Origin of the sequence: Shewanella carassii (genome assembly GCF_002777975.1) — a bacterium.
GTDB classification, from domain to species: Bacteria; Pseudomonadota; Gammaproteobacteria; order Enterobacterales; family Shewanellaceae; genus Shewanella; species Shewanella carassii.
This window is the reverse complement of the sequence record NZ_NGVS01000033.1, coordinates 1-57,671: the sequence shown is the minus strand read 5'-3', so window position 1 is coordinate 57,671 and position 57,671 is coordinate 1. Positions and strand designations below refer to the sequence as shown.

General features: G+C 52.9%; 48 protein-coding genes and 2 tRNA genes (1 of these 50 running past the window's edge). 21 read left to right on the top strand and 29 right to left on the bottom strand.

Features of this window, described 5'->3' with window-relative positions; genetic code table 11:
- Positions 1 to 423, top strand: partial view of a DUF885 domain-containing protein gene (locus tag CBE72_RS16445; RefSeq protein WP_100145111.1) — the end only. The gene continues 1,437 nt to the left of window position 1, outside the view; only the last 423 of its 1,860 coding nucleotides appear in the window; its start codon lies beyond the left edge, outside the window; it ends in the stop codon at positions 421 to 423.
- Between the two features lie 441 nt (positions 424 to 864).
- Here CBE72_RS16445 and CBE72_RS16440 read toward each other — a convergent pair whose 3' ends face one another.
- From CBE72_RS16440 to trmB, 5 genes are all read right to left on the bottom strand, one after another.
- Positions 865 to 1,812: a LysR family transcriptional regulator gene (locus CBE72_RS16440; protein ID WP_039034912.1), complete on the bottom strand. Its 948-nt coding sequence runs from the start codon at positions 1,810 to 1,812 to the stop codon at positions 865 to 867.
- 315 nt (positions 1,813 to 2,127) lie between these two features.
- Positions 2,128 to 2,931 carry a YggN family protein gene (locus tag CBE72_RS16435; protein WP_100145108.1) on the bottom strand — a complete coding sequence of 268 codons (804 nt, stop codon included), beginning with the start codon at positions 2,929 to 2,931 and terminating at the stop codon, positions 2,128 to 2,130.
- A 1,258-nt stretch (positions 2,932 to 4,189) separates the two neighbouring features.
- Positions 4,190 to 5,104: a glutaminase B gene (gene glsB, locus CBE72_RS16430; RefSeq protein ID WP_100145765.1), complete on the bottom strand. Its 915-nt coding sequence runs from the start codon at positions 5,102 to 5,104 to the stop codon at positions 4,190 to 4,192.
- A complete protein-coding gene (locus CBE72_RS16425; RefSeq protein ID WP_100145107.1) occupies positions 5,104 to 5,427 on the bottom strand; it encodes a YggL family protein in 324 nt (107 codons plus the stop codon). The genes glsB and CBE72_RS16425 overlap by 1 nt, the downstream gene beginning before the upstream one ends.
- 22 nt (positions 5,428 to 5,449) lie before the next feature.
- Complete coding sequence (gene trmB, locus CBE72_RS16420; RefSeq protein ID WP_100145105.1) at positions 5,450 to 6,166, bottom strand: tRNA (guanosine(46)-N7)-methyltransferase TrmB; 717 nt, start codon at positions 6,164 to 6,166, stop codon at positions 5,450 to 5,452.
- 170 nt (positions 6,167 to 6,336) lie between these two features.
- Here trmB and mutY point away from each other — a divergent pair, with 170 nt between their 5' ends.
- Together mutY and CBE72_RS16410 are read left to right on the top strand one after the other, a co-directional pair.
- Complete coding sequence (gene mutY / locus CBE72_RS16415) at positions 6,337 to 7,443, top strand: A/G-specific adenine glycosylase (RefSeq protein ID WP_100145103.1); 1,107 nt, start codon at positions 6,337 to 6,339, stop codon at positions 7,441 to 7,443.
- A 2-nt stretch (positions 7,444 to 7,445) separates the two neighbouring features.
- A complete protein-coding gene (locus tag CBE72_RS16410; RefSeq protein ID WP_039034915.1) occupies positions 7,446 to 7,724 on the top strand; it encodes an oxidative damage protection protein in 279 nt (92 codons plus the stop codon).
- 653 nt (positions 7,725 to 8,377) lie between these two features.
- Here CBE72_RS16410 and CBE72_RS16400 read toward each other — a convergent pair.
- From CBE72_RS16400 to CBE72_RS16385, 4 genes are all read right to left on the bottom strand, one after another.
- Positions 8,378 to 9,568: a multidrug effflux MFS transporter gene (locus tag CBE72_RS16400; RefSeq protein WP_100145099.1), complete on the bottom strand. Its 1,191-nt coding sequence runs from the start codon at positions 9,566 to 9,568 to the stop codon at positions 8,378 to 8,380.
- Positions 9,569 to 9,810: 242 nt separating this feature from the next.
- Complete coding sequence (locus tag CBE72_RS16395; RefSeq protein WP_100145097.1) at positions 9,811 to 10,149, bottom strand: thioredoxin family protein; 339 nt, start codon at positions 10,147 to 10,149, stop codon at positions 9,811 to 9,813.
- A 162-nt stretch (positions 10,150 to 10,311) separates the two neighbouring features.
- Positions 10,312 to 10,887, bottom strand: a complete 576-nt coding sequence (locus tag CBE72_RS16390) for a YceI family protein (protein WP_028779012.1) — start codon at positions 10,885 to 10,887, stop codon at positions 10,312 to 10,314.
- A gap of 4 nt (positions 10,888 to 10,891) precedes the next feature.
- Positions 10,892 to 11,440 carry a cytochrome b gene (locus CBE72_RS16385; protein ID WP_100145095.1) on the bottom strand — a complete coding sequence of 183 codons (549 nt, stop codon included), beginning with the start codon at positions 11,438 to 11,440 and terminating at the stop codon, positions 10,892 to 10,894.
- 376 nt (positions 11,441 to 11,816) lie between these two features.
- Here CBE72_RS16385 and CBE72_RS16380 point away from each other — a divergent pair.
- The 3 genes from CBE72_RS16380 (at position 11,817) to CBE72_RS16370 (ending at position 12,947) form a co-directional block, all read left to right on the top strand.
- A tRNA-Phe gene (locus CBE72_RS16380) sits at positions 11,817 to 11,892 on the top strand.
- 7 nt (positions 11,893 to 11,899) lie between these two features.
- Positions 11,900 to 11,975: transfer RNA gene (locus tag CBE72_RS16375), tRNA-Thr, on the top strand.
- Between the two features lie 204 nt (positions 11,976 to 12,179).
- On the top strand, positions 12,180 to 12,947 hold the full coding sequence (locus CBE72_RS16370) for an EAL domain-containing protein (protein WP_100145093.1): 768 nt from the start codon (positions 12,180 to 12,182) through the stop codon (positions 12,945 to 12,947).
- A 564-nt stretch (positions 12,948 to 13,511) separates the two neighbouring features.
- Here CBE72_RS16370 and CBE72_RS16360 read toward each other — a convergent pair.
- The 6 genes from CBE72_RS16360 to CBE72_RS16335 form a co-directional block, all read right to left on the bottom strand.
- Positions 13,512 to 14,828 carry a sugar MFS transporter gene (locus CBE72_RS16360; RefSeq protein WP_100145763.1) on the bottom strand — a complete coding sequence of 439 codons (1,317 nt, stop codon included), beginning with the start codon at positions 14,826 to 14,828 and terminating at the stop codon, positions 13,512 to 13,514.
- Positions 14,829 to 15,326: 498 nt separating this feature from the next.
- The gene (nagX, locus tag CBE72_RS16355) at positions 15,327 to 16,472 is read right to left on the bottom strand and encodes a transmembrane glucosamine N-acetyltransferase NagX (RefSeq protein ID WP_100145089.1); all 1,146 of its coding nucleotides are present in this window, start codon (positions 16,470 to 16,472) and stop codon (positions 15,327 to 15,329) included.
- Between the two features lie 92 nt (positions 16,473 to 16,564).
- Complete coding sequence (nagA, locus tag CBE72_RS16350) at positions 16,565 to 17,710, bottom strand: N-acetylglucosamine-6-phosphate deacetylase (RefSeq protein WP_100145088.1); 1,146 nt, start codon at positions 17,708 to 17,710, stop codon at positions 16,565 to 16,567.
- A 49-nt stretch (positions 17,711 to 17,759) separates the two neighbouring features.
- On the bottom strand, positions 17,760 to 18,758 hold the full coding sequence (nagB-II, locus tag CBE72_RS16345) for a glucosamine-6-phosphate deaminase NagB-II (RefSeq protein WP_025889430.1): 999 nt from the start codon (positions 18,756 to 18,758) through the stop codon (positions 17,760 to 17,762).
- Positions 18,755 to 19,702 carry an N-acetylglucosamine kinase gene (gene nagK / locus CBE72_RS16340; RefSeq protein ID WP_100145086.1) on the bottom strand — a complete coding sequence of 316 codons (948 nt, stop codon included), beginning with the start codon at positions 19,700 to 19,702 and terminating at the stop codon, positions 18,755 to 18,757. The genes nagB-II and nagK overlap by 4 nt, the downstream gene beginning before the upstream one ends.
- 426 nt (positions 19,703 to 20,128) lie before the next feature.
- Positions 20,129 to 22,831, bottom strand: a complete 2,703-nt coding sequence (locus tag CBE72_RS16335) for a family 20 glycosylhydrolase (RefSeq protein ID WP_100145084.1) — start codon at positions 22,829 to 22,831, stop codon at positions 20,129 to 20,131.
- 623 nt (positions 22,832 to 23,454) lie between these two features.
- On the opposite strand from CBE72_RS16335, the gene CBE72_RS16325 reads away from it, so the two are divergent.
- Entirely contained in the window at positions 23,455 to 24,141 is a 687-nt protein-coding gene (locus CBE72_RS16325) for a SapC family protein (RefSeq protein WP_100145081.1), read from the top strand.
- Positions 24,142 to 26,296: 2,155 nt separating this feature from the next.
- On the opposite strand, the gene CBE72_RS16320 is transcribed toward CBE72_RS16325, so the two are convergent.
- The gene (locus CBE72_RS16320) at positions 26,297 to 28,930 is read right to left on the bottom strand and encodes a TonB-dependent receptor (RefSeq protein ID WP_100145079.1); all 2,634 of its coding nucleotides are present in this window, start codon (positions 28,928 to 28,930) and stop codon (positions 26,297 to 26,299) included.
- 397 nt (positions 28,931 to 29,327) lie between these two features.
- On the opposite strand from CBE72_RS16320, the gene CBE72_RS16315 reads away from it, so the two are divergent.
- On the top strand, positions 29,328 to 30,344 hold the full coding sequence (locus CBE72_RS16315; protein WP_100145077.1) for a LacI family DNA-binding transcriptional regulator: 1,017 nt from the start codon (positions 29,328 to 29,330) through the stop codon (positions 30,342 to 30,344).
- A 62-nt stretch (positions 30,345 to 30,406) separates the two neighbouring features.
- Here CBE72_RS16315 and CBE72_RS16310 read toward each other — a convergent pair whose 3' ends face one another.
- The 7 genes from CBE72_RS16310 to CBE72_RS16280 all read right to left on the bottom strand — a co-directional run bounded on the left by CBE72_RS16310 (position 30,407) and on the right by CBE72_RS16280 (position 40,289).
- A complete protein-coding gene (locus CBE72_RS16310) occupies positions 30,407 to 31,696 on the bottom strand; it encodes an NAD(P)/FAD-dependent oxidoreductase (RefSeq protein ID WP_100145761.1) in 1,290 nt (429 codons plus the stop codon).
- Between the two features lie 137 nt (positions 31,697 to 31,833).
- Entirely contained in the window at positions 31,834 to 33,195 is a 1,362-nt protein-coding gene (locus CBE72_RS16305) for an MATE family efflux transporter (RefSeq protein ID WP_100145075.1), read from the bottom strand.
- 176 nt (positions 33,196 to 33,371) lie between these two features.
- Positions 33,372 to 34,505, bottom strand: coding sequence for a CobW family GTP-binding protein (locus CBE72_RS16300; RefSeq protein ID WP_100145073.1), 1,134 nt, complete (start codon positions 34,503 to 34,505; stop codon positions 33,372 to 33,374).
- A 126-nt stretch (positions 34,506 to 34,631) separates the two neighbouring features.
- Positions 34,632 to 34,979, bottom strand: a complete 348-nt coding sequence (locus tag CBE72_RS16295) for a hypothetical protein (protein ID WP_100145071.1) — start codon at positions 34,977 to 34,979, stop codon at positions 34,632 to 34,634.
- Between the two features lie 98 nt (positions 34,980 to 35,077).
- Positions 35,078 to 36,346: a DEAD/DEAH box helicase gene (locus tag CBE72_RS16290; RefSeq protein ID WP_100145069.1), complete on the bottom strand. Its 1,269-nt coding sequence runs from the start codon at positions 36,344 to 36,346 to the stop codon at positions 35,078 to 35,080.
- Between the two features lie 53 nt (positions 36,347 to 36,399).
- Entirely contained in the window at positions 36,400 to 39,450 is a 3,051-nt protein-coding gene (locus CBE72_RS16285) for an EAL domain-containing protein (protein ID WP_100145067.1), read from the bottom strand.
- A gap of 326 nt (positions 39,451 to 39,776) precedes the next feature.
- Positions 39,777 to 40,289, bottom strand: coding sequence for a MarR family winged helix-turn-helix transcriptional regulator (locus CBE72_RS16280; protein ID WP_100145065.1), 513 nt, complete (start codon positions 40,287 to 40,289; stop codon positions 39,777 to 39,779).
- A gap of 279 nt (positions 40,290 to 40,568) precedes the next feature.
- Between CBE72_RS16280 and CBE72_RS16275 the strand changes: the two genes are divergently transcribed.
- From CBE72_RS16275 to CBE72_RS16240, 8 genes are all read left to right on the top strand, one after another.
- Positions 40,569 to 41,756: a KamA family radical SAM protein gene (locus CBE72_RS16275; protein WP_100145063.1), complete on the top strand. Its 1,188-nt coding sequence runs from the start codon at positions 40,569 to 40,571 to the stop codon at positions 41,754 to 41,756.
- Positions 41,757 to 41,759: 3 nt separating this feature from the next.
- Positions 41,760 to 43,214, top strand: a complete 1,455-nt coding sequence (locus CBE72_RS16270) for a sodium:solute symporter family protein (protein WP_100145062.1) — start codon at positions 41,760 to 41,762, stop codon at positions 43,212 to 43,214.
- Positions 43,211 to 44,041, top strand: a complete 831-nt coding sequence (gene ablB / locus CBE72_RS16265; RefSeq protein ID WP_100145060.1) for a putative beta-lysine N-acetyltransferase — start codon at positions 43,211 to 43,213, stop codon at positions 44,039 to 44,041. Before CBE72_RS16270 ends, ablB begins: the two co-directional genes overlap by 4 nt.
- A gap of 354 nt (positions 44,042 to 44,395) precedes the next feature.
- Positions 44,396 to 45,544 carry an L-threonine dehydrogenase gene (yiaY, locus tag CBE72_RS16260; protein WP_100145058.1) on the top strand — a complete coding sequence of 383 codons (1,149 nt, stop codon included), beginning with the start codon at positions 44,396 to 44,398 and terminating at the stop codon, positions 45,542 to 45,544.
- Between the two features lie 308 nt (positions 45,545 to 45,852).
- A complete protein-coding gene (locus CBE72_RS16255) occupies positions 45,853 to 46,218 on the top strand; it encodes a cytoplasmic protein (RefSeq protein ID WP_100145056.1) in 366 nt (121 codons plus the stop codon).
- Positions 46,219 to 46,676: 458 nt separating this feature from the next.
- Positions 46,677 to 47,978: an NAD(P)/FAD-dependent oxidoreductase gene (locus tag CBE72_RS16250; RefSeq protein ID WP_100145054.1), complete on the top strand. Its 1,302-nt coding sequence runs from the start codon at positions 46,677 to 46,679 to the stop codon at positions 47,976 to 47,978.
- A gap of 100 nt (positions 47,979 to 48,078) precedes the next feature.
- On the top strand, positions 48,079 to 48,315 hold the full coding sequence (locus CBE72_RS16245; RefSeq protein ID WP_100145052.1) for a hypothetical protein: 237 nt from the start codon (positions 48,079 to 48,081) through the stop codon (positions 48,313 to 48,315).
- Positions 48,312 to 48,563 carry a hypothetical protein gene (locus tag CBE72_RS16240; RefSeq protein ID WP_028778989.1) on the top strand — a complete coding sequence of 84 codons (252 nt, stop codon included), beginning with the start codon at positions 48,312 to 48,314 and terminating at the stop codon, positions 48,561 to 48,563. The genes CBE72_RS16245 and CBE72_RS16240 overlap by 4 nt, the downstream gene beginning before the upstream one ends.
- Here the strand turns inward: CBE72_RS16240 and CBE72_RS16235 are convergent.
- The 5 genes from CBE72_RS16235 to CBE72_RS16215 all read right to left on the bottom strand — a co-directional run bounded on the left by CBE72_RS16235 (position 48,560) and on the right by CBE72_RS16215 (position 52,063).
- Positions 48,560 to 49,078 carry a YgjV family protein gene (locus CBE72_RS16235; RefSeq protein ID WP_100145050.1) on the bottom strand — a complete coding sequence of 173 codons (519 nt, stop codon included), beginning with the start codon at positions 49,076 to 49,078 and terminating at the stop codon, positions 48,560 to 48,562. The two genes, CBE72_RS16240 and CBE72_RS16235, sit on opposite strands and share 4 nt — an antisense overlap.
- 60 nt (positions 49,079 to 49,138) lie before the next feature.
- Positions 49,139 to 49,729 carry a Crp/Fnr family transcriptional regulator gene (locus CBE72_RS16230; protein ID WP_100145048.1) on the bottom strand — a complete coding sequence of 197 codons (591 nt, stop codon included), beginning with the start codon at positions 49,727 to 49,729 and terminating at the stop codon, positions 49,139 to 49,141.
- Positions 49,730 to 49,741: 12 nt separating this feature from the next.
- Positions 49,742 to 50,404, bottom strand: a complete 663-nt coding sequence (locus CBE72_RS16225) for a hypothetical protein (RefSeq protein WP_100145046.1) — start codon at positions 50,402 to 50,404, stop codon at positions 49,742 to 49,744.
- A 387-nt stretch (positions 50,405 to 50,791) separates the two neighbouring features.
- Entirely contained in the window at positions 50,792 to 51,346 is a 555-nt protein-coding gene (locus tag CBE72_RS16220; protein ID WP_100145044.1) for a MarR family winged helix-turn-helix transcriptional regulator, read from the bottom strand.
- 144 nt (positions 51,347 to 51,490) lie between these two features.
- Positions 51,491 to 52,063 carry a PhnA domain-containing protein gene (locus tag CBE72_RS16215; RefSeq protein ID WP_100145042.1) on the bottom strand — a complete coding sequence of 191 codons (573 nt, stop codon included), beginning with the start codon at positions 52,061 to 52,063 and terminating at the stop codon, positions 51,491 to 51,493.
- A 298-nt stretch (positions 52,064 to 52,361) separates the two neighbouring features.
- Here CBE72_RS16215 and CBE72_RS16210 point away from each other — a divergent pair, with 298 nt between their 5' ends.
- On the top strand, positions 52,362 to 53,036 hold the full coding sequence (locus CBE72_RS16210; RefSeq protein ID WP_100145040.1) for a DUF2461 domain-containing protein: 675 nt from the start codon (positions 52,362 to 52,364) through the stop codon (positions 53,034 to 53,036).
- A 61-nt stretch (positions 53,037 to 53,097) separates the two neighbouring features.
- On the opposite strand, the gene CBE72_RS16205 is transcribed toward CBE72_RS16210, so the two are convergent.
- Positions 53,098 to 53,670 carry a TetR/AcrR family transcriptional regulator gene (locus CBE72_RS16205; protein WP_100145038.1) on the bottom strand — a complete coding sequence of 191 codons (573 nt, stop codon included), beginning with the start codon at positions 53,668 to 53,670 and terminating at the stop codon, positions 53,098 to 53,100.
- Positions 53,671 to 53,855: 185 nt separating this feature from the next.
- Here CBE72_RS16205 and CBE72_RS16200 point away from each other — a divergent pair, with 185 nt between their 5' ends.
- From CBE72_RS16200 to CBE72_RS16185, 4 genes are all read left to right on the top strand, one after another.
- Positions 53,856 to 54,476 carry a glutathione S-transferase family protein gene (locus CBE72_RS16200; protein ID WP_100145036.1) on the top strand — a complete coding sequence of 207 codons (621 nt, stop codon included), beginning with the start codon at positions 53,856 to 53,858 and terminating at the stop codon, positions 54,474 to 54,476.
- Between the two features lie 16 nt (positions 54,477 to 54,492).
- Entirely contained in the window at positions 54,493 to 55,164 is a 672-nt protein-coding gene (locus CBE72_RS16195) for a glutathione S-transferase family protein (RefSeq protein WP_100145034.1), read from the top strand.
- A gap of 126 nt (positions 55,165 to 55,290) precedes the next feature.
- Positions 55,291 to 56,607 carry an RsmB/NOP family class I SAM-dependent RNA methyltransferase gene (locus CBE72_RS16190; protein ID WP_229672001.1) on the top strand — a complete coding sequence of 439 codons (1,317 nt, stop codon included), beginning with the start codon at positions 55,291 to 55,293 and terminating at the stop codon, positions 56,605 to 56,607.
- Between the two features lie 150 nt (positions 56,608 to 56,757).
- Positions 56,758 to 56,919, top strand: a complete 162-nt coding sequence (locus CBE72_RS16185) for a small highly charged protein (protein ID WP_100145030.1) — start codon at positions 56,758 to 56,760, stop codon at positions 56,917 to 56,919.
- Positions 56,920 to 57,671: the final 752 nt, after the last annotated feature.

Here is a 57,671-nt window from a genome sequence, read left to right as displayed (position 1 = left end):
GGCTGGGGCCTTTACAGTGAGTACTTCCCCAAGGAGATGGGGCTTTACAGCGATCCCTACTCAGACTTTGGCAGATTAGCGATGGAACTATGGCGCTCCTGCCGTTTGGTGGTAGATACCGGGATCCATGCCAAGAAATGGACTCGAGAGCAAGCCATAGCCTATTACATGGATAACACTCCCAATGCCGAATCTGACGCAGTAAAAATGGTTGAGCGGCACATAGTTATGCCCTCGCAGGCAACCGCTTACAAGGTGGGGATGAACAAGATACTTGCGCTTAGAACCTACGCCAAGGAGGCGCTGGGTGAGCGTTTCGACATTCGCGCCTTCCACACTCTGGTCTTGAAAAACGGCCCCTTGCCGCTGAATGTACTGGAGCAGGAGGTAAAAGACTGGGTAGCCGCGCAAAGCCAGGCTTGAAACTGAATCAACTGCCGCTCCCGTGAGCGGCTTTTTATGCGCTTGATTCCGTCCTGAAAACAGACATAAAAATACCCCGGCCACCTGGGCCGGGGTAAACCAAAATCAGGATGATGGTTTTAAGGCCGACATTGTTTTAGTTCGAAAACCTGGGTCGGCATTGATAAGGGCTTAACACTCTGTGCTGAACCAAGCAGTCTACAGCAGGAGGGGTCAGTCCCGCGGCACACCCGTATGTTAGTTCCACCCGAATCAACTGCAATCATTGTATTGATTTCAGAACAGACTGCAACTGAGTTATTAAAAAATCTTTAAAGGCCATCAAACAATAAAGCGGTTAAAAAACCAATAAAACCCCAACATCCATATGATATATAAACAAAAAACACTCAAGCGGAACTTGAGTGTTTTTCATTGTTCTATTATAAGAACGATATTTCTTTATTTTTCCTGGCGTTGGGCAAACAGATCTGCATATTTTTTGTCCCAATAAGGTGGCGTACCTATATGATCCTTGATGAACTCGATAAAGGCACTCACCTTGGGGGCCAAGTGTTTACGTCTGGGATAAACCGCCTGCAGCGGCAGATGATGAGTCAGTTGCCAATCGGGAAGTAGGGGCACCAAAGTACCTTTTTCTATTTCATCTTCCAGCAGATAGCTGGCGAGATAAACCACCCCAAGCCCACTGACAGCAGCAGACTTGAGCGCCGGCGCATTGTCGACTCTGAAATTACCCGAAACCCCTATCTCACAGTAGTCATCGCCCTTCTTGAATTGCCAGACGCTGTGCTCATGCCATTCACCGTGGTAAACCAAACAGTTGTGCTCCACCAGCTGCTCCGGCCGGGCCGGCATACCGTGAGCTGCAACATACCCGGGGGATGCCACCAGCAGGAACTGACACTTCATCAGCGGGCGGGCCACCATCCCCAGAGGCAGTTGCTCTGACATGGTCAGCAGCAGATCCAGGCCTTCACTGACCACATCAACCTTATGGTCCAACAGGCTCACCTGCAGCTCGAGATCCGGATGACGGGTCATAAACTCGGGCAATGCCGGAATAATATGCATGGTGCCGAATGACTGGGAGATACCTACCTTGAGCACGCCTCGGGTGGCATCATTGAGGTTGTGCACACTGGCCACCGCCTGATCCGCATCCCGGAGCAGTTCTTCCCCCTGCACATACAGCAGATTACCGGCTTCGGTGAGGCTTAAGCTACGGGTCGTTCGCTGGATCAACTGGATCCCGAGTTTATGTTCAAGATCGGCAACCTGGGTACTGACCTTGGATTTGGATATTCCAAGCCTACGCGCCGCGGCACTGAAGCTGCCGGCACGGGCGACATGAGTGAAAATAGCGATAGGTTCTAACAGTTCTAACATGAAAGTCGCCTTAAGCCGTTTACAACACTGGTAAAAGCTTTCCTGGAAAAGCGACGGGCCTCACCGTCAAGACCCCATAATGGGGTGTGGGCTGCCGGGTTTTGGAAAGCGCACTGGGTAGAGTCACTGAGTCCTGACTTGGGTGCCAGTTTGATTATTTTTGCGAAGTATACCAATTCTTTGTTATTGACTCTAATCCAAGGACAGCCTTGAGCCAAAAAAACCGCCGCAGTGATGACATAATCGACAGACAATCAATAAAAAGCCCCTGTATCAAGGGAGGGGAAGATACAGGGGGAATCACCAACTTAAATCTTATTGCTGCAGTTCAACCTTGCCGGACAGTACCTGGAATTCGCCCAGCTCAGGGATCTGCTTGCGTAACTTGTCTTCCAGCACCAGCAAACGTTGGAAGTTGTCGCAAAGCGCGTCGGCTCTCTGTTCCATCTCCTGGGCGCGGGACTCCATTTGCACTTCAATATCCCTGCCCATCTTTTCCATCTTCTGGCTGAAGGCATTGATCTTCTCATCAAAGGTTTCGCCCTCACCTGACATCATGGCGCTGCCCATGGCCATCATCAAACTGCCTAGCGACTGCTGTACCAGTTGCTCTATCTCTTTGGAAAACTCATCACCAAAGGCGTTTTCCAGCGATTCTTCAGTGGCCCCGAGGAAGTACTGGTCACCATTGCGATGAGCCACTTCATAGACTCGCTGTTGCAGACTGCCCATGGTTTCATCCAACTTGGCACCGGCGGCATCACCCAAGAGTGGTGTCAGAGCCATGCTCACGGCCTCGCTCGCCATGGTGACGGCATCGTCCACCAAAGAGATGACTTCGGGTAACTGCTGAGCCATGGCATCCGAGTACTCGTTGACAAGCTTGCTCTGCTCGGCATTCAAGGCCACCTCTTCACCTTCCACATAGAGGCGACCCGGCTCAATTCGATAGTGTTCTTTCCCTTGATTACTGACGCTCAGCTTCTTGGGTTCCAGTGAGATGTCGTAGTTGAGCGACATCTCGCATTGCTCATCTCTTGGCTCAAAGTTGATCGCCATAGCAGGCGCCGCCGCAAACAGTGCACACACCAAAGATAATCCACCAATCGCTTGTTTCATTCTGTCTTCCCTCTCGTTTTAATCTGCCGAGTAAACTTGGTTACCGCTTATGGCTCAGAATAAAGCAGACTTTGTGCCAAAGTTATAATTAACTGATACTAAAGGAATTAACATCAAGCAAGGCTGTAAAACATGAAAATCCACCATCTGCGAGTGGCAAATTTTGCCAACTTGTAGCCGTTATGATGAATAAGACACAAGAAACCAAAGAAAGGTTTAACAGGGAATACTCAGGATGGCCTAGACCGTTCCTTTTCTTCACTGCATTCGGGATTAAAAGCCATAATCGCCGCTGCGCCAGCAGCCTAAAGTCGTGGAGCAAGTGCATCCATGCACAATGGCCAGGTCGCCCCTTCGAACCAATTGGCAACAATGCCAGCGACGGCTCCAAAGGGGACCTGGTGCAATTCTGTGAGAGTTAACTTGTTTGAAGCGACCTATATGCCCGCAGACATACACCTCATTTTCAGGCACAGGCGGAACTGTGACCGTCGAAAACAAGGATGTTTTCGTCGAGGCTACAAGGACGTATTAACGCCGAGTCACAGGATCGCCTGTGCATAAGCCTGCGGCAGGCAATGAGCAACATCCGTCGCCGGAGGCCCTGCCAATACTAATTAGTAACTTTTAGCTGGAAGCCATGATAGCCGCTGTGCCAGCGGCCTAAAGTCGTGGAGCTTCACCCCACACCCGAGGAAAGGGGGCTGTATCGACTCGCCCCCTTTCCAAACCCCCAGCGACCCGCCACGCAGCGGAAAACCCCTTGTGCTTATGATGCCAATTCGCTATCGCGCCAGACGCTCAGAGTCACATCCATGTGACTCTGACCCAGCTCAACATCCTGTTTCGCGCTCGTTAGCTCGTCGCTAGGCGATACTCGCCCCTGATTCGACTGGCGCTGCTTCGGCATCCATGCCTCGCTACGCGATTATCATCAACGCCCTGCGGCGGCTCCGAAGGGGAGTCGGTGCAATTCTGTGAGAGCTAACTTGTTTGAAGCGACCTATATGCCCGCAGACACACACCTCATTTTCAGGCACAGGCGGAACTGTGACCTTCCGAGCCAGGGATGGCGAGGCAGAGCTTACAGGGATGTACTTGCAGCGAGTCACAGGATCGCCTGTGCGAAAGCTCACCGCAGGTGATGGGCTACATAGTGATAGTGGCCGGAAACCCGGCAAGCGCCTAATGTGCAACTTTAGGCTGAAAGCTATGGTATGGCGTAAAAAACAAAGGCAGCGGAGTGCTGCCTTTGGGTTCAGAAGATTGAGCGGCCAACGGCCAGCCTGAGTTGCTCCAGCGCTGCCGTACCGGCGAGTGAGTTGCCGCTGCGGTCAAGCTCCGGCGACCAGACACAGATGGACATGTCACCGGGGATCACAGCGATTATGCCGCCACCGACACCACTCTTGCCCGGCATGCCAACCCGGTAGGCAAATTCTCCCGAGCCATCGTACAGCCCGGACGTGGCCAAGAGCGCATTGAGTCTGCGGCTCTGCAGCGGTGATATCAGCGCTTTGCCATCCAATGCCTTACCGCCTTGGACCAGATACATCATGGCCCGGGAAAGATCGGCGCAGCTCATTTTCAAGGCGCAGTAATGGAAATAGCTTCGCAGCACAGTATCCACATCATTGTTGAAGTTACCGAAGGACTTCATCAGATAGGCAATGGCGGCATTGCGGGCACTGTGCTGATATTCGGAATCGGCCACCACCTTGTCGTAGCAGATATGCGGATTACCCGCCAAACGGCGAACCACTTCCAGCATTCTGTGCTTGGGCGCCCCGAGGCGGCTCTGCAGCAAGTCGGCGATGACCAGTGCCCCGGCATTGATAAAGGGATTACGGGGAATGCCGCGCTCCAACTCCACCTGCACCAGAGAATTAAATGAGTGACCCGACGGCTCTTTGCCTACCCGGCTCCAGATTTCGCTTTCTTCATAGAGTGTCAGCGCCAATGTCAGGCTGAACACTTTAGAAATACTTTGAATGGAAAAAGGCTCTAAATAATCCCCTGCCCCCACTGTGGTGCCGTCGGCCATAGTAACGGCAATCCCCAGCTTGTTGGCATTAACCCGGGCAAGGGCCGGAATATAATCCGCCACCTTACCCTGGCCAATCAGAGGGCGAACCCTGTCGAGCACCTGCTCAAGCAAGGCCTCGTCCGGGATCAACTCCACCAAATGTCGTAAAGCTCAGTGACTTCCAACTCGTTAATTGGCTGAGCTTCCCAGAATGCCTTGACTGCGCTTCTGTCATCTTCGGTGCACTTGCCAATTCTTTGAGTGGCAATAATGCCTTCCCACTCTCTGTGGCCACCACCGTGGAAGCCCAAGCCTCTAGGTTCTATGACTTCATCAATAAAACGGTCGACCAGGGGATCTATCTGTTCCTCCGACACAGAGTCGGCAAAACGCCAACTAACGTCAAATCCCAACTCCTGGAATTCATCAACACGCAACTTCTTGCGCAAACGACGACTGCGAATAGCCATACTGCTTCTCCCTCAGGTGTAATTACTCTGTACGTTCGAACATCAGATCCCAAACACCGTGCCCCAGGCGCTGGCCGCGGGCCTCGAACTTGGTCAACGGACGGTAATCCGGGCGTGGCACTGCAGTGCCATCGCTGGAAAGGTTGCGATAGCCGGGGGCGGCATTCATCACTTCCAGCATATGTTCGCTGTAGTTTTCCCAATCGGTAGCCATGTGGAACACACCACCGATTTTCAGTTTACGGCGCACCAACTCGGCAAAGGCCGGCTGCACTATGCGGCGCTTGTGGTGGCGTTTCTTGTGCCATGGGTCGGGGAAAAACAGCTGCAGCCGCGCCAGAGAATTATCGGCAATGGCGTGCTCCAGCACTTCCATGGCATCGTGATGGAATACTCTCAGGTTGGTGACTCCGGCTTCGCCGGCATCGGCAAGACAGGCGCCCACACCAGGCTTGTGCACTTCGATACCGATAAAGTTAAGCTCGGGGGCTTCCTTGGCCATGGTCACCAGAGAGGCGCCCATACCAAAACCTATCTCCAGCACTGTGTCTGCCTCACGGGCAAAAACGGCGTTCAAATCCAGAGGCTCGGGGGAATAATCCAGCCCCATGCTGCCCCAATGCGCTTCTATGGCCTGGGCCTGGCCCTTGGTGAGGCGACCCTCACGCAGCACAAAGCTTCTTACTTTGCGCAGATACTTGCCTTCTTCGTTAAACTCGGCCGTTGTGACTTCGCTCATTTTTGCCCCTAGAGAGGTTTGAAAAAGAAGGGCATTATCCAAAGTTCACCATACAGTGCAAGCCCTGATGCTGAAAAAGTATACCAACAATCCACAAGAACGAAATAAGTCAATCATTTGGGGGCATCAATCTCCTTGTTTCGCCCCTTGGCTGCGGCTACACTGCGCCGATGAACAAGACAGCCTCTTTCGCAGAACGTATCGTAAAATGGTACGACTTGAATGGTCGCAAGACTCTGCCATGGCAACAGCAAAAGACCCCATACAAAGTATGGATTTCTGAAATCATGTTGCAGCAGACCCAGGTCGCGACTGTTATCCCCTACTTCCAAAAATTCATTGCCCGTTTCCCCGATGTCGTCAGCCTAGCCAATGCCGACACAGACGAAGTGCTGCATCTGTGGACAGGTCTGGGCTATTACGCCCGCGCCCGTAACCTGCACAAGGCCGCCATCAAGGTGCGTGATGAGTTCCAAGGCGAGTTTCCAACCGACTTCGACTCGGTACTGGCACTGCCGGGCATTGGCCGCTCAACCGCAGGTGCGGTACTGTCGCTGTCTTTGGGGCAACATCACCCCATATTGGATGGCAACGTCAAACGGGTACTCGCCCGCCACGGCGCCATAGAAGGTTGGCCCGGGCAAAAGGATGTGGAAAACCAACTCTGGCAGCTGACCGAAGCGCTCACGCCCAAGGCCGAGATCCAAAAATACAACCAGGCGATGATGGATATAGGTGCCACCATTTGCACCCGCTCCCGCCCCGCCTGTGACCAGTGCCCGGTCGCCCGCGATTGCAAGGCGCAGCTAATGGGGCGCCAGGGCGACTTCCCCGGTAAGAAGCCGAAGAAGGCGATTCCGGCCAAAGAAGCCTGGCTACTGGTGCTGGAACACGATGGCGAGATCTTGCTGCAGCAAAGGCCCCCCGCCGGGATCTGGGGCGGCCTCTGGTGTTTCCCCGAGTTCAGCAACAGACAAAACCTGCTGCAAGCCGCCAAAGCCTTGGGGCTTGCAGAGCACAGCATCACTGAGCTACCCGGTTTTCGTCACACCTTCAGCCACTTTCACCTGGACGCCCAGCCTATGCTGCTGCGGCTAAAGAGCAAAGTAGCCACAGACACGCTGCTGGACCAAGGTCACAGCGCCCAGAGTAAAGACAGGGTAATGGAACCCAAACCCTGTCTCTGGTATAACTTAAACCAACCTTCCCGGGTGGGACTGGCCGCTGCAACAGAGCGGGTATTGGCCAGCCTGGAACCGAGTCTGACCAAGGAGTAAACATGGCACGCACAGTTAACTGCGTCTATCTCAAGAAAGAAGCCGATGGCCTGGATTTCCAACTGTATCCCGGCGAACTCGGCAAGCGCATTTTCGACAACATCAGCAAAGAGGCCTGGGGCCTGTGGCAGAAAAAACAGACCATGCTGATCAACGAAAAGAAACTGAACATGATGAATGTCGATGATCGCAAACTGCTGGAAGAGCAGATGGTTGCCTTCCTGTTCGAAGGTCAGGAAGTACAGATTGAAGGCTATGTGCCACCGGCAGAAGATGAATAAGCCGCTATAGTTTAGCGTCACCCAAAGTAAGAAATGGTTTTACGCCGATATGAAAAAAACAAAGGCCCTCATTAAGAGGGCCTTTCATTTAGTCATCCTTAGACAAAGTGTAGTGGCAGTATGTACATCGATTAATCTTGAAATAAAACTCTCTTTCGTCATAGGAGATTAACGTCCCACACTCCTTACACCTATATTCCTCTATTGACGCCTTGGTATTCCAACCCTCTTCTTTCTGAAGTTGCTTTGCTTTCTCTCTTCCCATTACGCACTCCTTAACATTTCGTTGTACCCAACCATCAAAGTACTCAATAGTAATCAGGGTGCAAGCAACCGATTTTTAGCCAGTTTTTTATAGTAACGTAGTCCGAAAATGCAGGAATATTTAGCACAATAATGTCGTCTCCCCGAAAAATAACCGCAGCCAAAAGTAGAATTTTCTCGTACATTAGACGCAGGAGATTCGACATAAAAAATCGCGATACACGGATAGTCAGATTATCGCCATTCTCAAGCAAGCTGATGTAGCAACAGTCCGAGGCTGCTAACTGTATCATCATTATTTGAAACCGGGGGATGAAGCCTTATGTCACTCACTACAGCGAAGGCCACACCTGAATAAGCTCAAGTGTGGCCTGCAAGCTTATAAGAAGCTATTTACTCTGCCGCCTGCCCAGCAGGATAAAGCCCGCAGCCAACAGGGAAGAGATAAAGATATACACGGCTATGGTGGCTGAGGTCCCGGGCGGGATCAGCTTTATCAGCACACTGACCATAAGGCTTAAGTACAGGCTTTCCAGCGCATAATAGAGCGCCGTTGCCAAACCCGCCGAAGCGGAGAAGGCGTGCAGCGCGCCGTTGGCCGAGACGGCACAAGTCAAGGCAATATTGACTCCAATCAGGTACATGGGAAGCATAAAGCCCAGCAGGGTAACCCCCAAGAGCCACTCGCACAGATAGAGGATAAGCCCACTGACAAATAGCCCCGCCAGCCCTCGAAACACTGTGCCGCTGATTCCCCAACGCCTAACCAAAGGCTTGACGAACCTGGTGGTCAGTATCATCACAATCGCCACCGAGCCGAACCAGAGGCTGAACTCGAGTTTACTCAGGCTCAAGGTATCCATAAGCACCGAAGGCGAGGTGGAAAAGTAGGCGAAGAAGGTCCCCATAGCCGTTGCATAAGCCAAGGTATAACCAATAAAAATCTTGGAACCCAGAATGGTGAACAAGCTATTGAAACGAAACGGCTGGGTTTTGGCTGGCCGGGTTTCTGGCCATTTAAACACTGTGTGTACGGCAACCACGGCAGCAAATATTCCCAGGAAGTAAAATATGCCCTGCCAATGCCACTGCTTTTCTATCAAGGCGCCCAGAAACGGTGCCACTGCCGGGACACAAGCCAACACTGAACCCATGATGGCATAAACGACTACGCCTTCTTCCCTTTCGGCAAATACATCTCTGACCGTGGCAAACGCCGCAACCAATAGTGCAGACGCGCTCAGCGACTGTAACAATCTCAGTCCCAGGAAGTAATCAAAGTTCGGACTTAAGGGAATAGCCAGGCTGGACAATGAGTACAAGACAGCGCCAATAACGACTATCGGCCTTCTGCCAAGCTTGTCCGAGAGGGGGCCAAACAGCAATTGCCCAAGGCCTAGGAGTGCCATATACATGGTCAGCGTCAGCTGAACCTGCTCCCTTCCTACCTTGAAACTTGTGCCGATTTCATTCACTGCCGGAAGGTATAAGTCCATCCCCAGTGAAGCAAGCAGATCAAAAGGTACCAGAAGTACCAAAGAGTATAAGAATGAGTAATTCCAGATATTGTTTCTATTCATTTTTGCGTCCAATTATTGCTAAGAATCTATTCAAGCGATAATTGGACTGCCTTCACTGCTCTCTTCATAATCTAACCTCAATCCCAGGCGCAGGTGCGACTTGCGTTGAAACTATATTTAATAGCTTAATCAAACAAGCATCGAATACTGACACATAAAATAATCAACGACCATAGTCGGTTGTCGACTCAAATTAACCTATCAAGAGCTATTCCCCGCATGAGTTAAGCTCATTGTTTGGGCTAGAACTCCTCAAAACTGAGCCGATAGGGCCTGTCGATTGCCTCTCGCAGATCCGCCAGAGAAAATACCCGCTGCAACTCGGCAAACTTTTCGCCGTCAAAATAGACCTGCACCACGGGTAGACTAAAGATACTCATCTGGGCGGATAGCTGCTGGCCAGGGCCCTGACTATCGATATAGGCCGCCTGCAATAGTGGATACTCGTCGGCCAACATGGCGCTTATTCTGGGCTTCAACGCCTGACACACGCCGCAATGCTCGCCGCCGAACAGCAACAATACCGCGGGTTGGCTTTCGAGCAGTTGTTTAAGCTGCTCAAGGGTTTCGATATTCAACATGGTTTCAGCTCACAACGATGCGGCGGCCCAAGTACCCGGGCTCTATTGTTTGTATTGGCGCTCATTGTGCCATATCGGCGCTGACTTTCGGTGACTTTCGCTGCCCGTTTGTGGGCCAAAGAAAAAGGCGCCGACGGCGCCTTCTGTTGAAACTATTGTGGGTTACTGTTTAACCCCTTCAACCACCAGGTCGAGTTTGACGTGAGTGGAAGCCGGGCCCAGATCGGTAGTAATCTTGTAATCCTTGAGGGCAAACTCGGTAGAACCGACAAAACCGGCGCGGTAACCACCCCAAGGGTCCTGCCCTTCACCGATAGCCTTGGCATCTATGGTAAGCGGCTTGGTGACCCCATTGAGGGTAAAGTCACCGGTGATCGCCAATTCGCCATTGCCTTTGTCCTCCACCTTAGTGGACTTGAAGCTGGCCTTGGGATACTTGCCGGCATTGATGAAGTCGGCCGAACGCAAGTGCTTGTCCCGCTCGGCATGGTTTGAATCCAGGCTTTGGGTGTTGATGGTCACATTCACCTTGGCATCTGCCGGGTTGGCCTTGTCAAAGCTGAAGCTGCCTTCAAATTCATTGAAACGCCCGACCACAAAGCTGTAGCCAAGATGGTTGACTCTAAAATTGATAGAGGCATGGGCGCCCTGGGTATCAATCACATAGTCGGCGGCATTCACGGCGCAAGGCAATAACAGGGCGCTGCCAAGCAAACCGGCAAACAGGGTCTTTTTCATTTTGCTATCCTCTCTTGAGTTTAATCATCCTGACGAGTGTCTGATCTTTGTCGATAAAATGGTGTTTCAGCGCCGCCAAGGCATGCTGCACCACCAGGGCTATTAAGCTATAGGCGGCGTATTTATGTATCGCCCCGGCGATATCGGCCTGATTGTTAAACAGCTCACCGACACCCGGCAGCTCAAACCAGTCAAATACCGCGATACCCCGGCCATCGGCGGTGGAGATCAATATGCCGCTCAACATAATCAGCATCAGCAACAGGTAGAGTCCCCAATGCGCCAAACGGGCCGCCTTCTGCAGTAAAGGCTTGTCCGGTATCGCCTGTGGCGACGGGCTCAGCAGTTTCCACAACAATCTGACCAAGGTAAGCGCCAACAGCAAAATGCCGATACTCTTGTGCAGATGCGGCCCCTTCTGATACCAGGCACTGTAATAGGTCAAATCAACCATCCAGTAGCCGAGCCCAAACAGGCCTATCACGGCAATGGCCGATAACCAGTGGTTCAAAATGCTGACAAGGCCGTAGCCCTGACGAGTGTTGGCAAGCATTTTCTATCCTTAAGCTATGTCTTAAGCACATCATATGGAAACTAAATGAAAACTAAAATCATTAAATATTGGCTATTTATTTCGAAATTTTAGAAAGAAGGACAAAAGGTGGGCTTAAAGAGCCACAGTGCTGCGGGTAACACGGCAGATTGAGGCAAAGATAGTTTGATGCAATGGGCGGCCTGCTGGCTTTTCAAGCGATATCAGTTTGATTTCAGCTCAAAAAGCCCAATTCTGAGCATTAACTGAGCGAACACAGGATTTATGCGGAAAAAGCACTTGCAGGAAAAAATTCAGAACTATATTATACGCGCACTCCGAACGACACGGGCCTCAACTCCCGGTTCGAAGTAGATGACTGACACTCAGTTCAGTTGCCCGAATAGCTCAGTTGGTAGAGCAGCGGATTGAAAATCCGCGTGTCCCTGGTTCGATTCCGGGTTCGGGCACCACAATTTAGCCGGCATAGCTCAGTTGGTAGAGCAACTGACTTGTAATCAGTAGGTCCCGAGTTCGACTCTTGGTGCCGGCACCATGAAACAGCAAAAACGCCACTCACTGAGTGGCGTTTTTGTTTATATCATTCCCGCTGACTTCAGCCATGGTTTTACCCGATTTCTACGGCAGACCGCCCTTTCCCTCTTCCTTTGCGCTAACTCGTGGCTTAACCCAAAGCCGCTTTGCTTAAGCATAAAAAGCCAGCTAACCTTAAGGATAAACACTCGAAAAGGTCATTTTAATGCTAGAAGGATCAGCAAGTTATGAAATCTACCCCTGCAGTAACTGCCTAAACAAAAAGGAGTTGGGGTTTGATTTTTCAATGGCTTTTCAACCCATAATAAACATCAAAAATAACAGCGTGTTTGGTTATGAAGCACTGGTTAGGGGATTAAACAATGAGGCGGCAGGCCAGGTATTTTCCAAGGTCAACGACCACAACCGTTATATCTTTGATCAGATGTGCCGGATAAAAGCCATCTCGCTGGCCTCGCGGCTTGGCATAGACTCCATGTTGAGTATCAACTTTCTCCCCAATGCCGTATATAAACCCGAGCGCTGCATTCGAACCACTCTGGAAGCGGCCAAAAAATACAACTTCCCTACCGAGAGGATCATGTTTGAATTCACTGAGGTAGAGAAGATTGAAGACAGCAACCACGTTAAACGTATTGTGGAATGCTATCGAGCCCTGGGCTTCATAACCGCCATAGATGACTTTGGTTCCGGGTATTCAGGGCTGGATCTGCTGGCAAATTTCCAGACCAATATCATAAAGCTTGATATGGAGTTAATCCGGAATATAGATACGGACAAAGTTCGCCAATCGATAGTGACACATTGCCTGAGCATGTTCCATGACTTGGGCATTACCCCATTGGCCGAGGGAATAGAAACCCAAGGAGAATGTTTTTGGCTCAAAACAGCAGGAATCGAACTGATGCAGGGCTACCTTTTTGCCCGCCCGAGTTTTGAGAGCTTGCCCCAGGTCGATTTCTCCAATCTCTAAGCCACAGGTTTGTAGTGCCTTCTATTAGAGCCCTGCGAGTGCACTCCCTATTTATGGGGACTTGTGCCTCTATCAAAAACCAAACACAAACCACATCTATACACGCCTTTCCGCCTGAGTGATTTTTTGCTACCGTAAATTTCAATTTAAAGATCATTGCCTTATGATTCTTGCCAATTTTTCAGGGCGAAGACAATGGGTCGCGTAATAACACTTGATGGTTATGCTCAAAGATTTAAGTGGGTAAATGCCATAGCTCACTTCCTGGATGATGGGTTTAAAAAACCAGCGTATCGCCAGTACCTCAAGCTGTAACCGGGTTAACTCCAATCCCCCTTCACGAACTCGATATTGATAGTGGTCAAAGCCTTTCGACTGCGATGAAAAAGCCATTCGGGTTTGAGGCAGCCGTCATTGACTTCTTTATGACACAAGAGTGTTTGGGTTCGTGACTGAGACATCAGTTATTACGAGATCCCCGAGCCAAAAGGCTCGGGGACTTAAAGCAAACGGCTATTGCCGACCAGATCAGTTAAGTCACCAAGGAGGGTTAAACTATCGCTGTTACCAACTGCGCATCTTATGGCCTTTCAGCGCATAGAAGAGGATAAACAGATAACAGGGCAAGCCTATCCAGTAACCCAACTGCACATTGTCACTGAAGTGGGCAATCTTGCCGAATATCAGCGGCAGTATGGCGCCACCTGAAATCCCCATGATCAGCAGCGCCGAGCCCTGGGCCGTGTATTTGCCCAGCCCTTCCAGCGCCAGCGGCCACACAGAAGGCCAAACCAGAGCGTGAGCTAGGCCCATCATGGCGACGAAGGTGACTGTATCCGGAATAGTTGGAATACCGCTCCACCCCCACAGCAGCGACGAGATAGCATGGCTCTCGGCCGATGAGAAGATGATGCCAAAGATGCAAGCAATACCCGCCAAGGCCGAGGCGAGCAAAGCCTTTTCCTGGCTGATAAAACGTGGAATACAGCTAACCCCCAAGAGGTAGCCGATAACCATAAACACCATGGTGTAGGAGGTCAGGGATGCGAAATTGTTGACGTCGAGGCTGGCACCATAGAGACCTATGGTATCACCGGCAATCACTTCAACCCCCACATAGGCAAAGATGGCTATGGCGCCCAGGATCACCTGAGGGAAATGCACTATACCGCTCTTGTCGGCGTGCTCTCCCTCTTCTCCCTCGAAGGCGATTTCAGGCAAAGCAGAAAACTTCACCAGTGCGATCAGTACCACAAGCGCCAGCGTCATATAGATATAGGGCATCACCAGACGCGAAGACAGTTCGCTTATTTGGGCTTCTCGCTCGGCCGGGGCCATGGCAGCCAGATGCCCGGCGGTGAACCCTTCCAGATCAGCCAGTACCAAAGCGGTAAACAGGATAGGCACTATCACCCCGGCCCCCTTGTTAATCAACCCCATGATGGAGATCCGCATGGCGGCGCTCTCCTTCGGACCAATATGCACCACATAGGGGTTGGATGCCGTCTGCAAAATGGTCAGGCCGGTTCCCAGTACAAAAAGCGCCAGCAGGAACATCAAAAAGTTGGCGCTGAAGGCGGCGGGAATAAACAGCATAGAGCCAACGGCCATGATCCCCAGCCCTACCGCCATGCCATTGCGATAGCCGGTGCGGCGCAGGATAGACGACATGGGCAGCGCCATCACGGTATAAGCGATGTAGAAGGCAAAGGTGACAAACAGTGCCTGAAACTCATTGAGCTCACAGATGATTTGCAGAAAAGGGATCAATGAACCATTCAACCAGGTCACAAATCCAAAGATGAAAAACAGCGCACCTACGATAGTCATAGGCAGAAAACTGCTTCTTGAGGCTGCGTCAGCCGGGGTAGCAACTGTCATGTTCATAAACCTGCTTCTTATAGTAATTTATTGTTTGGCAACCAAATTTATCGGCGCCCCATCCATCTTGAGTGGTGTTTAACCCTTGAAACCTTGATGCCGCGGCAGCTTTATACACGGCTTTGTTTCAATAAAGTTACGTCATAATAACAAAAAAGACAACGCTGTCATTAATTTTAAACCAGGCAGATGACCGCTTGTTCGGCGAGCGAAAGAAGGTTCGAACAAGTCCCATGTGTGCTCTGCATCGGCTTACAGGCCTGGATGCAAGGCGTGGTTCGCAGCAAATGGCCTTAGTCCTTTGCAAGAAGCACAACACAGCAGGCAGGCTTGTAAGCCACGCCCTTCGGGGCTTGCACAGCAATCGGCTCTCTACGTTATCCAACTTCGACAGGCCCCAGCATGCCTTCAGTCAGATGCCTTGAACGCCAATTGCTGTTCAAGCCACTCTCTACAAAAGAGAAGGCCACGAGGACTCGTTCGCACCTTCCCTAAGCCTCAAACCCGAATAAACAACTGCCTGCGATACATCCACCAGAGCAGCAACCATTGCACCCCGAGCATGGCCAATACACCAAGCAGTGGCTGCCAGTTCTCGGGAGCGCTATTGATAAAACCGCCAAGCAGACTTTCGCTGCTATAGCGCCACTGAACGAGACTGGAAGCGAGATAGATGATGATGGCGTTGCAACCAATCACCACAAAGGGGAAACCCAACCAACGCAGCCCAAGCACATCGATAACGGCGTAGAACAGCGCCAGCAGCAACAGACTCCAGCCGCTGCTCACCAGCACAAAACTGCTGGTCCAGAGATCTTTATTAACCGGGATCAGAGGATTAAGCAGCCAGCCAAGCCCCAAACAAACCAGCCCGGCCAAACACAGCAAACCTACCCTGCCCCAGGCTGAAAGACTTTGCTGCTGCAAAAAGCGGCCCACAAACACACCGGCCAAAGCATTGACCACTGCAGGAAGGGTCGATAACAGGCCTTCCGGATCATAAGGCTTATGTTGGTAGCTGATCCCGGGCAGGAAATGATTGTCTACCCAGGCGTTGATAGAACCGGCGGCGCTAAAGTCCCCGGCACTGCCGCCCGGGACCGGTAGCCACAGCTGCACCATGGCGTATCCCAGCAAGATAACGACAGCAACATAGATCTGGGTTCTGAGTCCTGTGTGCCACACCAGCATGGCGGCAAAAAACCAGGCGAAGGCGATACGCCCCAAGACGCTGGCATAGCGTATCTCATCCAGGGCCACCGGCATGCCCGTCCCCCAGCCGTGATTGTAGAGCACGCCAAAAAACAGCAGTAAAGCCAAACGCTTAACTGCGTGCTTATATTTTGGAAGTCGCTCGGCAAACGCCAACTTGTCCAGACGCTTGGGAGACAAACCCAGGGCAACGCCGGAGAGGAAGATAAACAGCGGGAAGATAAGATCGTAGAAGGTAAAACCATGCCAACTGCTGTGGTGCATCTGGCCATCGAACCAACGCCAGCCACTCCAAGTAGTCAGCAGCAAGAGAGCGGCAAATAGCGCTTCACCGCCGAGGATCCAGAACATGTCAAAGCCCCGCAGCGCATCGAGCGACATCAGCCTGGGCTTGTTGGCGGTCTCAGTTGCCGCCGCTATCTTTTCAGTCATAGGGCTTCCCTGTTGTTATTATCTTTATCCGGGTAAAAGCTGCACTGCTTATGTGAAGAGGGTTAATCGCGTTCTTGGCGCAACGGCTTATTTCAGCGCACTCTTTCCTCGGCGGCGTAAACCAATTGACCGCCGATATAGGTGCTTTGCACCTTGAGTTCATTATCGAGCACCAGAAAATCGGCACGTTTGCCCGCAGCCAAGTGGCCTTGCTGCTCGAGTCCAAGAAATGCCGCCGGATACTCGCTCGCCATCCGTATGGATTCTTCAACACTGAGCCCCAGCAGAGAGACAGCGTTTCGCACCGCGGTATTCATATCCAGCACACATCCGGCCAGCTCTCCTGTGATGGCGTTGAGTCTATCGCCCTGGCGCAGCACCTGCTGACCAAAGAGCTCAAAACTGGCATCTTGATCCAACCCCACAGGTGGCATGGCGTCCGTCACCAAGAGCATCTTGCCTTTGGCCTTGGCGCGGATGGCCACCTTGGCTGCAGCCGGATGCACATGGTGACCATCGACGATAAGGCCACACCAACTGGCCTCGTCCTCTATGGCGGCGCCCACCATACCCGGTGCTCTGGAGCCCAAGGGCGACATGGCGTTGTAGAGGTGAGTAAAACCGCTGGCACCGGCCGCCAGGGCCGAACGCACGGTATCATAGTCGGCATTGGAGTGACCTAGACAAACACGGACACCGGCCTCGACCAAGGCACTGATAACCTCAGGCGCCACATTTTCCGGTGCCAGAGTCAGCAAGCGAACACCCAAGTCCTGACGGCTGAACAGTGCCAGCTCGGCATCGGAAATTCGGCGGATATACTGCTGTGGATGCACGCCTTTCTTCGGCACAGACAAGTGCGGCCCCTCAAAATGTATCCCCAACACCCCTGTGCTTTGCCTGGCTATCGCATCGGCCACCGCATCGGCCGCGCGGTTCATCACCTCGATTCTGTCGCTGATCAGGGTCGGCAAAAAGCCTGTGGTGCCGAACCTGGCGTGGGCCCGGCCTATGGTTGCGATACACTCGAGCGTAGGCTCGCCGTTAAACAGCGCGCCGCCACCGCCATTGACCTGCACATCGATAAACCCGGGTACGACCAGGCCTTGCAGGCGGATAGCATCTGAACCTGCCGCAGAGCCCAAGGCCTGCAGATGGCCTTTCTCCACGGCAAAGCTCAGATTGTGATGATATTGCCTGCCATCGAACAAGCGCTCGGCGATAAAGGTTTGCGTCATTCTCTGCTCTCCACTGCGTTGTCCCGTTTAGGCACGTCGGCCACTTTAATCAAAGGGTTTGGGTGACTTTCTTAAGCCCGGCCGGTTGATCCGGATCTATGCCTCTGGCTATGGCCACAGCGGCCACATCGATATAAAAACGCTGCAGCAATGCCAGAGGCGCGACTCTGGGATGAACCTCATTGGCGGTTTGCTTGAGGTGAACCAACTCAGCGCCGCGGCGCCCGACTTCGGCTATCTGCTCAAGATGGCTGGCATAGGATTCATCGGCCACACAGACATCGACTATTTTGAGGTGGTTCTCCACCAGAGTCACAGGGCCATGGAGAAATTCGGCGCTGGAGAAGGCCTCGGCATGGATAGAACAGACCTCCTTGAGTTTGAGCGCTATCTCTTTACTGATGGCATAACCCAGTCCTCGTCCCAGCACTACCAGATTGTTGCTGTGCTGCAAAGATTCGGCAGTCAGTTGAGGTTCTGCATCCACAGCCGCCTGCAGCGCCTGGGGCAATTCATCTATGGCGCGGGCCAACTCAGGGCTCTGGGTCCAGGCAGCGGCCAGTTGCAGCAGCGCCGACAGGGTAGCCAAATAGCTCTTGGTGGCGGCCACCGCCTGCTCCTCTCCGGCGCGAAGCGGCAATACAAGATCGACTATGTCCTTAATGGGTGCAGTTTCATCATTGACCAGCGCCACGCAAAAGGCACCGGCTTCGCGGGCCATCTTGGCCTGGGCCAGAATATCCGGGCTGCGTCCCGACTGAGAGATGACTATCACCAGACCACCGGCCAACTGCAAGCGCTTGCCATAGACACTGGCCACCGAAGGCGCGGCGGCAAAGGTAGGCACACCGGCTTCTATTTCAAACAGATACTTGGCAAATACTCCGGCGTGATCAGAAGAACCGCGCCCCACAATCATCACAAACTTGGGAGCAAACTCGCGCAGCCGCTGCCCCAGTTCCCGGGCTAACCGGTCATTGGCCTGCAACTGGTTGGCAATCTTTTCGGGAGCACTGCGAGCCTCGCGCTCCATTATGGTATGGGTCATGGTTTCACCTTTGCTAAGTCGTATGCGCCGGCATCGGCCGGACGGGCTGAAAATTGCGAGTGTTGGTGCATGGCAAAGTGCACGGCACCGATTTCCGGTGGCGCCAACACGGGGGCGATTCGTTCGACCACATCGTCGGCCAGCCAGGGCCGGAGCGGCTCGGCCAGGCCGCCTATCATGGCAAATCGCGGCGGATTGAGTTCAAACAGGCGCCGTGCCAACCGGCTGATATAGTCGGCACCTTCGCTGACTATGGCAGTGGCGGTATCATCGCCCTCGGCCGCACAGGACAGCACTATTCTCGCCAGGGCGGCATAACAACTGGAGGAGCGTCCTGCGAGGTTTTCCACTATCCCCAGGGCATCTGTCACCCCGAAATGGGCCAGCAGTTTGGCGCCAAGGGCTGTTTGCGGCGCAAAACCATCGAGCGACAACAACACTTGCTCCGCGGCTTTCAAGCCCATCCAGGCACCACTGCCCTTATCGCCCAGAGCAAAGCCATGACCACCGAGAGACAATTGCCGTTCGCCCACATGGGCATAACCACAGGAACCTGTGCCTGTGATGATGACGGCACCCTCTTCCCCCTGGTGGGCGCCAATGCAGGCGGTATGCAGATCTGTGGTCAGGTACATGGCGGCAAAGGGATGCCTCCAATCGAGGATCTCCTGATAAAGCCTGGGAATATTGACACCGGCAAGCCCGAGACCGGCCACTATATTGGCGCAATCGGCTTGCCGCAGACCGGCATCGGCCAGGGCCAAACCTGTAGCACTTATGATGGAGTCGAAAGTTTGGCTCAGACCGTGCAAAGGATTGGCCCGACCGGCAACTCCGGTTCCCAGCACACCCTTTTGCCGGCAGTAGACGGTTGCCCGGCACTTACTGCCGCCGCCGTCTATCCCTATATACACTTGTGCATCCGGTGTCGGGTTTTCCCCCATGGCAGACCTCTTTCTGTTTCTTTTATGGTCACGGCGCAATCTGGCGCGGCGGAACACTGACAAATCGCTGCAGTAAGGCGCCTTTCAGGATTTACCCGGTGACATTCCACTGAGCGGACTCAAGTTAAAGCTATCGTTAACCATGTGGTTAAACTAATGTTACATTAAAAATGACAGCGTTGTCATTTATTTTTAATCAGCAGAAATAAATCGACTCATGACCAGGACTTTGACCTGATTAATATATTGAAAATTAACCAATAAATACTCATTAAGCCACTATCTTTGAGCGACTCAGGCGTCCTTAACTACTCTTAAACGCCACTCAAGTATTAAAACCAGGCATTAAAAATAAGTCAGGCAATAAGCTAAGACGTGGCAGGCGTTATCTGTTAACGCCTGCCCACATCCGTATCTGCTTAAAGGCTAATTCAGTGGCTGAACCCGGCTATAGCGGCGGCCATCGGGCGAAACACTGCGAAGCTCAAGCGGCGCAGCAATTGCCACAGGGCCGCGATACTCCTGCCATTCAGCTCCTGGTCGGCGATATTGGATCTTGAGCCCGGGAAAGATGATATTGGCCTCAAGCTTGCCATCCTTGATTCTGCCGCCCGGCAGCGGCAAACGGTAATGCACCCCGGCCTTATCCAGCTTGGCCAACTCCTTATGCCCCAGGATGTTGGCCAGTCGATGCCAATCCTCTGCCTGCGCCTGTCGCTGCTCGGCACCGAAATAACCGGAATCCTGGCTGTAACTTGCCCCCTGATGCCGGTAAGCCAGCTCCCAGTCCGGCTTATGCCAGGCCTTTTCCGCCAAAACCAAGAGGCGAGGGAAAATCATGTAGGCTGCGGTCGTGTCGCTGCGAATCGTCTCACTCCAAAGTTGCCCCTGCAGGCCTATAAAGCCCCTGCCCGGCGCCATTGGGCCGCTGAGACGCTTTCCTTGTGGGCTGAGTTGTTCTGTGTCATCGGCGACAAAAGGCCTGGCCTCAATATCGCCCCACTGTTCGGCATTGGCCGGCAGATTATCCGGCATAAAGCTGTGTAACTTGCGACTATTGCTGCTGCGACTGGCCCAGTAATAGCCGGGCTCTTTCGGATCGGCCGCCGGCGGCATATCGAAATAGAGTACTTCCGGGTTGGACAGCACAGTATCCCAGCCGAGATTGGCCTGGGCATGCGCCCGCTTGAAGCCGCCGTGGGCGACTATGTCCCAGATATTGCTTTGCACCGGGGTCGGCATATTGGCCGGGTTGACGTGACTCATGCCATCGCTCCAACCGGCCGCCTCTATGCCTCGCTCGGCCAGCATCTGCGATACCCGCTCAATAAAGTAGGCGCCGAGGGCCGATTTGTCGGCCACTCGCTGCGAATTGGCCGCAATAAAGCGTTCACAGGCCGGCGAGTCGAGCCAGGCACCGGCGGTCTCATCGGCACCTATGTGGTAGCGCTTAAGCGGTACTCCGGCGGCCTGATGCAGCTTGGCAATTTCATCTATCACCTTGGCGACAAAGGTGTAACTGGACTCCATACAGACATTGAGCGTGTTGTCGTTGTAATACTGAATAGAGCTGTAGACAGTGGCATCCTCGGGATCCGCCAGCAGATATTGGTTGGCGGCCTGACTGTCGCCCTGAGCCAATAACTTGCGGCTACGGGCCTGCATCGATTTGATAGCGGCGCGGGAGTGCCCCGGCATATCCATCGACGGGATCACCTGGATCTGTCTTGCGGCGGCAAACTTGAGAATGTCTATATAGTCCTGGGTCGTGTAGTACCCGTTGACCTCAGTCTCAGGATTGGGGCCACTGCCCAGTTGCGGCAGCAAACAGCGGTTTTCATCAAGATCGTGGCAGCGCTTGCTGCCAATCTCGGTCAGCTCCGGCAAACCGGGGATCTGCAGGCGCCAGCCTTCATCGTCGGCCATGTGCAAATGCAATACGTTGAGTTTATAGGCCGCCATCTGCTCCAGCAGGTTCAGCACAAACGCCTTGGAATGGAAGTTGCGGCCAACATCCAGATGCATGCCGCGAAACGGGTATCTGGGGCCATCTTGAATGCGCAGCTGTGGCAGTGCTATTGATTGGGTATTATCGGCAGGCAACTGCAGCAAGGCGGCAAGACTCGCCAAGCCATAGGAGTAACCCGCGGCGTCTGCGGCGGCCAGGTTTATCCCGCCGGCCTCAATCTCGAGTCGATAGTGCTCACTTTGCCCGCCCTTGAGCGGCAGCAAGTTAAGCGCCAATCCTTGTTTGCTCTGGCTGACACCCAGCCTTTGTAGGCGCGAGAGCGCCGCCTCGAGTGATTGCAGCTCGACTCCGTTAGCTATGTGGCTCGGGTTAAGCTTAATCCCGGCATTGAGGGTGACGGGTGTTTGTTCAAGCCAAGTCACTGAATCCGGCTTAGGAATAAGGCTTGCCACCGCAAGGCCGGCATCATCGGGAGTATCGGCATTTTGGCCGAAGACGACATTGGCGGTATCCCAGGGCAGCCTATCCTGTGAGCTGCGGCGATATTGTTTCTCGGCATCCGTGTAAGGCTGCACATAGGGAAGCAACTCAAGCCCGGTATCCGGGTCTTGCTTAACTTCAGTGCTGGCGATGACCTCCGGCTTGAGCCCCTCAACCACCATGTAATAGTTGGGCATGGCATCGATTTCCGACAGCTGCCACAGCTCACCGCGAAAATTGATGATTTCGCTGACACCCTTTTTGAAACCGCCGAAGGCGGCGGTTGGCGTCAGACGATGCAGATCGCCCTGAATATGCTCTATATGAAACTCAGGTGAGGCAACCGAGAGTACCGGACGCATCTGGCTAAAATAGATTTCCCAGTCAGAAGCGCTGAGATCTTCGCTCGGAGTCAGGCGGATTTGCGCCTGGAAACAGCGGCCTTCGGCACGGCTCGGGTCACAGTTGTCATCCGGCACATTGGACAGCACGGCATATTTCAGCTGCAAACTCTGGGCAAAGCTATGCAGCTTATTCTGAGTCAGATCTTCGCTCGAGGCTTTTGACGAAGAACCGGCTTGGCTCTGCCCTGGTTCAGTCCCGGTTGCCGGCGGCTTGTCAGAACAAGCCGTCAGCCCCAAGCTCAAGGCAATGGCTAACGCCGCGATAGTTAACTTCATTCCGTTACTCTCCTGTCCTTATTATTGTTTTCACCATGATGCCATATTCCCTGTCGACTCAAGCAGTGGCTGTCACCTCAACAAGCTATGTTGAGTGACAACCGGGATAAAAAAATGGCCAGGTACTGAAATCAGTACCCAGCCCACTCTAGTTTCCGGGGAGAGACTACAGTATTGAAAACACAGTTGCGCAGCCGCCCGACAGATACTCAACTGTGGAAGGCATGTAAAGGAGACCTCATCCTCGACATGCAGACCTTACAAGACAACATGGCCATAGACACCATAGTCACACAAGCAATGACAACGCTGTCATCGATAACATACACAAGTGAAAACCTTATTTCTACATTTTTTTGACAATTCTTATTTTCCAAAGCCCCCTTGAAAACAGCGTTTGCGAACATATTTTTAACAATGACATCCAGTTTGACCACTGTTAACATCCGCAGCATGCTTGGGGTCACAAGCCAATAAGTCTCAAGCTGAACTTTTTACTGGTTTGCGGTACTAATACAACCGAAGAAGCGGTTCTGGCGCCGATATTTCAGTGACGATTTATTTTCCGGTGCGTCAGTTGATTGGCTGACGGAACCTCAAATAACAACAAGGATAAAAAGACAATGACAGCACAATACGTCCCGCTCAACAACGGCGCACACAAGGCTCTGAAAGTCACTCCAGGCATAGATTTCAGCGAATTTGAGAAGCACCATATGTTGCCTTTGCTGGTGCAGGAATTTTTGCCTGCCGCCACCAGTTTCCCGATCATTTTCGCCAAGAACAGCCAAAGTGGAGAATTCCAGCCGGTTGCCATCACCTCTCTGAAACCTGAGAGCAACTGCTTTATCAAGGATAACACCTGGACCCGACGTTACCTGCCTATGCAGTGCCGGATGCAACCTTTTGCCGCCGGTGACTCCAGCCAGGAAAATGTACTTATCGGTATCGATGTCAACAGCAAGCATGTCGGCGAAGACAAGGGCGAAGCCCTGTTTACCGAAACCGGTGAGCAGACCGAATTCCTGAAAAACCGCATCGAATTTATCGGCAACCTGATTGAGTACCGTGAAATCACCAAGCAGTTCGTCAAGACCCTGACCAGCCATGAATTACTGCAACCCAAGACTCTGACAGTAACCAACAAACAGGGTGAAAAGAGCAATATAGATGGCCTCTATATCGTCGATGAACAAAAGCTCAACGCCCTGAGCGATGAGGTTAAACTGGAATTTGCCAAGCGCGGCGTCTACTCACCGGTTTATGCTCACCTGTGTTCACTGAACCAAATCGACTTGCTGCTGGATTAATCCCAGTACAGAGATCAGAAGGTTGCCTTGGCAGCCTTTTTATTGGCTCACTGTCTTACCTGTGCAAGGGGCCGCACTAGAGTACAATTCTTCCCAAACAGAGTCATTTGAAGCTACAGGTATACACATATATTTCTGGCACAGGTGGAACTGTGACCTTCCGAGCCACACCGGGCAAAGGGCTTTGCTTGTCCAAAGTCCCTTGCATCCCCAAGGACACCCCGACGTAGCCGAAATCCCCGCTGGCTTATGAAGGGGGAATTGGTGCAATTCTGTTAGCACTGGGTAACTTGAAACATCTGAAGTGTCCGCAGACATACACCTCATTTCCAGGCACAGGCGGAACTGTGACCGTCGAAAACAGGGATGTTTTCGTCGAGGCTACAGGGACGTATTCACGCCGTGTCACAGGATCGCCTGTGCAAGAGGCCGTTCTCGGACGTCCTGTCCTACACGGCATTCAGGCTTCCTGCCTATCCGCACCGCAGGTGATGGGCTACATCATGGTCGGAAGCCCGGCAAGCGCTAATGGGCGATTTTAAGTTGAAAGCCAAGCCGCTGTGCCAGCGGCCTAACGTCGTGGAGTTTCACCCCACACCCGAGGAAAGGGGGCTGTATCGACTCGCCCCCTTTCCAAACCCCCAGCGACCCGCCACGCAGCGGAAAACCCCTTGTGCTTATGATGCCAATTCGCTATCGCGCCAGACGCTCATCCCTGATTCGACTGGCGCTGCTTCGGCATCCATGCCTCGCTACGCGATTGTCATCAACGCCCTGCGGCCACTTCGAGCGGGAATCGGTGCATTCTGTGAGAATGGAGTAGCTTGAAATATCTGAAGAGTTTACAGACATACGCCTATTTTCCAGGCACAGGCGGAACTGTGACCGTCGAAAACAGGGATGTTTTCGTCGAGCGCCCAGGGATGGGTTCACAACAACTTCCCTGTTTAACGGCCAGCTCACCATCCCTGGTTCGCGCTCGAAAGCATGTTGCTATGCAACTCTCGCCGAGTCACAGGATCGCCTGTGCAAAAAGCGCACCGCAGGTGATGGACTACACCGTGGCCGGAAGCTCGGCAAGCGCTAATGGGCGATTTTAAGTTGAAAGCCACGTTATTTGCGCCAACGGCTTTCGGCGACACCGAGGGGGTATTGGTGCAATTCTGTTAGCACTGAGTAGCTTGAAATATCTGAAGTGTCCGCAGACATACACCTCATTTCCAGGCACAGGCGGAACTGTGACCTTCCGAGCCAGGGATGGCGAGGCAGAGCTTACAGGGATGTACTCGCAGCGCGTCACAGGATCGCCTGTGCGAAAAGCGCACCGCAGGTGATTGGCTACAACTTAGCTAGCCGCTAGGAGCAAGTTCATTGGTGAGTTTTGGCCTAAAGCCATGCTAGCCGCTGTGCCAGCGGCCTAAAGTCGTGGTGTTCCACACCACACCGGCCAAGGGGCTTTGCTTGTCCGAAGCCCCTTGCATCCCCAAGGACACCCCGACGTAGCCGAAATCCCCACTGGCTTATGAAACAAATTGACTACACTCAGGACTCGCATCCTTGCTCGACCTTCGAGCCTCGACATCCCTGTCTCGGCTACGCCAATTTGCAACAACGCCAGCGGCGGCTCCGAAGGGGGGAATTGGTGCAATTCTGTGAGAACTAACTTGTTTGAAGCTACCTATATGCCCACAGACATACACCTCATTTTCATGCACTGGCGGAACTGTGACCGTCGAAAACAGGGACATTTTCGTCGAGCGCCCAGGGATGGGTTCACAGCGTGTCACAGGATCGCCTGTGCAAAAAGCGCACCGCAGGTGATGGACTACACCGTGGCCGGAAGCTCGGCCAATACTAACTTAGGAACTTTTTGGCTGGAAGCTATGTTAGCCGCTGTGTCAGCGGCCTAAAGTCGTGGTGTTCCGCACCACACCGGGCAAGGGGCGGTTCCGAAGGGGAGCTGGTGCAATTCTACAAGAATTACGTTACTTGAAGTTTCTGAAATGTCAGCAAACATACACTTAATTCCCTGGCACTGGCGAAACTGTGACTTGCCGAGGAAGATTTTTATAAAGATACAGGGAAAGCGCTCAGGGAGCTGATGCAAAAAGCCGCCCCTGGGGTCGGCTTTGGTATTGAAGATAAAGACCTGTACTTAGAAGCGCAGCGCTACACCAACTTTATATCTGGCTTCGCCTTCAAAGCTCCACACTGGGTAATCGGCCTTGAACTCGCTGATCACATCCTCTGCACTAATTGGGGAAACACCCGTCTGTATGCTGTCTTCTTCAGTGATGTTGACCGCTTCAAAGGTGATATCCAAATAGTCGGTTACCGAGTAGCTGGCACTGAGGTCCAAGGTCCCGTAAGACTCGTGCTGACGGTTACCGTAGAAACCAGGCAGCTCGCGCATCATATACTCAGAGCGCCAGTTATAAGCCAGACGAGCGCTAAAGTCGTCCATCTCATAGTAACCTACCAGGTTGACGGTATGCTTGGATGAGTCAGAGAACACGCCCACACGATCCGGATAGTTTTCTGCCGGAGAGGATGCATCGGCAAAAGTATAGTTCACCGAGTAACCCAAACCGTTGTCAAAGGAGTCCTGCAGCTGCAGCTCGATACCATCTATGCTGCCGCCGTCGGCATTGTACTTCTCGCTCACAGTCCAGCAGTCATAGATACCTACGCCACAAGAACTTTCACCTTCGGTTACCAGATTGGGATCTTCAATACCTATCTGCTGATTCAGCTTCTGTTTGGTGGTGATAAAGGAGCTGACATCCTTGATAAAGTAAGTGGCGGCAAACAGGCCGGAATCACTGAAGTACCACTCCAGACTCAAGTCGGCCTGGGTCGCCTTGAATGGTTCCAGCGCCACACTGCCACGCACCAGTTTTTCATTATAAGGTGTGCCATCGTTGTAACCCGGCAGGGTCGAGGTAGCAAACAGTTCGGCGTAGTTGGGGCGAGAGATCACCTGAGCGGCTGAGGCGCGCAGTATCACATCCTCACTCAAGTCGAAGGCGATGTTAACGCTCGGCAGTACATCGTTATAGCTGGACTTGTCTGTGCTCAGATCATCGGCGAACTGGCCCTGAACATTCAACGCGTAATAGTCAGACTCAATGTCGGTAGAGATGTAACGGAAACCGAAGTTACCGCGGAATCCTTCCCCGGCAAAAGTAGCCATGGCGTACAGAGCCAGGTTCTCTTCCTGGATGGTGCCGTAACCAGACTTGTCGACGGTAAAGCCATCGATGGCGGCATAGGCATCGGCAATCATGGCATCAAATATCGGCTCAGGCAGAGTGAAACCGGCGCCGGATGACATGGTGCCATTGTAGTAGGCAGAAGCGTCCTTGGTCAGTACCTTGGCGTCGTTGACTATCGCCGCATCTGTCATCTGGGTGACTTCATGATCGGCATAGCTCACACCTGTCTTGATGGCACTGATAGCGCCCCAGGCTACCGGGAAGTTGAAGTCCAACTGAGCGAAGGTTTCTTCATCCGTGTTGGGCTGCTTCTTCAGCGCCCAACCGGCAGTGGCCAATGGGTCGTTAAAGTCACCGGCCTCAAAATACTTGTTGGCGATGTCGATGTTGATCTTGTCGCCGGTGGCATCATAGATACCGGCAAAGTCAGCCGGGACACCGATTGAGTTGCCATAGTTGGCAGTCAAGTCGGTACCGCCCTCGGCTTCGGTGCGGCCTATGCGGCCTTCAACGGTGAAGTTATCCGCTTCATAGTTGAAGTTGAAATCCACTGTATCCGAGCTCATGCTCGCCTTACGGGCCCAGGTTTGTGCCCAGGCAAAGCCGCCCTGATCGCTGTGATTTATCTTGGTACAAACGCCGGCGGCATTGACCTGCTCACAGGTGTAGTCGCCTTGCTGAGTGGGAAACAGGAAGATGGAGGTGTTGGCGTTGTTGGCGTCCAGCTCCAGATTCATGTAGTTGAGCCCCAATTCCAGTCTGTCGGTGGGACGATACTGCAACACCAGGTTGATTGCGGTGCGCTCACGATCCTGTTGGAAGGTGGTTGGCACTATCTCACCCCAGCCAAGCAGGGTTTCGATGCCATTGCGCTGATAGTCCGTCTGGCTCCAGGAACCGGCAAGCAACACACCGAAGTTTTCATCTTCGTTTTTCCAGCTGTAGAGACCGGAGGCTTCAGGATCTATCTCTTCCGAGACACTACCATAGTCCCCTTTGGCGCTCAGGAAAACCGAGTTGGCATCCAAATCCAGCGGTTTGCGGGTGTTGATGATGACAGTGCCGCCTATGCCCCCTTCGGCAATATCGGCCTGAGAAGATTTGTAGACTTCAATCGAGCCCACCATCTCTGGCGGCAGCAAGGTGTAATTGAAACTGCGGTCGATGGCCTGCTGATCGAACCAACCGGTAGAAGCCACCGAGTGGCCATTAAGCTGGGTACTGGTCAACTGTGCCGAGGCGCCGCGGATAGAGACCTGTTGCCCCTGACCGAACTGGCGGTTAACGGCGACACCAGGAATACGTCCCAAAGACTCACCCACATCACTGTCGGGGAATTTACCTATATCTTCTGAAGTTACCGCATCGACTACGGCATCAGAAAAACGCTTGGTATTGACCGAAGCCTTCATCGAGGCACGCATACCGCGGACTTCAATTTTTTCAATATTGGCAGTTTCGTTGCTGTTGTTATCTGCTGCCTCGGCAGCCAGCGCGCCAACAGATACCGCCCCCCCAAGGAGGATAGCGATATTTGCAGCGAGGGCAGTTTTCTTAAAGGTAGATGTTCGCATCTCGTTTCCCTTCCATCACTTTATTATCTTTTTTGTTGCCATAACCATTCCCTTTAAGAGAATGACAACGCTGTCATGAACGAGAGCAAACATTACACAATAATTAACAGCCTTGCCACAACAAAATAACTACAAAGCAAACAAAAACTGTCATATTGCTGTGTTAGTGGGGTAAAACAGATTTTTTAGCTGGTCAAAAACCGTTCAAACAGAGTTTTATACACCCCAGAATATCAACAGTAGCGGGAAACAAATTTGGTCCCAGACTAAATCATGGCTAAATTCTGCGTTGCCAAACTGGCTAAAAGTCAGCAGTATAAGATGCTCGACAAGCGGCCATGCCGCTTCCGGCCCCCGCTGGCTGTGAGTATTCGCCTGACATCTCGGACTAAGTTGAATGAAAGTAACCATCAATGACGTGGCTAAATATGCCGGCGTTTCCATCAAGACAGTATCCCGGGTCACCAATAATGAGCCTTCGGTTAAACAGGCCACTATCGACAAGGTCAATGCTGCAATCAAAGCATTGAATTACCAACCGAATTTAGCTGCCCGAAACCTGGCTGCCACCAGTTCTTATGTCATAGGCTTCGTCTATGACAACCCCAATGCCTACTACATTATCGATATGCAGAACGGTATTCTTTCCGCCTGTCGGGACAAGGGCTATGAGCTGCTGATCCACCCCTGTGATGCCAAGGCCGAGGGTATTTGTGAACAACTGACCACCATGGTGAAACATGCCCGCCTGGCCGGACTGGTACTAACGCCGCCGCTGTCGGAAGATCCCAAGGTACTCTCAGCCTTGGATGCCATAGGCGCCAACTATGTTCGCATCATGGCTGGTGACAGAGTGCAGGCCGATACCGGACTGGCGGTATTGGTTAACGACAGATCCGGCGCCGTGGCCATTACCCAACATCTTATCGATCTCGGACATAGGCAAATCGCTTTTCTCAGCGGCGACTATCAGCACCAATCCACCAAGGAGCGTCTCGAAGGTTATCGTCAGGCCTTGAGGGATAACGGCCTGGACCAGGCTCCCGAGCTTATTATCGAGGGAGAATACTCATTTGAATCCGGAGTTGAGGGTGCCAAGAAGCTGCTCAAAGGGGCCAACCGGCCCAGCGCCATAGTCGCCTGTAACGACGAAATCGCCGCCGGAGCCCTGTTTGCCGCCAGGCTGGAAGGGGTGGATATTCCCACCGAGCTCTCGATTGTCGGCTTTGAGGACAGTCCCTTCTCACGTCAAACCTGGCCCAAGTTGACCACAGTGCATCAACCCAATGGCAAGATTGCCCAGATAGCTACAGAGCTGTTGATCGCCAATCGCCGTGAGCAGAGCGTTCGCAGCGAAATCTTTACCCCAGAGCCGGTTATCAGAGACTCGAGCGCTAGGGTGCAAGCAAGCTGAACTTCCAGCCACTAGAAAGGCGCTCTACCGAGCGCCTTTGCGATAAGATTCAAAACACTTTATCAGTGCAACTTGAGTTTGGGCCTGTGCCACTTCAGCAGCCGCTGCGCCAGACGATACACCAACGCCGAAAACCAACCGTACAAACTCGCCAGATGGCGTTGATACAGAGACATGTACATCATCCGCGCCACGTAACCCTCAATAAACAGGGAGCCGGATCTCAGGTTGCCCATCAGATTACCCACCGCCGAGAAACGGCTCAGTGACACCAATGAACCATAGTCGCGGTAGACAAAAGGATTTTCGGCCTTGCCCTTCAAGCGGTTGAGAATATTCTTATACAGGGTTTCCGCCATCTGCGATGCGGCTTGGGCCCGGGGAGGCACAGGCTTGCCGTTGTCCTGCACCAAAAAGGCGCAGTCGCCCAAGGCGTAGATATCCTTATGGCCCTTGACCCGCATACAGGCATCGACCTCGATAAGATTACGGTTATTGACCGGCAACTTATCAAACTGTTGCAGTACATCCGGCCCCTTGACGCCGGCCGCCCATACTTTGAGTCCGGCGGGGATCAACACATCTTCCTGGGTCACAACCCCCTGCTTGGTCACCTCTTTGACCTGCACTCCTATGTGCAAGCGTACTCCGATATGATCCAGTACAGACTGGGCTCTGGAGCTCACCTTGTCCGGCAATGCCGGCAATATCTTGGGCGCCGCCTCAATCAGGTGAATTTCCAGATGATGCTTGTCGACATTGAGGTAACCGTATTCTTTGACCGAGTCCAGCACATGATGCAACTCGGCGGCCAGCTCAACTCCGGTCGCGCCGGCGCCCACTATGCCGATACTGAGTTTTTCGCTGGTTTCATCGAGCAGTAACAGGTTGTCCAGCAACTTGTGGTGAAATTGATTGGCGCTGTCGAGGCTGTCGAGGAAGATACAGTGCTCTTTGGCACCCGGGGTGTTAAAGCTGTTGGCCACCCCGCCGATGGCAACTACCAGATAGTCATAGGGCAACTCACGCTCGGCGATAATCTGCTCGCCATCATCATTGCTGACTCCGGCCAGGGTGATGGTCTTGGCTTCGGGATCGCATTGCAGCATTTCACCGCGCAGGAAGCGATAGCCATTTTTCAGGCCATGGTCGCGATACAGCAAGCCTTCTACCGATTGATCTATCACCCCAACGGCCACCTCGTGCAGTTTGGGCTTCCAGATATGTACCGGACTCTTGTCTATCAGGGTTATTTCAGCCTCTTCCTTCAGGCCCAATTTGCGTCCCAGCTTGGATGCCAGCGCCAATCCTCCGGCGCCGCCGCCCACAATTAAAATCCGCTTACCGGTCACAAATTCCCCCAAGAGTATGAACTAATGCAAGATAGTCTTTTATAACATGATCCTGCTCAAAAATAACCTGAGATCTAAATTAATATTTCTTTATATATCACTGATGCAGGTGAATATTTGCCATCATTTCCTGTCGCTCAAGGCTGGTGTAATGCCACCTTGGTACGCTTCAAACTGTAGAACATCCACAGGCACAATAGGCTGCTGCAGGATGCCAAGGAGATCCACACGCCCGGCACGCCAAAGGCCCAGGCAAACACCCAGAGGAACAGGCCTATCAGCAGCAACTTGCTGCCCGTGAGTATCGAGGCCTCGGCCGGACGATTGATGGCCTGGAAGAAACTGGCTCCCACCAAAATCAAGCCTTCCATCGGCAAGCCCCAGAAATAGAGATACATGCCCTCAATGGCAACCGGGGCCAGGGTCGGGTTGTCACCGGCAAACAGATACACCATCCATTCCGGGCGGCTGTAGATAAGCACCAATCCCAGCAAGGCGCAGATCAAGGTGACAGAAAACGCCATTTTGGCGGTCTGCTTGACCCTGTCATATCGGCCGGCACCGGCATTGAAGCTGAGAATGGGTTGTGTGCCGAGGGCTATGCCTTCAAACACAAAATAAAACAGGGCTTCGGTATAACTCACCACGCCATAGGCGGCCACATGCAGCGAAGTGCCGGTCCAGAGCAGCGCCATGTTATGCATGGTCAATACAATCGACAGGTAGAGATTCATCAGGAAACTGGGCATCCCCAGCTTGACGATTTCCCAAACCAGCTCCAGGCTCAATTTCATCTGCTGCCAGTCGATATTGAGCCGGGTGCGCTTGCTAAAGAAATGTTGCAGACACAGGCCGCCGGTAACCGCCTGGGACAACATGGTAGCAATGGCAGCACCGGCAAGGCCAAAGGGAAAGACCACAATAAACAGCCAGTCCAGCAGGGTGTTAAGCACGCCCCCAAATACCAGGATCCAGGTGACGAAACTGGGGCGACCGTCATTCCGCAAAAGCGCCGAGAAGGCCATGGAGATGATGGGGAAAATGCCCAAGGCAAAGTACCAGAACAGGTATTGGTAGGCGCCTTCATAGACCTCACCTTCGGCTTTCAGCCAGCGCAGAATGTCATCGGTCAACATGGTACCGGCAAGCGACACCACCAATGCACTCAACAGGCAAAGACTGAAGGTATTGCCGAGAATTTTTCTGGCCCTGGCGACATCACCGCGGCCAAGATTGATGGAGATAAGCGCGGCGCCGCCCATACCTAAAAGCGCACCGAGCGCATAGAGAATGGCGCCCACAGGGTAAGCCAGCATAATACCCGCCAGACCCGTTTCCCCCAGGTAGTGGCCGATAAACATCCCATCTATGGTGACGTAAATGCCGGTCACCAACATGGACATCACTGTGGGGACTGTGTAACGCCAAAAGAGTTTACTGACAGGTTGCTGCAGTAAGGCGAGATCCTGCTCTGTCTGGGGGACGCTGTTTGAGGTCATGACGCTTTCTCAACATCAAAGGTGTTAAACCATAAGTTCGATATCAGAGGCCATATTGGGAGGCGCCAGCTCGGCCTCCATTCAAATTAGCACTCCGAAATCAATCACCTCGGAAAAAGTGGATGGCGGATTGTACCCGAGTTATCAACCCAGATGCCACCGCCTTGAACAGGCCGTTATTCGGCAACTTTGATGGCGAGCAGTTGCTGCTCCAAAGATTCAGGCTGCAAAGGGGCGCGACTGATGATTTCCAACCTGGAGTCCATGGCATCATCGAGCTCTTCAACGCTCAATTCACCATCGAGCATATTGAGCGCCGCTATGCCGTCTGCGGTGATCATCACAGCTTTTAGCCGCACCACATCGAGTGCCTTGACCCAGCGATAGAGGCGCTCGAGATCGAACAGCCAATCCGGAGCAAAGATCCAGCCATAGCTGTAACAGCCCTCGCCTTTGTTACTCTTGAACACTATGCCGCGAGCGTCCCACTCGGGTGCTTCGGGGCTCTGCGGCTCGACGCCGAGTGGCTCGATGGCAAACACACCGGCATTTTGCCGCAGCAGCCCGGCGCCTATGGGAGTGGCTTTAGCGTTCAAGTTAACCTTTGTCGGCCGAGCCAGAGCCTGCAACAATTCATCGCTGAGCTTCTGCTCTTTGGACCAGTAGAACAGCTCCCCTTCCAGTTGCTGAGCGGCAATAAAGGCGGCTATCTGTTCCCTCAAGTGTGCAGCTAGCCGCCCACTCTCCTGATCACTTTCCGGCTCATACCCTTGATCATTTTGCGGCTCCCCCCCAGACAGAACCATTGACTCTTGCTGTTGCCAAAGGTCCTGCTTGCCGGCCAGCAGGATATCGGCTATCTGCAGCTGGGAGAGAAAATTCTCATGTTCGCTATAGCGCTTGTCACTGAGTTTGCGCGGGTCAAATAGACAGATACTGGCCTTGAGGCTGAGCACTTCGGCAAACTGTTTCGAGCTTAGGGTTTTCAAAATCTCTTTGGGATGGCCAAGGCCGGTGGGTTCTATCAGCAACCTGTCGGGTTTGGCCCGGGCCAGCAGTTGGGTCACCGCCACTTGAGTCGGCACCCCGGCGGCGCAGCACAAACAGCCACCGGGTACTTCTCGTATGACAACGCCTGAATCACTCTGCCCCATCAAACCGGCATCTATTCCTATCTCACCGAACTCATTGACCAATACCGCCCAGGTCTCGCCCGCGGGCTTATTGGCCAGCAACGCTTTAATAAAGGTGGTTTTGCCTGAACCGAGAAAGCCGGTGATCAGATTGGTGGCAACGGGTTTGAGGATCATCTGTGACTCCATTCCTTACAGCATTGAGGCAACAGAGTGTAACCCAAGCAGGGAAAGAGTTAGCTGGAAATTGTAAACAGATGCAAAATGGACGCAGATAGCGCCCATTTCTGTGAACCTGGCCGGTTAGAGCTTGAGTTCGTGATCCACTATCGGTGTCAGCCCTTTGGCACGGTTTTCCATGGCATCGTCCAAGTCAAAGCCACCGGCGCGCCAACCCTTGGCCTCGGCCGCAGAGAAACTCTGCAAGTGCCACTCTTTAGCATCTTGGAGTTTAAAGCCTGCATCCTGCCAAGCGCCTGCGCTTGAGGCATCGAAACCGGCAACATGCCACTGCTGGGCGCTTCGGGAGTCAAAGCCGGCCTCTTTCCAGGAGGCTATCTCGGTTGAACTCATACCGGACCAATCTTTGGGTGTAGAACCGCAAGCCACAAGCATACTCAACCACAGCAAGATCACTAATTTTCGCCACATACTCATCTCCTGATACCTTTACTATTCCTTAAGTTAAGGGGGCTGCGCTGCCGACGGCTTATTGAGGCAACGCATTGAGTATAGCAGGCTTCTTTAATCTATCTGCGCCTCGGCCCTTTCGGAGCCTGGCCCTTGCGACCGGGTTTATGGCCCCTGTGAGTCTTGGCATGTCGGGGCTTCTCTACAGGCTGTAAATAACGCTCCGGCAACGGCGCCCCCTTCTCGTAACCCGGCAGTACTTCTCTTGGCAGCTTGTAACCGAGCAGGGCTTCTATTTCAGCCAGTTTTTGCTCTTCGGCCGGGCTCACCAAAGAGATGGCTTCGCCGCTGCGCCCTGCCCTGCCGGTACGACCTATGCGGTGAATATAGTCATCAGCCTGGGATGGCAGCTCGAGATTGATAACCCTTGGCAAGGCCGGAATATCCAGGCCTCGGGCCGCGACATCGGTTGCTACCAATACCCGAATCTCACCATCGATGAACTGCGCCAGAGCACGGCTGCGGGCGCCCTGAGTCTTGTCACCGTGAAAGCAGGCGCTCTTGATGCCGTCGAGTTTCAGCTCTTGCTGCAACAGCTCGGCACTCTCCTTGGTACTGACAAAGGCCAACACCTGTTGCCAGTTATTGCGACCAATAAGCTCGGCAAGCAACTCGGCTTTACGGCGATAGTCTACCGGATACACCTTTTGCAGGATCTGCGCCTGAGTTCGGCTCTCTTTATCCACTTCAAACCATTCTGGCCTATCGAGCAGCTTGTGCCCTAGGCGCTTGACCGCCTCGGGGAAGGTCGCCGAAAACAACATGGTCTGATGCTCGGTTGGCAGATAGCGCCCCAGGCGTTCAATATCCGGCAAGAATCCCAAGTCCAACATGCGGTCAGCCTCATCCAGCACCAGGGCCTGAACCTGATCCAGCCTGAGATGATCCTGGCTCAGGTGATCAAACAGCCTGCCCGGGGTCGCCACCAGCACCTCAATACCGGCCGCTATCGCCTTGCGTTGAGGGTTAAAGTTGGCGCCACCGAAAATGGCCAAAATGCGAAACGGAGTATGGGCGGCGTATTTGCCCAGTTGAGTCGCCACTTGCTGCGCCAGCTCACGGGTTGGTGTCAGGATAAGCACTCTCGGCGCGGCGCCATACTCAGGCTCAGCGAGCCCTTGTTGCTGCCACTCATCAATCAAGGCGGCCAACAGCGGCAAGCCAAAGGCCGCGGTTTTACCTGTGCCGGTCTGGGCCGAAGCCATAATATCCCGTCCGGCCAATGCCGCCGGTAATACCTGCTGCTGCACCGCCGTCAGCTCACGATAGCCGCACTGGGCAACGGCTTCAAGCAGTGCTCCCGGCAGCTGGGTTTCAGAAAACTGCATCTTCAACACCTGAAACATAAAAAGGTCGGCGAGTATAGCGCAAACACAAGTTATCAGCTGGCATTTCCACCGCCGCTGTTCTGATGATTGCCAAGATATTTTTGCTCGAAGGCCTGGGTATCCAGCGCCTGGGAGTAGAGGTAGCCCTGAGCATAGTCACAACCTATACGGGTCAAGATCTCGGCCTGACCGCTTGTCTCTACCCCTTCGGCTATCACCTTCATCCCCAGTTTGTGCGCCATGACTATGATGGCCTCACAGAGGGTCAGGTTGCTCTCATCTGTTTCCAAATTCTGGGTAAATGATTGATCTATTTTGAGATAGTCGATATCAAACCGTTTCAGATACGCCAGGGAAGAGTAACCTGTACCAAAGTCATCCAGAGACACCTGAATACCGGCATCCCGGTAGGCCAACAACTTATCACTGACTCCCATTTTGGCGTCCAACAACAGGCCTTCGGTTATTTCGATGCAGATCCCCGAGCCCGAGACCCCCAGACTGGCAAGCAACTCCAACCATTCTGTAAATCTGTTTTCTTCATCGCGAAACTGGATTGGCGACTTATTGATACTGATCTGCACCTCGCGGCCATAGGTTTCACGCCAGGCGGCACTCTGACGCGCCGCCTGTTCGAACACCCAGTTGCCGATATCGAAAATCAACCCAGTGTCTTCTGCAATAGGGATAAACTCTGCCGGCGAAACACTGCCACGCTCGCTATGATTCCAACGCAGCAAGGCTTCGGCCTTGAACACCCGACCGCTGCCCAGCTCGACTATGGGTTGGAACCTGAGTTCAAACTCACGCCGCTCCATGGCCTGACGCAAATCCTGGATAAGCCGCATTCTATATCTGGCGTATTCCTGCATCGAGGCGGTGAAATAGTTGAAGCGATTGCGGCCCTGATCTTTGGCGGCATACATGGCCTGATCGGCATGTTTGAGCAACAGTTCAGCCGTCTGGCCGTCTTCAGGGAACAAGGTAATGCCGATACTGGCACTGATAAAGGCGGTCTCATCGCCCAACTTAAAAGGCTCGGCCAGACTACTGAGGATATGATTAGCGACCCGCTCAACCCCATTATGATCCTGCACATCCGATAACAAAAGGGTAAACTCATCGCCGCCGAGTCTGGCGACCACATCGGATTCACGGACACAAGCCCGCAGCCGCTCCGAGGTTTCCACCAGTAACAGATCACCCATGTCATGCCCCAGGGTATCGTTGACCTCTTTGAAGAAATCCAGATCCAGAAACAGCAACGCAAAACCATGGTCATGACGCTTGGCCTTACGAATTTCATTGCCCAACTGCTCAGTGAACATGCGCCGGTTTGGCAGGCCTGTCAGGGCATCATAGTTGGCTTGGCGCCAGATGAGGCGTTCATTCTGTTTTTTGTCGGTAATATCGGAAAACAACGCCACTCTTCTCAGCTGCCCATCATCACTTTGAATGGTATTGATGGTCAACCAAATCATGATCTTACGACCATCTTTACAGGCAAGCCACATCTCCCCCTGCCAACGGCCCTTTTGACTGAGTTCCTGCTCCAACTCCTGATAAAACTGGTCGCTGTGATCGTGACATTTGAGTATCTCTATGTCTTTACCCAGCACATCTTCGGGTTGAAACCCTGTGATGGCACTGAATGCCGAGTTGACTGTCATTATGGTACCGGCTTCATCCAATACGCTCATCGCCTCGCAGGAGTTCTCATAGACAGAAGCTGCCAACTTAAGCGATTCCTCCAACTGCTTCTGCTCGGTAATATCCACATGCACGCCGCAAACCCGCAGTGGTTTACCTTCTTTGTCGCGGTTAACCACTCTGCCGGTGTCCTGCACCCAACGCTGTTCACCGTCCGGGCGGATCAAGCGATACTGCACCTTGTGTTGCTCGGTTCGCCCCGCCAGATGCTCATCCAAAGAACGCAGCACCCAAGCCCTGTCTTGAGGATGGATACCATCAACCCACAGCCGCTTATTGTCATTCACCTGTTTGAGTGAATAACCGAGGATCTCAGCACTACGTTCATTACGGGCCACAGTATCCTTAACAAGATCCCAATCCCAGAAGCCAAGCTGGCCGCTTTGCAGCACCAGTTCAAGTTGTTCACGACTGGCGGCTATGGCCTGTTCTGCCAACTTGGCCGAGGTGATGTCGATATAGCCGGCGATCACCAGTTGCACTTGATTATGCTGACGCTGACAGGCCACTGTCATATGGGTATAAACATAACGCCCCGTCTTGGAAACGAAGCGTTTTTCCATCTCATACTCGTCGATCTCCCCATCCAGCATCCGCCGGAACTGCGCCATATCGGCAGGCAGATCATCGGGGTGGGTCAACTCCCCCCAAGTCATATGAGACAACTCGCGTTCTGAATAGCCCAACATCTGGCACAGATAGGGATTTATCTTGAGCCAACGTTGATCCGGTGAGGTGATGGAAATCCCTATGTTGCCCACATGAAACTGGGAACGAAACAGAAAGTCATCCTGTAACTGCACCCGACTGTCACGCTCCAATTCCAAACGTCTGGAAAGCAAACGCCCCAACAACACATTGGTGAGCGGAAACAGAGTCAACACAGGCAGACTGATACTGGCCAAAACGCCTTTGGCGGTATCCCAGGGCAGCAGCAACATCCAGGCCAGCATCACCAGATGCACCAACAGAGAAAAACTAGTCAGCTCCAGATAGCCGATATCGGCGAGGGATTGCTTGCGCCGTTTACGCCACAGAAGGCCTATCAAGCCGCTGGAGAAGATCACCCCAACGCCCACCAGCACAGCACCGCCACCGAGATAGATGCGAAAAGCAGCGGTAATCACGCAGGCAATCAGCGTCGGCAGGCCGCCGAAGAACAAACCCGAAATACTTAAAAGTACTGAACGACTGTCGAAGAAGATCCCCGGCTCATAATGCCAGGGAGTCAGCATCACCGCGATACAGATACCGCCGATAATGATGCCGACCAACACACGCCACAACAAAAAGTATTCCTGTTGCTTTTGCCTGGGTATCGCATCGTAAATAAAGACCAATGCCAGCAAAAATGCAGCATTTTGTGTTAACGGAAGGAAAATGCTCTGCTCCATCGATTCCCAAGCCTGTGAATAACAAAGAAGAAATCTACACGTCCAGTGTAGCAGAGCACCTTAAAAAACCTGACTAATTTATGCCCTCTCCCAGACAAACATCGAATCAAGTGGATGAATATCGGATAAGGTGACCTAGTACATTAGTGGCATCGACATCAACAACGCTAATCAAACCGCCAGGCGCTGTATTGCAGAGCGCGAGATTAACCAGGAAGTCACTGAACTGCCCGAACTCGATGCCGTTCCTCTCGAAACCACTTGAAGCGCCCAGCGAGCTGATTCGTTGACTCTAACAACGGCCGGATAAAGAGCCAGGCCCCAAGTTAATTTGCCCCTGGTTTACTTGTTGTGGTTTCCGCTTCATCAGTTGGCTGAATTTGTCCAACCAACAACATGGGGGCAGCATCCAGCTCTTCGGCATCCATCATGGCGGCGATTCGCTCCACGGCAGACAATAACTGACTTTGCTCCCAGGCCTCGAGCGCCTGATAGCGCTTGATAAAGTGTTCCTGCAGCGGTTTGGGCGCCTGCCCTAGCAATGCCGCCCCGGACTCACTCAGTAACAGATGTACTTTGCGCTTATCGGTTTGGCTGCGCTGACGTATGACCAGCCCCTTAGCTTCCAAGCGGTCGATAATGGTAGTGACGGTAGCAGGACTCAGATTGATCTCGGTCGCCACCTGTTTGGCCAGCGGCGATCCCATGGAAGCGATTTTCTGCATCACCATCAGTTGCGGTCCGGTGAGTCCCGAGTGCTTACTGAGCTGCCTGGAGTGCAGGTCGATGGCGCGGATCACTTTGCGCAGCGAGATTAATAACTGCTCGTACTTTTCCATGGATACTGTCCCACTCTCACGGTTTCACTTGTTTGAAAAAGGCTACTGAAATCACCCATAACCTAAAGGCGCAAGCTTATCAGAAAAGCCGGGGAAACTCATAACCCATCGACTCAATAGCTGAATTTCCCCAATACCGCCGCCGACAGACGCAACCTTAAATCAACAAATCATTCATCTTTTGTTGATACAAAAGCCTCACAATGTAATCATTAGAAGGCTAACAATTAGAACTCAAATCAATTACTGAGCATTAATTATCAGAAAAGGACTATCCCCATGTCGGCCACCAGCCTGAAGTACAAGAGCGAAGAAAATCCTATTCCACTGAAAGTCATCACAGAGAAGCGGCCATTTTCCAGCCATCAGGCGCTGATGCAGTTTGATGTTGCCAATCGCCCCTGGCGAGAAACCTTGTCGCTGAGCTTTAAGAATGACAAACAACTGTCCCAGGTATTCAACAATATTCGCGCCGTTGATGACCAAGTTTATGAAGTGATTGCCGCCAGGATCACCCCCTACATAGCCCAATTAATGGATAAAGATGATCCCAACTGCCCGATTAGGTTGCAGTACGTCCCGGAGCAGGATGAGTTGGAGGTCGCGCCCCATGAAATGGGCGATCAATTGGCGGAAGATGACATGATGCCCGAAGGCACCTCGATAGTGCACAGGTATCCCAACCGGGTGTTATTTCTGGTGCACAACATCTGCGGCTCCTATTGCCGCCACTGCACCCGCAAACGCATGGTGTCCGATCCGCTCAATGTGATCTCCATGGACAGGATCCGTCGCTCGGTGGAGTATCTGCGCCAACATACAGAGGTACAGGACGTGCTTCTGTCGGGCGGCGATCCTTTGCTGCTCACAGATGACAAGCTGGATGAAATTCTGTCGATGATCCGAGAGGCCAGACCGGATCTGAAAATTCTGCGTATCGGCAGCCGTTTATTGGCGCAGCTTCCTACCCGGGTCACCCCCGAGTTGTGCCGGGTACTGAAGCGTAACCGAGTCACACTGATCAACACCCAAGTAAACCACCCCAGAGAAATCACCCCCTTATTCAGCAAACATATCGCCATGCTCAGGGAAACCGGCATCATGCTCGGCAACCAGAGCGTGCTGATCAAAGGCGTCAACGACAGCATAGATACTATGCAGGAACTGGTAATGGAGTTGGTATCCATAGGCATACGTCCCTATTACGTCTATGCCATGGATCCGGCGCCGGGCAACAGCAAGTTTCAGGTCAGTTATCAGCGAATGCTGAAAATCTATCACGGCATCCGCGGCTGGGTATCCGGCCCGGCAATTCCCACCTTTATCGTCGATGGCGTCGGCGGTCTGGGTAAAATGCCGGTGCAGCCGGAATATGTCAGCAGGCAAGCCGGCCCGGAAGGTGAGCGTCTGATAGCCACCAACTTTGAAGGGCGCAGCGCCGACGTATCATTCCTGCTACAGGAGTGATCCATGCACCCTTTGGATTATGGGATTTTCCTGGCGTACCTCGTAGGTTTACTGGGGTTTGGGTACTTCCATTTCAAACGCCACAGTGACGGCGATGACTACTATCTCGGTGGCCGCAATATCAAAGCCAGGCACGTGGGCTTTTCCATTGCCGCCACGGATGTGGGCGGCGGATTTTCCATAGGTCTTGCCGGTCTCGGCTTCAGTATGGGCCTGGCGGGCAGCTGGCTGCTGTTTACCGGTTTGCTGGGTGCCTGGTTATCTGCTGTGTTTGTTATTCCCAGGGTCAAACGTCTGGAGCAGGGCGAGCGCTTTTATACCTATCCAGATCTGCTCAAGCACAGATTCGGGGCCAGAGTCGCCATGTTGGCCGCCTTGATCTCCTGTATCGGGTATCTGGGGTTTACCGGCGCGCAGATCCTCGCCGGTGCCAAACTGGCGGCCGCAACCCTGCTGCCCAAGGGGTTCGATGCCTTGCCGCCGCTGCAGTTGGCGCTCTGGGTCATAGGCGGAACCACCATTCTTTACACTGTATTTGGGGGCCTCAAGGCGGTTATCTATACCGACAGCGTCCAGTGGCTCATTTTATTACTGGGCTTGATTGGTTTTACCCTGCCCTACGCCCTGGTGGAGGTCGGCGGCTGGCAGGGGCTGAGCCGCAGTCTGCCGCAGTCCCATATGTCACTGACCGCCATAGATCCCATCACGGCCATCAATTGGCTACTCACCATCACACCAGTGTGGCTAATTGCCATGACTCTCTATCAGCGAATGTTTGCCTGTAAAGATAGCGCCACGGCCAAGCGGGCCTGGTATCTGGCCGGGGTGCTTGAATATCCCCTGATGGCGATATCCGGCGTTTTATTGGGGATGTGCGCCAGAGTCATGTTGCCACATATGGACAGTGAAATGGCGGTGCCGGCGATGATCCGCGATCTCTTGCCAATGGGCTTTACCGGGCTGATTATCGCGGCATACTTTTCCGCCATCATGTCCACCGCAGACAGTTGCCTGATGGCGGCATCCGGCAACCTGACCCAAGATCTGCTCGGGCTGGATCCCAGAGGGAACAACACCCTGAGACTGTCGATGATTGCCACTCTATTGTTAGGGCTGGCAGCCATCTACCTCGCCAGTCAGGCCAGGCAGGTATTGGATGCCATTCTCTATGCTTATGCCTTTATGGTTTCCGGACTGTTTATCCCGACTCTAGCGGCACTGTTTTGGCCCAGAGTCAGCTCCACGGCGGCACTTTACGCCATGTTAGGAGGTGGACTCACGGCGCTGGCACTACTGACAGAGCTGCTCAAGCTGCCGGATGGCTTAGCTAAACTCGGTCTGGATCCCAGTATCTATGGCATTTTGGTCTCCGCCGGTTTGTTGGTGCTGGTCAATATCATTCACCAACCAGCTCCCAAGCCCAGGCTCACCTCGCATCAGGACAGTTCACACTCATGACCCGAGCTCAATTTGATCAGCAACTCAACTTACTCGGCGCCCACATCCAGCACGGCCCGGCCAATGATCGCATCTATCTGATCTCCCTTGGTAATGCCTCTCCCGGTCCTTTACTGGATGCACTGAATGCGATGGCGCTGCAACATGGCTACGGCAAGATCATCGCCAAGCTACCTGAGCACAAGGCAGGCCTATTTTTGGCATATGGTTTCAGCGAAGAGGCCAGGATCCCAGGATTTTATCAAGGCCAGGACGCCGTATTTCTCGCCCGCTACCAGGACAAAACCAGGCAGTTTCGCACCCTGCCGGAGTTGGATACCCTGCTGGAGCGCGCCAGGACGGATATCAAGCCTGAATTCCATTCAGCGGCCGAGGTCAGTCGCTGCCACGAAGAGGACCTACCACAGATGGCCAAGCTCTATCGCGAGGTGTTTCCCAGCTACCCCTTCCCCATTGAAGATCCGGAATTTTTACGGCAGAGCATGGCCAGTGATGTCGACTACTTTGGGATCCGCCAGCAAGGGCGACTGATAGCCCTGGCTTCGGCAGAAAAGGATCCCAAGAGTCTCAGTGCAGAGATGACAGATTTCGCCACTCTGCCACAGGCACGCGGACAGGGCTGCGCCAGAGCCTTGTTGGCACATATGGAGCAAGCAATACTCCACCAGGGCTACCGAACCGCCTATACCATAGCCAGAGCCGTTTCCGTTGGTATGAACCGTACCTTTGCCGCGGCGGATTACCGCTATGGCGGCCGTCTGCACCTCAATACCCAAATAGGCGGCCAGATAGAGAGCATGAACCTCTGGCATAAATTACTTGTTTAGCTACCACTTATGTGGTACTTAATTGGCCGGACTTCCAAGGAGAGGGTTCAGTCATAACGACAATATGCCGGGTTGAACCAGAACAATTCCATGCTTTCGACTAATGGTTTTGTGCACCTTAACAAGCAATCATGGTGCCCGTGGAGGCCACAGCTGTCATGGAAGAAAGAGCGTTATCTTCATCTGTGCCATAAAAACGGCACTTACGTCACTTAGTTTCAATTAAGTTCTAATTTTCTTTCTTTCTCACGCCGAATCCGGCGACACATCACACTTTCTGGCCAAACAAGTTAGTAGTTTGGCACCAAGAAAGAGATACAGATTTCATTTTCAACAGCATATACAGGTGAACTTATGGCTGCTAAATTCTTTATCCCTTCAGTAAACGTCCTGGGTCAGGGCGCTGTAGACGATGCTATCGGTGATATCCAAACTCTGGGATTCAAACGAGCACTGATAGTGACAGACAAGCCTTTGGTCAGCATAGGTCTGGTGGGACAGATCGCCGAGAAGCTGGGGCAAGCAGGCATTAGTGCCACTGTATTCGATGGCGTTCAACCCAACCCAACCGTTGGTAACGTGGAAGCAGGCCTTGAGTTGCTGCGCGCCAACGACTGTGACTTCGTGATCTCCCTGGGCGGCGGTTCACCACACGATTGCGCCAAGGGGATTGCCCTAGTCGCGGCCAATGGTGGCTCAATCAAAGACTACGAAGGCGTGGATCAGTCCGCCAAGCCGCAGTTGCCACTGGTGGCCATCAACACAACCGCCGGTACCGCCAGCGAAATGACCCGCTTCTGCATCATCACAGATGAAAGCCGTCATATTAAGATGGCCATTGTCGACAAGCACACTACCCCGACCATTTCGGTCAACGACCCTGAGCTGATGCTGAAAAAACCTGCCAACCTGACCGCGGCAACCGGTATGGATGCCCTGACTCATGCGGTAGAAGCCTATGTGTCCACAGCCGCAAACCCCATCACTGACGCCTGCGCCATCAAGGCTATTGAGCTTATTCATGCCAACCTGATCAATGCGGTAGAGCATGGCGACAATATCCAGGCCCGTGAACAGATGGCTTATGCCCAGTTCCTCGCCGGGATGGCATTCAACAACGCCAGCCTGGGTTATGTACATGCCATGGCGCACCAGTTGGGTGGTTTCTACGATCTGCCCCATGGCGTGTGTAACGCACTCCTGCTGCCTTATGTGCAGGAATACAATGCTCAGGTGGCGGCACCAAGACTGAAAGATGTGGCCAAGGCCATGGGTGTTGATGTTAGTACCATGAACGATGAGCAGGGTGCAGCGGCCGCAATCAAGGCGATAAAAGAATTGGCTGCGGCGGTAAAAATCCCTGAAAACCTGACCAAAATTGGGGTAAAGGCCGAAGATATCCCAGTACTTGCAGAGAATGCTCTGAAAGATGCCTGCGGCTTTACCAACCCCAAACAGGCGACTCACGAAGAAATTTGCCAAATTTTCAGCAACGCGTTGTAATCCACTTTTGCATCTGACATTCGTCAGTGCCAGATACGCCAAGGCCCGTTAAGGAACGGGCCTTGGCTATTTCCAAGATGTACTCCATTCACCTTCCAAGCCCATCAGCTCAGCATTTCAGCGGTTATTCGGCAATAGCTAAATATTGGGATCTGTCCCCGGTTTATTTCTGTCGATTACAGGCTAAATGAGATTAACAACAGCAAGCAATAAGGAGTAAACCACCGCGTTTGTAACCCTTGTCACAGTGGCCGATTGTCAGTTCAGCCCCTATGATAAATTCAGGAATCAACCAGGCAGGATCCCTTATGACAGCCATTACTCAGATAATCAATTACACTGTTCGTTGCCCCCACTATCAGGATCAGAGCGCCGAAGCCACATGGCGCAATCACATCGAAATCAATCACTCGGCGGAAATTGCCCTCGACCGACTAAGCAAGTGGCACGCCCACTCCGGCAATCGGTTATTTTGCTCGCAAGATATCGTGGTGCGTAAAGCTGAAAAGGAGGAGGCTTACTTCGCCATGATCAGCGAAAGATTAAAGTCCGGCACTCATGCCTTAGTCACGCTCAAGGTCTTTATGGACAAGTGCACTAAAGACACCTCTGTTGAAGAGATAGTGGAACACCTCTATCAGGACTGTCGAACTCGCCTGGAGAAACTCAGCTGAACTTAAGCGCCGGTTCAAGCCAAGCCATTTCGACTCGTTAACGAAAGCGAGCCAAGAGCCGTATCTTTTCTGAGAGTCTCTTTGTTATCGCAAGATAAGACTCTGAGCAAAGATACGGCCAAGCCTGCTTGAGATCACATAACAATCATAAACAACGGCGACAGCTCACAGTTATTCGATCCACTTCGGCACAAATCAGATAGATAATATCATTTCTGAGAAAATCATTTCCTTATTTTTCAAAAGCTAATAAAAGAAAACTCAAACTTACCCCAGATATAAACCATTTTTAGGCCAATTGTTGGAAAACCCTGCCACTGCTAGACTTTCCACCGCGGGCCCAAGTCTAAAGATCTCAATCATTCAGGCCTTGCGGGGTTGATGCAAACCAGGGCGACCGAGTTCGCCCGCCGGAATAACAGAATTTGTTTTTAAATCTGCAACAGGAAAGCCATTAAATGCACGAGTTAGCCAATATCGTCATCGTCGGCGGCGGCGCCGGTGGTATGGAGATCGCCACCAAACTGGGCCATAAACTGGGCCGCAAGGCCAAGGCCAGAGTCACCCTTATCGATGTCGCCGACAGCCATGTCTGGAAACCCCTGCTCCATGAGGTCGCCACAGGCGCATTGGATGTCGGGGTCGATGCCATCAGTTACCGCAGTCACGCAGCCGCTCACGGCTATCACTTTCAGCAAGGCGCCATGACGGACATAGACCGCCATGCCAAGCAGGTGATACTGGCGCCCATTTGTGATGACAAGGGTGAAGAGCTGTTGCCATCACGGCGCATCGACTATGACTATCTGGTGATTGCCATCGGCAGTATCGCCAACGACTTCAATATTCCCGGGGTGCGGGAACACTGCGTCTTCCTCGACAACACAGAGCAGGCCATGGCCATCCGCCAGCGTTTGCTGAACAAGTTTATGCGTTATGCTAGCCATCAACAGCTGGATGAGAAGATCAAAATCGCCGTCGTCGGCGCCGGTGCCACCGGGGTGGAGATGTCGGCCGAAATGCATCACGCAGTGGATCAGCTCAAGGGCTTTGGCTTCAAGATAGATACCAGCCTGTTGGAAGTCACCCTGATTGAAGCCGACAAACGAATACTGCCCAAGGTCGAAAAGGAAGAGATCTCGGCGGCAGTCGCCAGAGAGCTGAGCACTCTGGGAGTCCGGGTGATGACCAATACCCGTATCACCCAGGTGACGGCCAAGGCGTTGACTACCAGTGAAGGCGAAGAGATCCCGAGCGATATGGTGATCTGGTCCACCGGGGTCAAGGCGCCTGAGTTTCTCCACGGCATTGGCGGCCTGGAAAGCAATCATATCCATCAGCTGCTGGTCAAACCCAATGCCCAAACCACGCTGGATGAGCATATCTTTGCCATTGGAGACTGTGCCGCTTGTCCGCAGCCGGATGGCAGCTGGGTGCCGCCAAGGGGCCAGGCCGCCAGGCAGATGGCCTTGATGACAGCGGATAACATCATAGCCATGCTCAGCGGCAAAACTCCCTCGAAAGAGTACCTTTACAAGGATCTCGGTTCACTGGTGAACCTGTCGCGCTTCCACACGGTCGGCAACCTCATGTCTTTCATTGGCGGAGGCGTCATGGTCGAAGGCAAGATAGCCAGATTTGTCTATACCTCTCTCTATCGCCGCCATTTGATAGAGCTGCACGGTGTGGTCAAGGGCACCCTGTTGATGTTTGCCAAGGGGATAACCCGGATAATCCATCCCCACCTCAAGCTGCATTGATAGAGGGGGCGCCCGGCGCCCCTCTTTTATTTGCCATGCCGGCAAGGCTATAATCGCTGCAGACTTATTTACCCGCAACAGACGAATTCAGATACTGCCTATGACAGCTAAATCCGCCGACTTTTCCAATATCAACCAAAGCAGCGCCCAGTCCTTCAAGGCGCAGAAGAATCTGATCAAACAACTGCTGACCGGTAAAAAAGTGCCCTGCCCTAAATGCCAACAAGCCTTGAGTGCCACCTTGCCACCGGCAAAATCCACCTCAGAGCTTGCCAGCATCCGCTGTCCCAAGGGCTGCACTGATATTGAGCTGGAAACCGAACTGCCGGGCAAGTGAGTAAGCCCAATAAAAAAGGACCGCAACAGACGGTGGAAATCATCTGCTGCGGCTGCAAGGCAAAACTGTTCAAATATCGAAAGGGCGGCAAAGGCGCCTTGGTTAAATGTTTTGTCGAACGGATCCTGACAGATCATACGCAAACGCCCTGTACCTGCCCCGGCTGCGGCCAGGTCTTCGCCCGTCAGGCACTGATCCGCGGCGTGCCTGCATTCAAGATTATCGGTGGCAAGGCGCGCATGAATTAGCCCCCTTGTACGGGCGCAGAGCCTTTGCGGCGCAGATAGAAACGGTAGTACCCCAACAGATTGCTGCCGATAAACACAGACTCCATCAATACCGCCATCGGCGAACCCAACAGGATGTTATTCAGCAGCCAGCAACCGCTGCCGACGAACATCAGCTCCCTTAATCGTTTGTCATCACGGCAAAAGGCCGCCTTGGTCTGCAACAAACTGCCGGCCAGACTCAAAAGATCGAGCCATTGATTGAAACTCAGTGCCACGGCCGTGACCGAAGCGGCCATAAACAGCCACATCAGACGTCTGTCGACGGTGAAGATACTGACAAAGAATCTGACACTGGCAACCAACATTAAAATGGCCAGGCTCCAGTGGTTAAGCAAGATAAAATGCGCCGCGTTCAGCAGGCCCGACACCACCAGACAAGCAAGCACGGCGCGCCTGGGCCTGAACTGGAATGACAAAAGATCGCTAAGCAGCGCCAGAGTGACCAACAGCTGTGAAATAACAAAAATGGACAACACAGTATCTCGGAAGATTGAAACCGGTCGCTATTGTGCTGTGCCATTGAGGCTATGGCATTAACTTAGGTTAAGACGCCGGCGAATGCGGCTGAGGCTCTCTGGGGTGATGCCGATATAGTTGGCCAACTGCACCTGGCTCAGGGCGCTTATCCAGTGTGGCCAATGATTTTTTAACCACAGGTAGCGCTGCTCTGGCGACTTGAGCAATAGAAAAGCTTCTTTCTGCTCCTTGTAGCGCAGCTGGGCACGCAGCAATGAAAGCTCGGCGCGCTGAAACCCGCTAAGCTCAAACAGGCTCAGGGGCACGACCACCAGAGTGCTGTTTTCCAGTGCCTCAAGCTGATAACGGGCAGGCTCAGCACTGAGAAAACTGCTGTAAAGCAGACAAAATTCGCCAGGGAAATAGAACTCTTTGCAACGCTGCTGACCATCACTCAGATAGTGGCTGGCCCGCAGCAGACCATTGAGCAATAAAAAGCCCGACTGCTGTTTGCCACCTTGTGCCAGCAGCACCTCACCTGCCTGACAACTTTTCAGCTGAGCCTTATCCAAGAGTGGCGCCAAAGCACTGGGTTCAAGCCCCAATTCAAGGAAAAAGTCTGTCAGCGCCCGGAAAGCGGCCTGATGAGACATAGATTTATGGCTCATTCAGTCGGGCGCCTATTGGGAAGAAGACGGCAGAATCGAGGTAAACGTCACAAAGAAAGTGCGTTCCACATACTCGCCCGGCGCTTCGGCCATAGATTGCTCCTGGGTGCGGGTCTTCAGCGCCAGAGTCACGCTGTAAGGTGGGTCGAACGGCTCTTTAGGAGTAATGGCTTCAATCTCAATTCGGTCGCCGAGAAACTGGCTGGCCAGATGCGCGATGGCGCCTGTTTGATAGTCAAATCTAAACATGCCCAAATACCAGAACACACCTGAGCCCTGGGTTGTCACTGCGAAGGGAACAACAAACTGCATCGATTCGGCATTGCCGGGCAAGTTTAGGGGGGTCAGCTTACGATAATCGAGCAATACCTCCCCACGAACCACTTCATCCTGATATTCGCCAAACGCCAGATGCTGCTCTTCCTTAAAGCCGGTAAGAGTGACTGACTTGTTGCTGTCCGGCAAACGGATCCTGAACGGCTCTCGGGTGTCCAAGCTGAACAGCCGCTGCATCACACCTTGAGCACCACCATCAAATTCAGCCAGTGGGCGCACCATATCGTTTTCCCTGACATAGAGATCGTCCTCGGCGAAGTTGAACCTGTAGATCCCAAGCGCGATCACCGCCAAAAACACCAGCCCCAACACCACAGCCACACGAACAAAGGGTCTCATAATCCATCCTATCAACAACAAACCCAACCATATCGGTACACTGAGCTACCTTAACCTCAAAGCCCAGTGGCCGCAGCCGGGATCTGAATGCCTGTCAGCCCGGGTTCAGTCAATAATGCAATATTTAACATCTATTGGAACGCCAACCTATGATTGAAGCGTTAACCATCAAAGGTACTTACCAATGAGTTTCAGCCAACCAACTTCAACGTCATCTGTTTATAAAATACGGTAACAGACAACTGAGTCGCTGAGAACTCGGGTTTGGTGATTGAGAACTCAGGTATTTACAACCCGATCTGCAGATTGAATGATAGACAAAGCGCACTGAAGGAACCTCGCGGCTCCGCCAAGGACGGAAGGTTACCTTTGCTCAAGACAGATGGCTCAAGATTCGAGCTCTGCCAGCCAGCCCTTGAGCAGCGCAGCCAGTTTCTGCCTGTCTTTGGCAGATACCCCCTGGAGTAACTGCTGCTGAGTAGCCATATGAGCAGGCAAGGCGGCCTCAACCTTGGCCTTGCCTTCGGCGGTCAATCGTACATTCACCGCCCGGCGATCTTCGGTGCTGTGGCTGCGACAAATGAATCCTTTCTGCTCCAGCTTATCCAAACGGCTGGTCATGGCGCCGGAGGTCAGCATCATGCTCTGGTGCAATTGCCCCGGAGTCAGAGTGTATGGCTCACCGCTGCGGCGTAAGGTTGCCAACACATCAAACTCTCCCTGACGCAAGCCAAATTCGCTATGGCAACGGAGGATTTCAGCATCTATATATTTGTAGATCCTAGCCAGGCGGCCAAAGACTTCCATCGGCTGCAGGTCGTCAGTCACCCCGGCGACCAACCACTGGCTGACTATGGTGTCTACGCCATCCTTGGTAGCTGCGGCTTGCGGCTGGTGGGCTTGTGGCTTGTGGGTTTGTGTTTTTAGCTCTTCCTGCGACATAACTATCTCTATAGCAAGATTCTTTATAAGGAATATTATGCCAGCAAGCCGCTATTCCCAAGCCTGAAAAGCAAAAACGCCGCAGAAATCGATTTCTGCGGCGTTTTTAACTGAATCAATCAGTAAAGAGGCGAATTACTCCCCTTATGATTTCTTCACATAACAGCTCAGGATAACGATGCGGGTGCCATTGACCCGACCTTCGATATGCTCAGGGTTGTTGGTCAGAGCAATGTTACGCACGGCTGTACCACGCTTGGCCACAAAGCTGGTGCCCTTCACGTTGAGATCTTTAATGATCACTACGCTATCACCGGCGGCCAACTGAGTGCCATTGCTGTCCAGTGTCGGCGCCGAATCATCGCTCTCGGCCGCCAAAGACTCGGCATCGCCCCAAGCTTTGAGATCGTCTTCCAGATAAAGCATATCCAGCAGATCCTGAGCCCAACTCTCGCCATTGAGACGCTTGAGCATGCGATAAGCCATGACCTGTACGGCAGGAACCTGACTCCACATACTGTCGTTCAGGCAACGCCAGTGGTTAACATCCATGGTGTCCGGAGCGGCAATCTGGCCTTCACAGGTAGCGCAGATCATAATGTCGCTATCGGTGCGATCACCCGAGTGAGGCAGATCATAGACAGACAGAGCGCCTTCGGCTCCACAGAGTTCACATTTCCCGCCACAGCGGCTTTGCAGTTCAGTTTCTGAAGTCATTACTAATATTCTTCGTTCAGGCAAAGCACACATTATGCTGCAAAATCGGCGCCAAATCAGAATTACAGCTCACAAAAACACAAAAAATTGAGCATTTATCAAAATCCGCGCCAACAGTTCAGTGAAAAAATCACCCAAGAATCGCTTTACCTCATTCAATTCATTGATAATAAAGCCTCAACCTGCCCCTCAAGATACGGTCAATATTCCCGCACAGTTATGGGCATACATATTACAGCGCTTGACTCACCATCGGCTTTCACTTGAGATACCGCCATAACGAAAAAGGAGAACAAAGATGAGCTTCAGCGAACAAGGTTTTGCCTTTCTGACCCGGCTGGAAAACAACAACGACAGGGCCTGGTTCAAGCAACATCAGGATGAGTATGAAACCCTGCTCAGGGGGCCGGCACTGACATTTATTGAACAGATGCAGCAGCCTATTCAGGCCTTGTCTCCCAGATTGACGGCGGTCGCCAAGAAGGTCGGAGGCAGTTTGATGCGGCCACAGCGGGACACTCGCTTTGGTCACGACAAGTCGCCCTACAAGCTCAATGTCGGGATCCAGTTTCGCCATTTTCAGGGTAAGGATGTTCACGCTCCCGGGTTGTATCTGCATCTGGCCAACGATGGTTGCTTTATCGCTGCCGGGATCTGGCGCCCCGAATCCAAGGTGCTCGGCGCCATCAGACAATGTATCGACGACAACCCACGCGCCTACAGTAAGGCGTTGGAGGAATTACGGCGCCATGGGTTTACGATGGACGGTGACAGCCTGGTGCGACCACCCAAGGGGTTCGATAAAAGCCACCCATTGATAAACGAATTGAAACGCAAAGACTTTGTGGCGCTTAAAATGCTGACAAAAGAGCAGATTTGTCGCAGCGATTTTGTCGACTTCTGTGCCAGTGAGTTCCAACACACCCAGGCGTTGATGCGCTATCTGTGCTTTGCGCTGGACTTGGATTATTGATGTCTGTCACTGGATTATTGATTGCCGTACCTGGGCTTAAACCGCCCAGGTAGAATCTGGTTCAACGTCCAAGCTGAGCGCGCATCACGCTCAGCGCCTGCTGCAACTCCTGATGCAAACCGGCCTTGCCGAGCACCCGAATCCCCTGCAGTTGCAGCAATAACCAGGCCGCGAGCGCCTCGGTATTGTCGCTGTTAAGCTCGCCGCACTCTCTGGCGTGGGTCAGCGCCTTGGCAAACGCCTCCTTGATGGAGTCAAACAAGTGCCGACTCTCTTGCTGTACGACAGCATCCTCCAGGCTCATCTCCAGCAGCGCATTTTGCAGGAAACAGCCGTATTTTTGCTCTCGCTGCAGGGTCACAAACTGCTCAAGATAATCAATTACCTGCTGTAACCCTGCGCCTTCGGCGCGCAGGCTGTCGAGCGATGGTAAAGAGTTTTGCTGCAGATACAGACGCAGCGCCTCCCGGTACAGATTCAGCTTGTCGCCATAGGTGTTATAGAGACTGAATCTGTTGATCCCCAGATGCTCGACCAGATCCGCCACTGAAGTGGCGGCATAACCCTTTTGCCAAAAGAGCTCCATTGCCAATTTCAGCTTATCTTCCCGGTCAAAATTGCAACTTCTTGCCATACTGCTCCCAAGCGTTTCCAGCGAATGACGTGCTGTATATTTAGTCAAATTAATTCTTGACTGATCGTTCTAATATCCCCTAAAGTCTAACCTAAACGATCGTTCCGAAAAAGATTTGAATACATTTTCCTGAAACCAAACCAGGAAAAATAACTAAACGACCCAAGACAGATGGAGAAAGATAGATGAAGCTGTATGAACTCGGACCCACCCCAAGTGCCCGCAGAGTCAGTATTTTCATGGCGGAGAAAGGCATAGATATCGAGCGGGTAAACGTCGATCTTCGCGGCGGAGAAAATCTCTCGGCCGAATTCAAGGCCAAGAGTCTCAATGGCCGCATTCCGCTGCTGGAGCTGGATGATGGCAGTTATCTGTGCGAGTCTGTGGCCATCTGCCGTTATCTCGACGAGTTGTTCCCTACCGAGCTCAAGCTCTTTGGCAACACGCCGCTCGAGCGAGCAAAGGTGGAGATGTGGCAGCGCATCGTTGAACTGCAGGGGTTGTTACCTGCCTTTCAGGCATTTCGCAATATCAGCGGCATCTACAGCGACCGGGAAACCTGCATTCAAGCCTGGGGCGAAGAATCCCGCAAACGTCTGGAATCTTTCCTGCCTCTGCTGGAGCAGCGCCTGAGTGAATCCCCCTATCTGGCCGGTGACAACTACTCCATTGCCGATATCACCGCCTATATCTTATTGGGATTCATCAAAAATCTGCAGATTTCACTGCAGCCTTTCCCTGTGCTGCAGAGCTGGTATGAGCAAACCGGACAACGCCCGGCAATGAGCCAGCCAAAGCAAGGATAAAATCTAGGAGACACACATGATTGAACTCTATACCGCCGCCACCCCCAACGGCTTTAAAATCAGTATTGCCCTGGAAGAGATGGGCTTGCCCTACCGGGTACACCATCTGGATCTCAGTGCCAATGAACAGAAACAGCCAGAATTTTTAGCCATCAATCCCAACGGCCGGATCCCGGCTATCATAGACAGGGACAACAATGATTTCGTGGTGTTTGAATCCGGTGCCATCCTGCTTTACTTAGCTGAAAAAACGGGGAAATTCTTACCTGTTGATGCCAAGAAGCGCTCCCAGGTCATTCAATGGCTGATGTTCCAGATGGGCGGCGTAGGCCCCATGATGGGACAAGCCAATGTGTTCTACCGTTATTTTCCGGAGAAGATCCCGGCCGCGATAGAGCGTTATCAAAACGAGGGCCGGCGCCTGTTTGAGGTGATGGATAATCAGTTGGCCAAACATGCCTATCTGGCCGGTGATGAATACAGCATAGCCGATATGGCCACCTGGCCCTGGGTGCGGATCTACGACTGGAGCGGCATAGATATTCAAGGTCTGCCTCACCTGCAACGTTGGCTCGATACGCTGGCTCTGCGCCCGGCCTGTCAAAAAGGCATAGTCACCCCGGAGTCCAGAGACCAGTTGAGTGATGAAGACAGGGCCAAACAGATAGCGCAAATGGTTACCCGTTAAGTCTGAGTCGTGTGGTAAGCATTAGTAAGCAGTAGCAACCATTAGCAAACAAGGTGCCGGGGACAGGCCGCGGCACTTCTGTTAATATTGGCGCCATTGCTATCCACACTTGATGCAGAGAAACCTTTGACCGCGCCAAGCCCTTCACTGACTCCGGCCCAAAAACGTGCCGCCAGTTATGCCAACACCATCAACACACTGTTCACCGAAATCCTCGACAGTCGCCAGAGTGCCGATCGGGTGCTGGCGAACTATTTCCGCAGCAACAAGAAACACGGCTCCAAAGACAGAAGAGTCATTCGGGAGACCCTATTTGCCTTGTTTCGTTGGTGGGGTTGGTTGCAACAGCTTGAGAATGGCGATGAGCAAAGCCTGTGGTTCCAGCGCCTGGCATTGGCGGCGGCAATAGAAGCCCACCCTTGGACGGACATTATCTGTGCCTGGCAGCAACAAGCAGGCAACTCATTCGCCCTGCCTGAGCAGGCTCTGGCCCCCAAAGCCGCCGCCGCATTGGTATTCAAGGTTTCTGGCCGACATGTCTTGGCAAGAGACCTGGCACCGGACTGGTTCTGGCATGCCGTGGCGCCGCTGCCAGAGGCCCGGGAAAAGCTGCTGATAGACGCGCTTTGTAGCCGCCCGCCTATCTGGGCCAGGGTACAGAATATGCCGCTGTCCAAGGCCCTGGCCGAGCTCAGAAGCGCTGGAGTCGATGCAAGCGCCGCCCCCGTCTTCAATGACGCCATCAGCCTTGGCAGCAAGAGTATCAACCTCAATGAAATCAGACTCTATAAAGAAGGGTTTATTGAAGTGCAGGATCTGGCCTCCCAGGTCATAGGCCAGGTTTGCGCCCCAAAAGCCGGCGAAAACTGGTGGGACGCCTGCTCCGGCGCCGGTGGCAAGAGCCTGCAACTCAGCTCGCTGATGCAGCAAGATAGCGCCGCCAAAGGCGTTTTTGGCACTATTACCGCCTCGGATATCCGCACGGCAGCGCTCAATGAATTGGAAAAACGCGCCAAACGCGCCGGTTTCAACATCAAGGTCGCGCCTTGGCGCAGCGATGCCCTGCCGGTTGCCAGAGAAGCCTTCGACGGCGTGCTGGTCGATGCCCCCTGCAGCTGCACCGGCACCTGGCGCCGAAATCCGGACATGCGTTGGTTGGATGACAGCCAGGCCATCAGCGATAAACCCGCGCTGCAGCTCGACATACTCAGCCGCGCCTGCGATGCAGTCAAGCCAGGTGGCACCCTGGTTTACGCCACCTGCTCACTGGCGGACAGCGAAAACCGCCAGGTGGTCGATGCCTTCCTGGCCAAGCGGCCCGAGTTTACTCTGGAAACGCTCAGCCACCCATTCAGCGGTGAACAGACGCAGTATTTGACGATTTGGCCCTTTGAAGCCAATGCCGATGGGATGTTTGTTGTTCGTTTTCGTAAACAAGGCTAGCAAGAGTCAGGTTTATGCCTGAAGATAACCGTGGACAGACATGCAATAATTTTTACCTTGAGACGCTAAATTTCTCACTTTAGCTTGACCGATGCTTTAGGTAAAAAGGAGCGGTGCAACCTATATGCACTGTGTTATTGGAAATGGATCATGTCAAACCACTATGATTTCGACGACGATGATACTCCATGGGGAGATCATGTCAGAGGCAAGCAAAAGAACAAACGGGTCAAACAACGCCGCCGGGACAGCAAGAGACGTTATCCGGACGAATATATGGAGCCTGAGTTCCTCAGAGATAAATGGAAATAATCTTGGCTTAATCTGAAGAAAACCAATCAACAACAAAGGGGCTTAGGAAAGTGCGAATAAGCCCCATTTGTGCACTGCGTCAACTCACAGACCTGAATGCAAGGCGTATGTACTAGCTCAGACTTGAGTATATCTTGGCCTCGGCATAGCCCTTCCTTTTTATGCCTGCATTGGCAGACAATGAGAAACATCCATCGCCGGAGGCCCAACCAATGTTATTTGGCTATTTTGAGCTGAAAGCTATGCTAGCCGCTGTGCCAGCGGCCTAAAGTCGTGGAGCTTCGCCCCTCGGCCTAATGGCACAAATAACTACCGCTTCAGACGCTCATCCCTGATTCGACTGGCGCTGCTTCGGCATCCATGCCTCAGCCACGTTATTTGCGCCAACGGCTTTCGGCGACACCGAGGGGGAATTGGTGCAATTCTGTTGACCCTGAGTAGCTTGAACTATTTGAAAGATCTGCAGGCATACACCTCATTTTCAGGCACAGGCGAAACTGTGACCGTCGAAAACAGGGACGTTTTCGTCAAGGCTACATGGACGTATTCACGCCGTGTCACAGGATCGCCTGTGCGAAAGGCGCACCGCAGGTGATTGGCTACACCGTGGCCGGAAGCTCGGCCAGTACTAAGTGGGACTATGACTGTCAAAAACAGAGAATAATGCAAACACCCAGTCAATTCTGTTGTAAAAACAACCCAAATCAGGGTTTTGTTGCCTTTGTCAAAACTTGACCTTTGGCTAATTGTTT

Bases quoted from the DNA above. Each gene is read 5' to 3' on its own strand.
- CBE72_RS16185 (WP_100145030.1), top strand. From the start codon at position 56,758: ATGTCAAACCACTATGATTTCGACGACGATGATACTCCATGGGGAGAT.
- yiaY (WP_100145058.1), top strand. From the start codon at position 44,396: ATGGCTGCTAAATTCTTTATCCCTTCAGTAAACGTCCTGGGTCAGGGC.
- CBE72_RS16210 (WP_100145040.1), top strand. From the start codon at position 52,362: ATGAGCTTCAGCGAACAAGGTTTTGCCTTTCTGACCCGGCTGGAAAAC.
- ablB (WP_100145060.1), top strand. From the start codon at position 43,211: ATGACCCGAGCTCAATTTGATCAGCAACTCAACTTACTCGGCGCCCAC.
- CBE72_RS16225 (WP_100145046.1), bottom strand. From the start codon at position 50,404: ATGAGACCCTTTGTTCGTGTGGCTGTGGTGTTGGGGCTGGTGTTTTTG.
- CBE72_RS16390 (WP_028779012.1), bottom strand. From the start codon at position 10,887: ATGAAAAAGACCCTGTTTGCCGGTTTGCTTGGCAGCGCCCTGTTATTG.
- mutY (WP_100145103.1), top strand. From the start codon at position 6,337: ATGAACAAGACAGCCTCTTTCGCAGAACGTATCGTAAAATGGTACGAC.
- CBE72_RS16285 (WP_100145067.1), bottom strand. From the start codon at position 39,450: ATGGAGCAGAGCATTTTCCTTCCGTTAACACAAAATGCTGCATTTTTG.
- nagA (WP_100145088.1), bottom strand. From the start codon at position 17,710: ATGACGCAAACCTTTATCGCCGAGCGCTTGTTCGATGGCAGGCAATAT.
- CBE72_RS16295 (WP_100145071.1), bottom strand. From the start codon at position 34,979: ATGTGGCGAAAATTAGTGATCTTGCTGTGGTTGAGTATGCTTGTGGCT.
- CBE72_RS16300 (WP_100145073.1), bottom strand. From the start codon at position 34,505: ATGATCCTCAAACCCGTTGCCACCAATCTGATCACCGGCTTTCTCGGT.
- CBE72_RS16440 (WP_039034912.1), bottom strand. From the start codon at position 1,812: ATGTTAGAACTGTTAGAACCTATCGCTATTTTCACTCATGTCGCCCGT.
- CBE72_RS16385 (WP_100145095.1), bottom strand. From the start codon at position 11,440: ATGCTTGCCAACACTCGTCAGGGCTACGGCCTTGTCAGCATTTTGAAC.
- CBE72_RS16205 (WP_100145038.1), bottom strand. From the start codon at position 53,670: ATGGCAAGAAGTTGCAATTTTGACCGGGAAGATAAGCTGAAATTGGCA.
- CBE72_RS16410 (WP_039034915.1), top strand. From the start codon at position 7,446: ATGGCACGCACAGTTAACTGCGTCTATCTCAAGAAAGAAGCCGATGGC.
- CBE72_RS16230 (WP_100145048.1), bottom strand. From the start codon at position 49,729: ATGAGCCATAAATCTATGTCTCATCAGGCCGCTTTCCGGGCGCTGACA.
- CBE72_RS16195 (WP_100145034.1), top strand. From the start codon at position 54,493: ATGATTGAACTCTATACCGCCGCCACCCCCAACGGCTTTAAAATCAGT.
- CBE72_RS16320 (WP_100145079.1), bottom strand. From the start codon at position 28,930: ATGCGAACATCTACCTTTAAGAAAACTGCCCTCGCTGCAAATATCGCT.
- CBE72_RS16360 (WP_100145763.1), bottom strand. From the start codon at position 14,828: ATGACAGTTGCTACCCCGGCTGACGCAGCCTCAAGAAGCAGTTTTCTG.
- CBE72_RS16220 (WP_100145044.1), bottom strand. From the start codon at position 51,346: ATGTCGCAGGAAGAGCTAAAAACACAAACCCACAAGCCACAAGCCCAC.
- CBE72_RS16270 (WP_100145062.1), top strand. From the start codon at position 41,760: ATGCACCCTTTGGATTATGGGATTTTCCTGGCGTACCTCGTAGGTTTA.
- nagB-II (WP_025889430.1), bottom strand. From the start codon at position 18,758: ATGACCCATACCATAATGGAGCGCGAGGCTCGCAGTGCTCCCGAAAAG.
- CBE72_RS16290 (WP_100145069.1), bottom strand. From the start codon at position 36,346: ATGCAGTTTTCTGAAACCCAGCTGCCGGGAGCACTGCTTGAAGCCGTT.
- CBE72_RS16395 (WP_100145097.1), bottom strand. From the start codon at position 10,149: ATGTTGAATATCGAAACCCTTGAGCAGCTTAAACAACTGCTCGAAAGC.
- CBE72_RS16400 (WP_100145099.1), bottom strand. From the start codon at position 9,568: ATGAATAGAAACAATATCTGGAATTACTCATTCTTATACTCTTTGGTA.
- CBE72_RS16275 (WP_100145063.1), top strand. From the start codon at position 40,569: ATGTCGGCCACCAGCCTGAAGTACAAGAGCGAAGAAAATCCTATTCCA.
- trmB (WP_100145105.1), bottom strand. From the start codon at position 6,166: ATGAGCGAAGTCACAACGGCCGAGTTTAACGAAGAAGGCAAGTATCTG.
- CBE72_RS16305 (WP_100145075.1), bottom strand. From the start codon at position 33,195: ATGACCTCAAACAGCGTCCCCCAGACAGAGCAGGATCTCGCCTTACTG.
- CBE72_RS16425 (WP_100145107.1), bottom strand. From the start codon at position 5,427: ATGGCTATTCGCAGTCGTCGTTTGCGCAAGAAGTTGCGTGTTGATGAA.
- CBE72_RS16325 (WP_100145081.1), top strand. From the start codon at position 23,455: ATGACAGCACAATACGTCCCGCTCAACAACGGCGCACACAAGGCTCTG.
- CBE72_RS16200 (WP_100145036.1), top strand. From the start codon at position 53,856: ATGAAGCTGTATGAACTCGGACCCACCCCAAGTGCCCGCAGAGTCAGT.
- CBE72_RS16215 (WP_100145042.1), bottom strand. From the start codon at position 52,063: ATGACTTCAGAAACTGAACTGCAAAGCCGCTGTGGCGGGAAATGTGAA.
- CBE72_RS16335 (WP_100145084.1), bottom strand. From the start codon at position 22,831: ATGAAGTTAACTATCGCGGCGTTAGCCATTGCCTTGAGCTTGGGGCTG.
- CBE72_RS16370 (WP_100145093.1), top strand. From the start codon at position 12,180: ATGCTAGAAGGATCAGCAAGTTATGAAATCTACCCCTGCAGTAACTGC.
- CBE72_RS16435 (WP_100145108.1), bottom strand. From the start codon at position 2,931: ATGAAACAAGCGATTGGTGGATTATCTTTGGTGTGTGCACTGTTTGCG.
- CBE72_RS16245 (WP_100145052.1), top strand. From the start codon at position 48,079: ATGACAGCTAAATCCGCCGACTTTTCCAATATCAACCAAAGCAGCGCC.
- CBE72_RS16315 (WP_100145077.1), top strand. From the start codon at position 29,328: ATGAAAGTAACCATCAATGACGTGGCTAAATATGCCGGCGTTTCCATC.
- CBE72_RS16255 (WP_100145056.1), top strand. From the start codon at position 45,853: ATGACAGCCATTACTCAGATAATCAATTACACTGTTCGTTGCCCCCAC.
- nagK (WP_100145086.1), bottom strand. From the start codon at position 19,702: ATGGGGGAAAACCCGACACCGGATGCACAAGTGTATATAGGGATAGAC.
- nagX (WP_100145089.1), bottom strand. From the start codon at position 16,472: ATGACTGAAAAGATAGCGGCGGCAACTGAGACCGCCAACAAGCCCAGG.
- CBE72_RS16280 (WP_100145065.1), bottom strand. From the start codon at position 40,289: ATGGAAAAGTACGAGCAGTTATTAATCTCGCTGCGCAAAGTGATCCGC.
- CBE72_RS16250 (WP_100145054.1), top strand. From the start codon at position 46,677: ATGCACGAGTTAGCCAATATCGTCATCGTCGGCGGCGGCGCCGGTGGT.